Origin of the sequence: Mammaliicoccus lentus (assembly GCF_947036595.1) — a bacterium.
Classification (GTDB): Bacteria; Bacillota; Bacilli; order Staphylococcales; family Staphylococcaceae; genus Mammaliicoccus; species Mammaliicoccus lentus.
Genome location: NZ_OX344834.1, coordinates 403,701 through 461,371, shown reverse-complemented (window position 1 = coordinate 461,371; position 57,671 = coordinate 403,701). Strand labels below are relative to the sequence as shown.

General features: G+C 32.7%; 51 protein-coding genes and 2 riboswitches (2 of these 53 cut by a window edge). Of the genes, 20 read left to right on the top strand and 31 right to left on the bottom strand.

Going from position 1 to position 57,671, the window contains the following annotated elements; all coding sequences use genetic code 11:
* The 4 genes in view from ACNMOQ_RS02060 to isdC are tightly spaced (at most 12 nt apart) and all read right to left on the bottom strand, a layout consistent with a single transcriptional unit that may run on beyond the window.
* On the bottom strand, positions 1–154 hold the start of the coding sequence (locus tag ACNMOQ_RS02060; RefSeq protein ID WP_416350206.1) for a FecCD family ABC transporter permease. The gene continues 821 nt to the left of window position 1, outside the view; the window shows 154 of its 975 coding nt (coding positions 1–154); its start codon is at positions 152–154; the stop codon falls past the left edge of the window.
* Between the two features lie 12 nt (positions 155–166).
* The gene (gene isdE / locus ACNMOQ_RS02055) at positions 167–1,045 is read right to left on the bottom strand and encodes a heme ABC transporter substrate-binding protein IsdE (RefSeq protein ID WP_135021678.1); all 879 of its coding nucleotides are present in this window, start codon (positions 1,043–1,045) and stop codon (positions 167–169) included.
* Positions 1,042–3,591 (bottom strand): NEAT domain-containing protein, encoded by a 2,550-nt coding sequence (locus tag ACNMOQ_RS02050; RefSeq protein ID WP_416350205.1) that lies wholly within the window; start codon positions 3,589–3,591, stop codon positions 1,042–1,044. The genes isdE and ACNMOQ_RS02050 overlap by 4 nt, the downstream gene beginning before the upstream one ends.
* On the bottom strand, positions 3,591–4,298 hold the full coding sequence (gene isdC / locus ACNMOQ_RS02045) for a heme uptake protein IsdC (protein ID WP_416350204.1): 708 nt from the start codon (positions 4,296–4,298) through the stop codon (positions 3,591–3,593). The genes ACNMOQ_RS02050 and isdC overlap by 1 nt, the downstream gene beginning before the upstream one ends.
* A 305-nt stretch (positions 4,299–4,603) precedes the next feature.
* Between isdC and ACNMOQ_RS02040 the strand changes: the two genes are divergently transcribed.
* From ACNMOQ_RS02040 to ACNMOQ_RS02015, 6 genes are all read left to right on the top strand, one after another.
* The gene (locus tag ACNMOQ_RS02040) at positions 4,604–6,118 is read left to right on the top strand and encodes an AbgT family transporter (protein WP_416350203.1); all 1,515 of its coding nucleotides are present in this window, start codon (positions 4,604–4,606) and stop codon (positions 6,116–6,118) included.
* Positions 6,119–6,181: 63 nt separating this feature from the next.
* A riboswitch (TPP riboswitch) is annotated at positions 6,182–6,291 on the top strand.
* A gap of 61 nt (positions 6,292–6,352) precedes the next feature.
* Positions 6,353–6,937 (top strand): thiamine phosphate synthase, encoded by a 585-nt coding sequence (locus ACNMOQ_RS02035; RefSeq protein WP_416350202.1) that lies wholly within the window; start codon positions 6,353–6,355, stop codon positions 6,935–6,937.
* Complete coding sequence (gene thiO / locus ACNMOQ_RS02030; RefSeq protein WP_416350201.1) at positions 6,930–8,036, top strand: glycine oxidase ThiO; 1,107 nt, start codon at positions 6,930–6,932, stop codon at positions 8,034–8,036. Before ACNMOQ_RS02035 ends, thiO begins: the two co-directional genes overlap by 8 nt.
* Entirely contained in the window at positions 8,033–8,233 is a 201-nt protein-coding gene (gene thiS, locus ACNMOQ_RS02025; protein WP_016999530.1) for a sulfur carrier protein ThiS, read from the top strand. Before thiO ends, thiS begins: the two co-directional genes overlap by 4 nt.
* A 1-nt stretch (position 8,234) precedes the next feature.
* Positions 8,235–9,002: a thiazole synthase gene (locus ACNMOQ_RS02020; RefSeq protein WP_135021670.1), complete on the top strand. Its 768-nt coding sequence runs from the start codon at positions 8,235–8,237 to the stop codon at positions 9,000–9,002.
* Entirely contained in the window at positions 9,002–10,000 is a 999-nt protein-coding gene (locus ACNMOQ_RS02015; protein WP_416350200.1) for a ThiF family adenylyltransferase, read from the top strand. Before ACNMOQ_RS02020 ends, ACNMOQ_RS02015 begins: the two co-directional genes overlap by 1 nt.
* A gap of 55 nt (positions 10,001–10,055) precedes the next feature.
* Here the strand turns inward: ACNMOQ_RS02015 and ACNMOQ_RS02010 are convergent, their stop codons facing one another.
* Entirely contained in the window at positions 10,056–10,412 is a 357-nt protein-coding gene (locus tag ACNMOQ_RS02010) for a DUF488 domain-containing protein (protein ID WP_064211615.1), read from the bottom strand.
* A 150-nt stretch (positions 10,413–10,562) separates the two neighbouring features.
* Here ACNMOQ_RS02010 and ACNMOQ_RS02005 point away from each other — a divergent pair, with 150 nt between their 5' ends.
* Positions 10,563–12,518: a fructose-1,6-bisphosphatase gene (locus ACNMOQ_RS02005; protein WP_416350199.1), complete on the top strand. Its 1,956-nt coding sequence runs from the start codon at positions 10,563–10,565 to the stop codon at positions 12,516–12,518.
* A gap of 109 nt (positions 12,519–12,627) precedes the next feature.
* Here ACNMOQ_RS02005 and ACNMOQ_RS02000 read toward each other — a convergent pair whose 3' ends face one another.
* From ACNMOQ_RS02000 to ACNMOQ_RS01980, 5 genes are all read right to left on the bottom strand, one after another.
* Entirely contained in the window at positions 12,628–14,628 is a 2,001-nt protein-coding gene (locus ACNMOQ_RS02000; protein WP_416350198.1) for a CocE/NonD family hydrolase, read from the bottom strand.
* 143 nt (positions 14,629–14,771) lie between these two features.
* Positions 14,772–16,535 (bottom strand): ABC transporter ATP-binding protein, encoded by a 1,764-nt coding sequence (locus ACNMOQ_RS01995; RefSeq protein ID WP_416350197.1) that lies wholly within the window; start codon positions 16,533–16,535, stop codon positions 14,772–14,774.
* Positions 16,519–18,309 carry an ABC transporter ATP-binding protein gene (locus tag ACNMOQ_RS01990; protein ID WP_282861991.1) on the bottom strand — a complete coding sequence of 597 codons (1,791 nt, stop codon included), beginning with the start codon at positions 18,307–18,309 and terminating at the stop codon, positions 16,519–16,521. Before ACNMOQ_RS01990 ends, ACNMOQ_RS01995 begins: the two co-directional genes overlap by 17 nt.
* A gap of 182 nt (positions 18,310–18,491) precedes the next feature.
* Positions 18,492–19,298: a glutamate racemase gene (locus ACNMOQ_RS01985; protein ID WP_416350196.1), complete on the bottom strand. Its 807-nt coding sequence runs from the start codon at positions 19,296–19,298 to the stop codon at positions 18,492–18,494.
* Positions 19,299–19,312: 14 nt separating this feature from the next.
* The gene (locus ACNMOQ_RS01980; protein ID WP_016999539.1) at positions 19,313–19,708 is read right to left on the bottom strand and encodes an acyl-CoA thioesterase; all 396 of its coding nucleotides are present in this window, start codon (positions 19,706–19,708) and stop codon (positions 19,313–19,315) included.
* A 183-nt stretch (positions 19,709–19,891) separates the two neighbouring features.
* Here ACNMOQ_RS01980 and pcp point away from each other — a divergent pair, with 183 nt between their 5' ends.
* Positions 19,892–20,533, top strand: a complete 642-nt coding sequence (gene pcp / locus ACNMOQ_RS01975; RefSeq protein WP_416350195.1) for a pyroglutamyl-peptidase I — start codon at positions 19,892–19,894, stop codon at positions 20,531–20,533.
* Between the two features lie 535 nt (positions 20,534–21,068).
* Here the strand turns inward: pcp and ACNMOQ_RS01970 are convergent.
* Together ACNMOQ_RS01970 and ACNMOQ_RS01965 are read right to left on the bottom strand one after the other, a co-directional pair.
* Positions 21,069–22,508, bottom strand: a complete 1,440-nt coding sequence (locus ACNMOQ_RS01970; protein WP_103269041.1) for a 6-phospho-beta-glucosidase — start codon at positions 22,506–22,508, stop codon at positions 21,069–21,071.
* Between the two features lie 14 nt (positions 22,509–22,522).
* Positions 22,523–24,406, bottom strand: coding sequence for a beta-glucoside-specific PTS transporter subunit IIABC (locus tag ACNMOQ_RS01965; protein ID WP_416350194.1), 1,884 nt, complete (start codon positions 24,404–24,406; stop codon positions 22,523–22,525).
* 153 nt (positions 24,407–24,559) lie between these two features.
* Here ACNMOQ_RS01965 and ACNMOQ_RS01960 point away from each other — a divergent pair, with 153 nt between their 5' ends.
* Positions 24,560–25,261 carry a GntR family transcriptional regulator gene (locus ACNMOQ_RS01960; protein WP_064204645.1) on the top strand — a complete coding sequence of 234 codons (702 nt, stop codon included), beginning with the start codon at positions 24,560–24,562 and terminating at the stop codon, positions 25,259–25,261.
* A 66-nt stretch (positions 25,262–25,327) separates the two neighbouring features.
* Here ACNMOQ_RS01960 and ACNMOQ_RS01955 read toward each other — a convergent pair whose 3' ends face one another.
* Positions 25,328–25,915 (bottom strand): histidine phosphatase family protein, encoded by a 588-nt coding sequence (locus ACNMOQ_RS01955; protein WP_064211609.1) that lies wholly within the window; start codon positions 25,913–25,915, stop codon positions 25,328–25,330.
* 272 nt (positions 25,916–26,187) lie between these two features.
* Between ACNMOQ_RS01955 and ACNMOQ_RS01950 the strand changes: the two genes are divergently transcribed.
* The 3 genes from ACNMOQ_RS01950 to ACNMOQ_RS01940 all read left to right on the top strand — a co-directional run bounded on the left by ACNMOQ_RS01950 (position 26,188) and on the right by ACNMOQ_RS01940 (position 28,664).
* On the top strand, positions 26,188–26,823 hold the full coding sequence (locus tag ACNMOQ_RS01950) for an FMN-dependent NADH-azoreductase (protein WP_416350193.1): 636 nt from the start codon (positions 26,188–26,190) through the stop codon (positions 26,821–26,823).
* A 145-nt stretch (positions 26,824–26,968) separates the two neighbouring features.
* Entirely contained in the window at positions 26,969–28,252 is a 1,284-nt protein-coding gene (kynU, locus tag ACNMOQ_RS01945; RefSeq protein ID WP_416350192.1) for a kynureninase, read from the top strand.
* 31 nt (positions 28,253–28,283) lie between these two features.
* Positions 28,284–28,664 (top strand): GtrA family protein, encoded by a 381-nt coding sequence (locus tag ACNMOQ_RS01940; RefSeq protein ID WP_016999547.1) that lies wholly within the window; start codon positions 28,284–28,286, stop codon positions 28,662–28,664.
* A gap of 371 nt (positions 28,665–29,035) precedes the next feature.
* Here the strand turns inward: ACNMOQ_RS01940 and lrgB are convergent, their stop codons facing one another.
* The 4 genes from lrgB to ACNMOQ_RS01920 form a co-directional block, all read right to left on the bottom strand.
* Positions 29,036–29,737, bottom strand: a complete 702-nt coding sequence (gene lrgB / locus ACNMOQ_RS01935) for an antiholin-like protein LrgB (protein ID WP_017001191.1) — start codon at positions 29,735–29,737, stop codon at positions 29,036–29,038.
* Positions 29,734–30,150, bottom strand: coding sequence for an antiholin-like murein hydrolase modulator LrgA (gene lrgA / locus ACNMOQ_RS01930; protein ID WP_017001192.1), 417 nt, complete (start codon positions 30,148–30,150; stop codon positions 29,734–29,736). Before lrgA ends, lrgB begins: the two co-directional genes overlap by 4 nt.
* Positions 30,151–30,269: 119 nt before the next feature.
* On the bottom strand, positions 30,270–30,992 hold the full coding sequence (locus ACNMOQ_RS01925) for a response regulator transcription factor LytR (protein WP_017001193.1): 723 nt from the start codon (positions 30,990–30,992) through the stop codon (positions 30,270–30,272).
* Positions 30,992–32,746 (bottom strand): sensor histidine kinase, encoded by a 1,755-nt coding sequence (locus tag ACNMOQ_RS01920; protein WP_103269182.1) that lies wholly within the window; start codon positions 32,744–32,746, stop codon positions 30,992–30,994. The genes ACNMOQ_RS01925 and ACNMOQ_RS01920 overlap by 1 nt, the downstream gene beginning before the upstream one ends.
* Before the next feature lie 139 nt (positions 32,747–32,885).
* On the opposite strand from ACNMOQ_RS01920, the gene ACNMOQ_RS01915 reads away from it, so the two are divergent.
* Positions 32,886–33,674, top strand: coding sequence for a putative hydro-lyase (locus ACNMOQ_RS01915; protein ID WP_416350191.1), 789 nt, complete (start codon positions 32,886–32,888; stop codon positions 33,672–33,674).
* Positions 33,675–33,768: 94 nt separating this feature from the next.
* Here the strand turns inward: ACNMOQ_RS01915 and ACNMOQ_RS01910 are convergent, their stop codons facing one another.
* A complete protein-coding gene (locus ACNMOQ_RS01910) occupies positions 33,769–34,611 on the bottom strand; it encodes a tryptophan 2,3-dioxygenase (RefSeq protein WP_064204640.1) in 843 nt (280 codons plus the stop codon).
* Positions 34,612–34,613: 2 nt separating this feature from the next.
* Positions 34,614–35,234, bottom strand: coding sequence for a cyclase family protein (locus ACNMOQ_RS01905; RefSeq protein ID WP_064204639.1), 621 nt, complete (start codon positions 35,232–35,234; stop codon positions 34,614–34,616).
* Between the two features lie 123 nt (positions 35,235–35,357).
* On the opposite strand from ACNMOQ_RS01905, the gene ACNMOQ_RS01900 reads away from it, so the two are divergent.
* Positions 35,358–37,613 carry an ATP-binding cassette domain-containing protein gene (locus ACNMOQ_RS01900; RefSeq protein ID WP_147640805.1) on the top strand — a complete coding sequence of 752 codons (2,256 nt, stop codon included), beginning with the start codon at positions 35,358–35,360 and terminating at the stop codon, positions 37,611–37,613.
* Positions 37,614–37,849: 236 nt separating this feature from the next.
* Here ACNMOQ_RS01900 and ACNMOQ_RS01895 read toward each other — a convergent pair whose 3' ends face one another.
* The gene (locus ACNMOQ_RS01895; protein WP_416350190.1) at positions 37,850–38,344 is read right to left on the bottom strand and encodes a DUF2798 domain-containing protein; all 495 of its coding nucleotides are present in this window, start codon (positions 38,342–38,344) and stop codon (positions 37,850–37,852) included.
* Positions 38,345–38,482: 138 nt separating this feature from the next.
* Positions 38,483–39,883: a 6-phospho-beta-glucosidase gene (locus ACNMOQ_RS01890; protein WP_064211783.1), complete on the bottom strand. Its 1,401-nt coding sequence runs from the start codon at positions 39,881–39,883 to the stop codon at positions 38,483–38,485.
* 170 nt (positions 39,884–40,053) lie between these two features.
* On the opposite strand from ACNMOQ_RS01890, the gene ACNMOQ_RS01885 reads away from it, so the two are divergent.
* Positions 40,054–40,911: a MurR/RpiR family transcriptional regulator gene (locus ACNMOQ_RS01885; protein ID WP_416350189.1), complete on the top strand. Its 858-nt coding sequence runs from the start codon at positions 40,054–40,056 to the stop codon at positions 40,909–40,911.
* Between the two features lie 80 nt (positions 40,912–40,991).
* Here the strand turns inward: ACNMOQ_RS01885 and ACNMOQ_RS01880 are convergent, their stop codons facing one another.
* Both ACNMOQ_RS01880 and ACNMOQ_RS01875 read right to left on the bottom strand, forming a co-directional pair.
* Entirely contained in the window at positions 40,992–42,125 is a 1,134-nt protein-coding gene (locus tag ACNMOQ_RS01880; protein WP_416350188.1) for an FAD-dependent oxidoreductase, read from the bottom strand.
* A gap of 24 nt (positions 42,126–42,149) precedes the next feature.
* Positions 42,150–42,725, bottom strand: a complete 576-nt coding sequence (locus ACNMOQ_RS01875; protein ID WP_017000215.1) for a PadR family transcriptional regulator — start codon at positions 42,723–42,725, stop codon at positions 42,150–42,152.
* A 238-nt stretch (positions 42,726–42,963) separates the two neighbouring features.
* Here ACNMOQ_RS01875 and ACNMOQ_RS01870 point away from each other — a divergent pair, with 238 nt between their 5' ends.
* The gene (locus tag ACNMOQ_RS01870) at positions 42,964–44,169 is read left to right on the top strand and encodes a S41 family peptidase (RefSeq protein ID WP_416350187.1); all 1,206 of its coding nucleotides are present in this window, start codon (positions 42,964–42,966) and stop codon (positions 44,167–44,169) included.
* A 99-nt stretch (positions 44,170–44,268) separates the two neighbouring features.
* On the opposite strand, the gene abc-f is transcribed toward ACNMOQ_RS01870, so the two are convergent.
* A complete protein-coding gene (gene abc-f / locus ACNMOQ_RS01865) occupies positions 44,269–45,894 on the bottom strand; it encodes a ribosomal protection-like ABC-F family protein (RefSeq protein WP_135021637.1) in 1,626 nt (541 codons plus the stop codon).
* 880 nt (positions 45,895–46,774) lie between these two features.
* Here abc-f and ACNMOQ_RS01860 point away from each other — a divergent pair.
* The gene (locus tag ACNMOQ_RS01860) at positions 46,775–47,500 is read left to right on the top strand and encodes a transglycosylase family protein (protein ID WP_416350186.1); all 726 of its coding nucleotides are present in this window, start codon (positions 46,775–46,777) and stop codon (positions 47,498–47,500) included.
* 70 nt (positions 47,501–47,570) lie between these two features.
* Here ACNMOQ_RS01860 and ACNMOQ_RS01855 read toward each other — a convergent pair whose 3' ends face one another.
* Entirely contained in the window at positions 47,571–48,134 is a 564-nt protein-coding gene (locus ACNMOQ_RS01855) for an RBBP9/YdeN family alpha/beta hydrolase (RefSeq protein WP_416350185.1), read from the bottom strand.
* A gap of 247 nt (positions 48,135–48,381) precedes the next feature.
* On the opposite strand from ACNMOQ_RS01855, the gene ACNMOQ_RS01850 reads away from it, so the two are divergent.
* Positions 48,382–49,302: a nucleoside hydrolase gene (locus ACNMOQ_RS01850; protein WP_017000209.1), complete on the top strand. Its 921-nt coding sequence runs from the start codon at positions 48,382–48,384 to the stop codon at positions 49,300–49,302.
* Positions 49,303–49,440: 138 nt separating this feature from the next.
* Here the strand turns inward: ACNMOQ_RS01850 and ACNMOQ_RS01845 are convergent, their stop codons facing one another.
* Positions 49,441–50,823, bottom strand: a complete 1,383-nt coding sequence (locus ACNMOQ_RS01845) for an amino acid permease (RefSeq protein WP_017000208.1) — start codon at positions 50,821–50,823, stop codon at positions 49,441–49,443.
* Positions 50,824–51,058: 235 nt separating this feature from the next.
* Positions 51,059–52,252 carry a CynX/NimT family MFS transporter gene (locus ACNMOQ_RS01840; protein ID WP_064211788.1) on the bottom strand — a complete coding sequence of 398 codons (1,194 nt, stop codon included), beginning with the start codon at positions 52,250–52,252 and terminating at the stop codon, positions 51,059–51,061.
* Between the two features lie 113 nt (positions 52,253–52,365).
* Here ACNMOQ_RS01840 and ACNMOQ_RS01835 point away from each other — a divergent pair, with 113 nt between their 5' ends.
* Positions 52,366–52,923 carry a helix-turn-helix domain-containing protein gene (locus tag ACNMOQ_RS01835; protein ID WP_135021628.1) on the top strand — a complete coding sequence of 186 codons (558 nt, stop codon included), beginning with the start codon at positions 52,366–52,368 and terminating at the stop codon, positions 52,921–52,923.
* Positions 52,924–52,977: 54 nt separating this feature from the next.
* Here ACNMOQ_RS01835 and ACNMOQ_RS01830 read toward each other — a convergent pair whose 3' ends face one another.
* Positions 52,978–53,835 (bottom strand): fructosamine kinase family protein, encoded by an 858-nt coding sequence (locus tag ACNMOQ_RS01830; protein WP_147640799.1) that lies wholly within the window; start codon positions 53,833–53,835, stop codon positions 52,978–52,980.
* Positions 53,836–54,041: 206 nt separating this feature from the next.
* Here ACNMOQ_RS01830 and ACNMOQ_RS01825 point away from each other — a divergent pair, with 206 nt between their 5' ends.
* Complete coding sequence (locus ACNMOQ_RS01825) at positions 54,042–54,674, top strand: phosphatase PAP2 family protein (protein ID WP_017000204.1); 633 nt, start codon at positions 54,042–54,044, stop codon at positions 54,672–54,674.
* Positions 54,675–54,973: 299 nt separating this feature from the next.
* Here the strand turns inward: ACNMOQ_RS01825 and ACNMOQ_RS01820 are convergent, their stop codons facing one another.
* From ACNMOQ_RS01820 to ACNMOQ_RS01810, 3 genes are all read right to left on the bottom strand, one after another.
* Complete coding sequence (locus ACNMOQ_RS01820; protein ID WP_416350184.1) at positions 54,974–56,209, bottom strand: acetylornithine deacetylase; 1,236 nt, start codon at positions 56,207–56,209, stop codon at positions 54,974–54,976.
* Positions 56,210–56,229: 20 nt separating this feature from the next.
* Entirely contained in the window at positions 56,230–56,907 is a 678-nt protein-coding gene (gene tenA / locus ACNMOQ_RS01815; protein WP_064204625.1) for a thiaminase II, read from the bottom strand.
* Between the two features lie 70 nt (positions 56,908–56,977).
* A riboswitch (TPP riboswitch) is annotated at positions 56,978–57,086 on the bottom strand.
* 64 nt (positions 57,087–57,150) lie between these two features.
* Positions 57,151–57,671, bottom strand: the 3' portion of a protein-coding gene (locus ACNMOQ_RS01810; protein ID WP_070045182.1) for an epoxyqueuosine reductase QueH. The gene runs 199 nt beyond the window's last position; the window shows 521 of its 720 coding nt (coding positions 200–720); the start codon falls outside the window, past its right edge; the stop codon is at positions 57,151–57,153.

The window sequence follows — 57,671 nt, the reverse complement described above, 5'->3', positions numbered from 1 at the left end:
TAACTGCATCTACTTTTGGTTCGTTACCTGTTGTAATTTTCGTGATGATTTGCTCTACACTCAAAGGCAATTTACCAGTTACTAATGATATATACGTTGTAACGATAAGCATTAATAACAATATCCAAAATACAAGATGCGAATATTTTTTCATGCTTTAACCTCTTTACTTATTATAAAAAATGTCATAAAGCTGAATCATTGCATCATCAGCTTTAATACTGGCTGTAATGCCAAATGGTATTTCTTCTAAATCATAAACTTTATCATGCTTGACTGCATCAAAATGTTTCCAAATATCATTCGTTTCAAATTCCTTTTTAAACATTTCTTTCACTTGGTCAGGAAAACCATGTGGTAAACGTAAAATAATATCAGGATTGACGTTATATAATTCTTCAGTATTAGATGCTAAATAGCCTCTTGATTCATCTTGAATAACATTTTCTCCTCCAGCAATTTTAACTAAATCACCAATGTAAGATTTTTCTGTTGCCACAAGATAACTTCCAGGCACACCCATTAGAATTAATACTTTCGGACGTTTTTTACCTTGAATTTTTGCAGTAATTTCTGCTTCAGCATCTTCAAATTTCTTATTCAATGCTTTAGCTTCTTTCTTACGATTAAAAGTTTCGCCCATTTCTGTGATGGATTTTTTCATACCATTTAGGCTATCGTAATCGTAATAAGTCCCTTCCATATTGAGCTGCTTATAAAATGGCTCCATCTCTGATTTAATTGTTGTAACAGTTAAAACATGAGTTGGGTTTAATGATTTAACAACTTCAACATTTGGTTTTTTTGGTTGCCCTACTTCTGGGACATCTTTATATCGCTTAGGTAGATCTTTATAACTCGTCGGTTTACCTACGATATCAAGGTCAAGAGCATCTAATGTTTCAGTTAATGCGACTGTAGTTGGCACAATGCGAAAATCATCATTTCCTTGTTTACTTTCTGTTGGCTTTTCTAAACTGAAGTTACAAGCTGAAAGTAAACAAATACAAGCTAGTAAAACACTCAATAATGACTTTAATTTCATTTCGTAGCACGCTTTCTAGCAATGAAAAATGATCCTGCTAATAATAGTACTGCTCCACCAAAAATAAGTGCGTAAGTCATGATATCTTCATTGCTACTTGTAGATGGATTGATGAGTTTCATGTTATTAGCACCATCTTTAGAACTGCCATCTGCATTACGATCAAACGCTGGGTTTGATTTATCAGTTGCACTTGTAGCGCTATTACCTGAACTTGCATTTGAAGCTGTTCCTGACATTGCATTTGTTCCAGTATTACTAGAACTTAAACCACCATCATTTGTACTTGAACCACTATCAGTCGTACCATTAGAACCATCTGTTGTATTACCATTATCAGAATGACTTGATCCACCAGTGCTACTGTCAGATGATCCTGCTTCGTTATTTTGTCCACTTGTTGCACCTTTGCCATTTGTCACTTCTTTATCAAACACAATGCGTGTTGTGTAATGATTATCGTAATTAATAGCTGGTACAATAATGTGAACTTTAGACGTTAATTCCTTTAAGTTATTCGGTTCTACAAAACGAATAACTTTTGTATCAGCTGACTTATCTTCTGACACAGTTTCTACATTAATTCTCTTACCATTGTCATATAAATCAAATGACTTCCAATATGACGCACTCTTTAGAGTTATTTCTACATAACGCTTACCGTCTTTTTCAACAATACGAGCTGGTTTTTCCATATATTGGTCCATATAAGATATTTCATTTGATTTTTCTTTATAGACTTTATAATCTCTTGTAATTTGACCTGATTCAGCTTTTGGTTTCTTTGTCGTATCTGACTTTTGATGTGATTGTTCTATACTTGTACCTGTGTTAGACTCTGAAGGTTTAGTTGTAGGGTTATCTGTTTCATTACTATCTTCTGCTTTACTTCCATCAGGTTTAGGAACTGCTGAATCAAATTTAATCTCTGTTGTATACTTATTGTCATAACCTATTGCTGATACAACAATATGAACTTTAGAAGTTAAAGATTTTGTACCTGGCTTAGCCTCAAATTTAATGACTTTTGTATCTGCAGATTTATCTTCAGATACCGCTTGAACATTCAATTTTTTGTTGCCGTCATACAAGTCAAATGACTTCCAATACGATGCATTCTTCAACGTTAATTGTAAGTACGTTTTACCATTCTCATGTAACACTTGAGCTGGTTTTTCCATATATTGGTCCATATAAGATATTTCGCTTGAACCTTCTTTATATACGTTGTACCCTAGCGTTGAAGTTGCCTTTTCTTGATTAGTTGAACCGTGGTTGGACCCAGTTGGTTTTTTAACTTCGTCAGGAATTGGCACTTCTTCTTTTGTTATTGGTTTGTTATCATCTTCAGATAGTTGTTCTGGCTTGTTTATAGAAGGTTTATCAGTACTTGGTTCCTCTGGACTTGGTTCTTCTGTACTTGGCTTTTCTGTACTCGGCTCTTCCGTACTTGGCTCTTCCGTACTTGGCTCTTCCGTACTTGGCTCTTCCGTACTTGGCTCTTCCGTACTTGGCTCTTCCGTACTTGGCTCTTCCGTACTTGGCTCTTCCGTACTTGGCTCTTCCGTACTTGGCTCTTCCGTACTTGGCTCTTCCGTACTTGGCTCTTCCGTACTTGGCTCTTCCGTACTTGGCTCTTCAATTTTAATCTGTGTACCATGCTTCATTATTCCAAATCCAGGTGCATTAATGCTCACTTTTGCATCATAAACATATTGATTATCTACTAAAGGAAACATGACTACTTTCTTATTACCGTCAACTGAAATAGGAGTTACTCGTTGATAACTATCACCAATTTTCACTTGGAAATCTGTCCAAAATTGTTGACTTGTAATTGTTGTCACAAACATTTTTTGACCGTTTACGTTTGCTATTTTACCTGGCTTTTCCATCTGTCTATCCATCGATGAAATATTTGAACCATCTTCTTTAAGAACAGTAAAATTACGTTCTTCAGCTGATGATAAATCTACATTTAAATCTGTATAATCTTCTAGATAGTTTTTATCTTTAGAATCTTCTGGTTCCTCTGGACTTGGTTGCTCCGTATTTGTTGGAGCTTCAGGTATTGCTTCTTTAAAATTCACATAAGTTGTGTATTTATTATCATAATTAACAGCTGGTACAACAATGTGTACTTTAGAAGTTAGCTTTTTAGTTCCAGGTTTAACTTTGAACTTTATAACTTTTGTATCTGAATCTTTATCTTCACTTACTGTTTGAACATCAATAGGGTCTGCACCATCTAATAATTCGAATGATTTCCAATATGAAGCACTTTTTAATGTCACCTCAACATAAGTTTCACCATTTTCAAATGAAACTTTTGCTGGTTTTTCCATGTATTGATCCATATAAGAAACTTCATCTGATGTATCTTTGCTTACAGTGTAATCAATCGTTATATTCTCTTTTTCTGACGTTGTTGTTTCCGCTGCTTTAGCTTTGTTCATAGCTGTATGGCTTTGCGGCTCATATGATGTATAAGAAAACGTTGAGAATATTAATGAAAAAGCTAATAGTGACTTAACACCTTTCTTCATTAATTATGACCTCGTTTCATTTTTCTACTAAACACAAACGTTACGACAAGGATTAATCCTGCAAAAATTGGAAGGGTAAAGATTACTGCAGGTGTTCCAGCGCTTGTTTGTGGGTTCTTCACATCTTTAGTTGTAGATGCTGTAGTAGTTCCCGTTGAATTACTATTTTTATCTGTAGATTTGCTTGTTGTTGTTCCTGATGTTGAGTCATCTTTCTTTGCAGGTGTTGTAGTTGCTTGACCTTGATCACTGCTTGCACCAGATGGTTCTTTGACATCAAATATGATTTTATATTTATTGTCATATAAGAATGGTTTGCCATCTACTTCTTCATTAATGTAAACAGTAATAGTGCCATTAATTTTGCCTGAAGATGATTTAACTTTGAAGTTTGATGTTCTCACATCCCCTGATTTATCCTCGCTTACTACTTCTTCTGATGAACCATCTACCGTTATGCCTTTAATCCAGTGACTGTGATTCATCGTCAACTGTAAATGTTTCTCGCCATTTTTGACTACAAGTTTCCCTGGCTTATTAAAATAATCATTTGCAATCGACACATCTGAAGTACCATCCTTTAGGACAGTATAATCCACGTCATAAGTACCATCTTTCGTATCAGCAAATGCGTTTGTACTTAAAACTGTCGATATCATTAGTAAAGCTATAAGACAAAAACTTAAAACTTTCTTTGTGAATTGCATAATATACCTCCTTTTTTTAATTTTATAAAACTTACCTTCCAACCTTTAATTTAATTGATAATGATTATCAATGTCAAGGTAATTTTTTATTATTTTTGTTTTTATTCATGTTCAATCATATAATTTTTTTGTAAAAGTTAATTTTTTAACCTTTTTTACATAATTATACAAATTTAAATTTTAAAGTTGATAATTCTTTAACATGGCTAAATATTTTTCCTATCATGCACTATATAAATGTTACTAACACTGGTATAATAATGCCTTGTTAGAATTTTCTGATTTTATAGATAAGGAGTGATAGAATGGCCGTTTTTCGGAATATATTCTTGAGAATTATAGATAGAGTAGAAAAAGTTGGCAATAGATTACCCGATCCGAGTATTTTATTCTTCAGCTTGTGTTTAATAATGTTACTACTTTCTTCATTATTATCTGTTTTAAATGTAACAGCTACAGACCCTACCAATGGTAAGACGATACATATTACAAATTTACTTAGCGTTTCAGGCATTCAAAAAATTCTTTCTGAAACAATTACAAACTTTGCAACATTCCCTGCTTTAGGCATGGTTCTTGTTGTAATGATAGGTATGGGAATTGCTGAGAAAACAGGATATTTCGAACATTTACTTAATAGCGTTGTTGATAAAACACCTCAAAAGTTTGTTATACCTTTTTTAATTTTTATATCTATTTTGGGAAATGTTGCTGGTGGTGTGGCACCAATGATTATGCCTGTCTTAACAGCAGTTATATTTATAAAGATGGGTTATCATCCTATTGCAGGTTTAGTGATTAGTTATGCTGCAGTAGAAGTTGGTTATGGTGCTAATTTATTAATCGGTTTAGATGATGCTCTAGCATTTTCATTTACGCAATCTGCATTAAAATTATTCTCTGGGGAAGCTTCTATTAATATTGCAATGAACTGGTATTTCACAGCTATTTCAACATTTCTTTTAACCCCTATCATTTTCTATGTAGCTAAGAAGTTTACGATTCCTAGTTTTCAAAATAGCCAAATTGATAAATTGCATGCTGAGTCTGTAAAAACATTCAACCAACGTGCGAAAAAAGCATTAACATATGCGAATATTTCAGTCATTGTATTTTTATTATTTATTGTCGTTATACTTATACCTCAAAATAGTATTTTAAGAAATAATGATACAGGCAGTATTTTAGTTGAGTCTCCATTAATGGATGGCTTTGGAGTCATTCTTCTTCTAGTCTTTATTATTCCTGGTTTAGTATATGGATATATGAGTCGCAGTATTGTGTCTACAAAAGATATAGGCAGATTAATGACAAATAGCATGTCAGATATGGGTAGTTTTATTATAGTTATCTTCTTTGCAGCTCAATTATTAGCTTATTTTGATTGGAGTAATATTGGCAAAGTGATGGCTATTAATGGGGCAGAATTGTTAAAAAACCAAAACGGCGTTATTTTGATTATTGGGTTGATTATATTAACGTCTGTTATTAATATCTTTATGGGTAGCGCTTCAGCAAAATGGGCTATATTAGCACCAATTTTTATACCGATGTTTGCTACATTAGGCTATCATCCGGCATTTACACAAATGGTTTATCGTATAGGCGATTCTATTACAAACCCTATTACGCCAATGATTCCGTATTTACCATTCTTATTAACCATTGCACAAAGGTATGATAAAAATATTAAACTCGGTACTTTAATCGCACACTTATTACCTTACAGTATTATTATCGGTGTCGTTTGGACCATAATCATGCTTATATGGTTCTTATTAGGCCTTCCAGTAGGACCTGGAGGACCAGTTAAATTATAATTTTTATTTATTCAATTTGAATAATTTCCATTTTAATTGTACAATGACATTAATAATTAAATAAATGACCACTGGAAGTGCCTTTATCAAAGGCTGAGACTGAAGTAGTGACTTTAGGATTCCCAGAACCTGATCCAGTTCGTACTGGCGTAGGAAAGTGGCGTACCTATTGAAGCTAATTTGCGCTATTTTTCTACTAAGAAAAATAGCGCTTTTTTATTTGGAGTGATTCAATTGTTTATCGCAATAACACCTTATCAAATTTTAACAAAAGAAGATTTAAATCATTACATCGAAATATCAGAACATATAGATTTACTGTTGTTAAGAACACCTATGAATCATCAAAAATTATTTGCAACCATCGACTATTTAATAACAATCGGTTTTCCAAAAAATAAAATAATGTTGCACACACATACTTCATTAGTAGCAACTTTTGATTTAAAGTATGTACATTTTAAAGAAAATGATGCAAAAGCTTTTTTATTTAAAAAACAACATCCAGACATTTCAGTAAGTATGTCTACTCACAACATTGAGACCGTGACGAAAGCCCAAAAGAACAATTTGGATTTTGTATTTTTTGGTCATGTCTTTGAAACTTCTTCAAAGCAAGGAGCAAAACCTAAGTCTTTAGAAGAGATTAAAAATGTACTTTCAGTCGATATACCTATTTTCGCTATAGGCGGAATTGATGAGCATACAATACAAAAGCTGCCAAAAGGTTTTCAAGGTGTATGTGCGATTTCTTTCTTTAGAAATGCTGGAAATTCTGCCATTAAATCATTAAGAAAGGAGTGGGAATCTTATGTATGACGTTCTAATTGTAGGGTCTGGCGTCATTGGTATGTCTATTGCACGCGCTCTTTCCGACAAATCAAATAGTTCAATAGCAGTTGTTGATAGAGATGTACCAGGATTACATGCTTCTTATAAAGCTGGTGGCATGCTTGGCGCTCAAAATGAATTTGAAAATTATTCACCTTTATATGAACTCGCTATACATTCTCGACGTTACTTCAAAGATTTAGCTGAAGATTTATATGATGAGACTGATATCGATATCGAATTTGTATCACATGGATTAATTAAGATGGCTTCTAATATTAATGATATTGCTCATTTAAATAAACAGTATACTTTTTTAAGTCAGCATGATGAACATGTAAAAGCGCTCGATAAATCTTCATTGCAAAGCTTATCCAATGGTTATATAGATTTTCATAACCAAGCAATTTATATACCAGATGATGGACAAATCAATGCTTCTAAATATACAAAGGCATTGCTTGAATCTATTACCAATAAAGGAGTTGATCGATTTTATAAAACAGAAGTTACAAACATAACTGAGAAACGTGATTATTATAATATCGAAACTTCCCATGATGTGCTTCAAGCTAAAAAAGTTGTAATAGCTGGAGGTGCTTGGAGTCATGAATTAATCCATGACTCCACTGTCGCATCTCAAATAACTGGAGTTAAAGGAGAAGTTCTTCTATTAGAAAATAAACAAGTAGATTTAAAACAAACTTTATTTATGACCAATGGTTGTTACATCGTACCTAAAGCTAAAAATAGATTTCTTGTTGGTGCTACTAGTTATATGAATGACTTTTCAGTAGGCACTTCTAAAGAAGGTGAAAGCTGGTTATTTAATGAAGCAGCACAGTATGTTCCAGCATTAAAATCAAGCAATGTTATTCACAAGTGGTCTGGCATCAGACCTTACACTGAAAATGAATGGCCAATCATGGACGAAGTTGATGACGGACTATTTCTTGTCACTGGACATTATCGGAATGGCATACTCCTCTCACCTATTATTGGTAAGTTAATGTCCGAATGGATTATCAATGATCATACACCATCTATATTAGAAAGATTTAAAGCAAAAAGGAGTGTTGAATTATGAAATGTATTATCAATGGAGATGAATTTAATTTTGAACAAGATTTACCTGTTACAGAGGTATTATCATCCCTTGAATTAGACCAAGAAAGAATCATCGTAGAATTCAATGGATCACTGATTAAAAAGGAAAATTTCAACGAAACAATTGTTAGAGAATCAGATCAACTAGAATTACTAGAATTTGTTGGAGGCGGATAAAATGTTAAAAATAGGACCATATGAATTAAACTCAAGATTATTATTAGGAACAGGGAAATTTGAAGATGAAAAAACACAATCAGAAGCGATTAAAGCGTCACAAACTGATGTATTAACGTTCGCTGTGAGAAGAATGAATTTATATGATAAATCATTGCCAAACCCATTAGCTAATGTTGATTTAAAACAGTTTGTTACATTCCCTAACACTGCCGGTGCACATACTGCAGAAGAAGCTGTGCGTATAGCTGAAATCGCACAACATGCAGGCCTTTGTAACATGATTAAAGTCGAAGTAATTGGAGATGACAAAACACTGCTACCTGACCCAATAGAAACTTATAAAGCTTGTGAAATTTTATTAGAGAAAGGTTATATCGTATGTCCATACATTTCATGTGATGTAGTACTAGCTAAACGTTTAGAAGAACTTGGCGTACACGCTATTATGCCTTTAGCTTCTCCTATCGGTACTGGTAGAGGCATAAATAATCCACTTAATTTGCGATATATTATTGAGCAATCTGAAGTGCCTGTCATTGTTGACGCTGGAATTGGTTCTCCAAAAGATGCTTGTTATGCGATGGAACTAGGTGCTGATGCAATCCTATTAAATACTGCTATTTCCAGTGCTAAAGACCCTGTAAAAATGGCTGAAGCAATGAGATTAGGCATTGATGCTGGGCGATTAAGTTATGAAGCGGGTAGAATTCCAGTAAAATATACTGCACAAGCATCTAGCCCTACTGAAGGTTTAGGTTTTCTATAATGGATCGCTATGATAGACAAACAAAGTTTCAACCATTTGGTGAAAATGGTCAGCATCAATTACAAACAGCTAAGATAATGATTATGGGTGCAGGTGCATTAGGTAGTCACGTTGCTGAACAACTTGCAAGAGCTGGTGCACATCATTTAACAGTTGTTGATATGGACATAGTAGAAATCTCTAACCTTCATAGACAAGCTTTATATGATGAATCAGATGCTTATGATATGCGACCTAAAGTTGTCGCTTTACGCGATAAAATCAATAAGATTAATCAACATGTAACGTTAAATGCTATGAATAAAGAGCTAACACCATCTAACATTGAAGAAGTGATTAAACAATATCAACCAGACATCATAGTAGACGGCATGGATCATTTTGATATACGCTTTTTAATTAACGAAGTATGTCATAAACTACAAATCCCTTGGGTTTATGGTGCAGCTGTCGGGAGTAAAGGAACAGTATATGCAATTGATTTCGAAGGACCATGTTTAAAATGCATTTTAGAGAATGTTCCAGAAACAGGAGAAAGTTGTGCTATAAACGGTGTCTTACCACCAGTCGTTAATCAAGTAGCAAGCTTTGAAGTATCCGAAGTATTACGATATATTGCTGGGAAAGGATTTTCTAAGAAACTTATAACATTAGATTGTTTCGAAATGAATACACGTAGTACTCAAATTGATATGCTGAAAAATCAACAATGCCCTGTTTGTGTAAATGGTCATTACAACATCCTAGATAAGCAACATATGTCATCAATAGAAGCGTTGTGCGGAGATGCATTTTTATTTAGATTTAAAGAAAAGACATTTAACTTAGCGCATTATTTCCCAGGTGATGTTTTGAAAGAAAATGATTACGTCAAATTGATTTCATTCAAAGATTATAAGATGACATTTTTTGCAGATGGGCGTATGAATGTACATGGCGTTTCACATTTAGAAGAAGCCGAAACGCTATATCATAACTTACGAAAATCAATACAATAGATATAACACCCTCTAATGTATAGATTAATACAATACATTAGAGGGTGTTTATTGATTATTGATGATCTAGAAATTCTTTTAGAACTACTGCTTGATTATGTTTTTCATCCTTCGCACCATATAATAATACAACATTACCGTTATTTTCTTTATAAATGTCTTTGAGTTGATCGAGTGCTTCTTTTTGTTCACCTGATTTAAGTTCTTCTTTATATTTTTTCTTAAATGAATCAAATTTTTCCGGGTCATGTCCGAACCATTTTCTCAGTGAATCAGATGGTGCGATTTCTTTTATCCAATGGTCTAGATTTGCCTTTTCTTTAGAGATGCCACGTGGCCATACTCTATCGACAAGCACTCTAACATTGTCTTTATCGTAATCTTCATAAATTCTATTGATATCACAACTCACCTTAATCAACCTCCATTTCATTATATTTATACCCTAAATATCGTGAGTATAAATCTTAATATCAAATTATTTAATGTGTTATACTATATCTCAAATGATGTCTATTATTTAAAGTTTTAACTCATCAATTATACGAACGGAGTGACTAGAATGACAGAGAACATCAATCAACATGTAAAAGAAAAATACTTAGACTTATTAGCAGAAAAATTTGATGCTGAAGAGAAAGTAGCAACTGAAATCATAAATTTAGAATCTATAATGGAATTACCAAAAGGTACAGAACACTTTGTTAGTGATTTACATGGTGAATACCACGCTTTCCAACATGTGCTCCGAAATGGATCTGGTAACGTAAGAGCTAAAATTAATGATATTTTTAAAGACAGACTTTCTGAAGATGAAATCAGCAGTCTGGCTGCCTTAGTTTATTATCCTGAAGAAAAACTTAAATTAATTAAAAATCAATTTTCATCTAAAGAAGCATTAAACGAATGGTACATTGAAACAATCCAACAAATGATTGAATTGATTTCTTACGCTTCAAGTAAGTATACACGTTCAAAAGTTCGTAAAGCTTTACCGAAACAGTTTGTATACATAATTGAAGAACTACTGTATAAAAGTAACGTTTATAATAATAAAACTACTTACTATGAAACAATTATTCAAAAAATCATCTCACTTGGACAATCAGATAAATTAATTATCGGTCTAGCATATACCACACAACGTTTAGTCGTGGATCACTTACATGTAGTCGGTGACATTTATGACCGTGGTCCAGACCCAGATAAAATTATGGAAACATTAATTAATTATCATTCAGTTGATATTCAATGGGGTAACCATGACGTACTTTGGATAGGCGCTTATGCAGGTTCAAAAGTATGTTTAGCAAATATTTTAAGAATTTGTGCGCGTTACGATAACTTGGACATTATAGAAGATGCGTACGGTATTAATTTACGTCCATTAGTCAATTTAGCTGAAAAATATTATAAAGATAATTCTGCCTTTCATCCAAAAGAACATGCAGAGAAAGCAATATCCGCAGAAGAAAAATTACAAATAACGAAGATACATCAAGCTATCGCAATTATACAATTCAAATTAGAAAGCCCTATTATTAAACGTAGACCTTCATTCGATATGGAAGAACGCCTTATATTAGAAAAAGTAGATTACGATAACAATGAAGTTACGATTTACGGCAAAACTTATCCACTTGAAAATACATGCTTTGAAACTGTAGATCGTAATAATCCTGCACAATTAAACAGAGAAGAAGAAGAAGTGATTAATAAACTTCTATTATCAGTGCAAGAGTCTGAAAAATTAAAACGTCATATGAACTTCTTAATGAAAAAAGGAAACTTATACTTAAGATATAATGGTAATTTATTAATACATGGCTGCATACCAGTAGATGAAAATGGAAAAATGGAAGAAATGGAAATCGACGGTGAAATGTATAACGGTCGCGAATTACTCGATCAATTCGAACAACACATTAGAGTTTCATTCGCAAATAAAGAACAAACAGATGATTTATCAACAGACTTGATTTGGTACTTATGGACAGGTAAATATTCTTCATTATTTGGTAAGCGTGCCATGACTACTTTTGAAAGATATTTCATTAAAGATAAAGCTTCGCACAAGGAAGAAAAAAATCCTTACTATTACTTAAGAGAAGACAGTCAAATGTGTCGTAACATGTTACAAGACTTTGGTTTAGACCCAGAACAAGGACGCATCATAAATGGTCATACACCAGTTAAAGAAATAGACGGTGAAAACCCAATCAAAGCAGATGGTAAGATGATTGTTATCGATGGTGGCTTTTCAAAAGCGTACCAATCAACGACAGGTATCGCTGGCTATACATTACTTTATAACTCATTCGGCATGCAACTAGTGGCTCATAAACACTTTGGCACAAAAGAAAACGTACTTCTGAACGGCGCAGATGAACTGTCTGTCAGACGTGTTGTAGACGAAGAACTCGAACGTAAAAAAGTACGCGACACTAACATCGGTGCCAAACTACAAGAAGAAATAAGAATGTTACAAGAACTTATGGCTTACCGATATATTAATTAATGGTTAGCTGTACTCGTACAAACTCTCACTTTCGAAACCACATATGAAAAAATTCTCCTAATCCGTTAATTAAAAATCCAACGGGTTAGGAGAATTATTTTGTGTTTGTTTAAGTATAATTTCGTTTAATTTTATTTTCCCATGTCTTCGTAAAGCATTGTTCACCATCGTTATATGCAATTACCTCATTTCTCAAGTAATAGTATTCGGCGTCACATGACATGGTGCTGTATGTTTCAACTTCTGTATCAATGTCATCATCTTTCAATATTACTTTCCAGTCGCATTGTACTTTTGCTGAAAGTGGATCATCTTCTTTTATTGTATACACGTTCATATTTTCTGTACCGTAAGTGATATTACTATCTTTCAGTGTTCTCAAGCCTTCATCTGAGTAGTCTGATAGTATCCATTCATTCGTTGTTAACCTTTTCGTTATATCTCTAGTTCTTGAACCGTCTCTATGAATAATCTTTTCTAATGGTTTGGCTGTTTCTGAAAATTCATGTTCTAGTTTAACTTCTGTGAACTCACGTACTAATGGTATATCTAGTTTAGAATGTTCTAAATCAACATCTAATTTAACGATTTCTTTGCTCGGCCAAATTTGTGGCCAATATGTTGGTGCGATAGAAACTTCAACCATGTGACCCTCTGGTATTTGATAACCAATAACATCTAAAGGTACTTCTACATCTATATACTCATCTACTGGTAAATCTTCAGGGAATTCATTACTCTTATAATGGTTTAAATTGAATTGTCCCATAGTAACAAGTGTTTTTGATCCATCTGGATGCACATCTGTTAAGCGAATATGTATATTGGCTTCTTTACAATCTGACTTAACGCGTAATTTTGCTACTGGTTGACCCATAATATTTAGGGTGTCGCCATACATGTCCAACATTAATGAATTAGCTAAAGCATTATCAATTGTTTGGTCGTCTGGTAAGTCACCGTCTTGACCGAATGGGCAAAATACTCCTGAATATAATCCATGTTGTTGTTTATTCTTTAATTGAATTTCTCTCGTCGTACCAGCGAATAAATTTTTCGTCGTAATTTCTTCATTTAGTAAGTTTAACCACTTACCTTCACGATAATCATAAGTTGTTTTAGGTTCAACACTATCTTGTAAATATACTAAAAATTCATCACGATGATTTTCAATTTGTTTATCGCCCATCCACTTATCTAACCAAGAAACAACTTCTTGTAAATAGCCAAATTGTGGCCCTGGAATAGCTACGTCTGGGAACTCATGTGCCCAAGGTCCGATAACCGCCTTTTTAGGAACATCTAAATGTTTCATCAAACGGAATACAGCATTCGTATAACCATCAGCCCAACCACTCATTGTTAAGACTGGAATTTGAATTTGTGTATAATCTTCATTAATAGAACCATGTTTCCAATATTCATCTCTTGTTTGATGTTTGACCCACTCATCTACAAAAGGTGGTGTTTGTTCTAATCTTTCTATCCAATTTTCATACCAGTTTTCTCCAAAATATTTAGGGAAAGCTGGTCTTGCATTGTAAGCAAACATAGTTGATGCCCACCAAAGCATATCTGATGCCATCATTGTACCGCCTTTATAATGAACATCATCAGCATATCGATCATCTGTTGAACATAAAGATATGATTGTCTTTAAAGCTTCTGGTTGTCTAGCGGCTACTTGTAAACCATTGAAGCCACCCCAAGACTTACCAATCATTGCAACTGAACCATTAGACCAGTCTTGAGATTCAATCCATTTAATAATATCAATTGCATCATCTTGTTCTTGTTTAGGATATTCATCTTCAATAATACCTTCAGAGTCACCTGTTCCTCTTATATCCACTCTAATTGCCGTATATCCGAATCCAGCAAAATATTTATGTCTTATTTCATCTCGTAAAGCAGTGAACTCATCTTTTCTATAAGGTAAGTACTCTAGCACAGCACCTTTAGTTGTTCCTGACTTTTTTGGTTGCCATATTTTTGCTGACAATCGAACACCATCAGTCATTTCAATCCATGTATGATGTGTAACCTCTATTTCATAAGGAAACTCTGTTCGCTCAGTTATTTTATTATAGTCTACATCAAAAGCTCCCATGTTAAATCCTCCTTAAAAATATCTAATAGTTCTTATTATACATAAATTTATAAGAAAAGGTTGTCAGACAGAAATATCATCTTCAAAACAACACCCCCAATCCGTTTAATTTTAAATTGCCGGGTTGGGGGTATGTTTTACTTTCAACCATTTTGAAGTAAATACATTTTATGATAAATACCATCTTGTTTAATCAGTTCATCATGTGTGCCTCGTTCTACAATTTCACCTTTATTTAACACAAGAATTTGTTCTGCGTCTTGAATTGTTGATAACCTATGCGCGATTGCTAAAGTTGTTCTGCCTTTACGCATTTTTGCTAGTGATTTTTGAATTTGTGCTTCTGTTTCAGAATCAATATTAGCCGTTGCTTCGTCTAATATTAATATTTTAGGCTCACTCGCCATCGTTCTCGCAAATGCTAGTAGTTGTCTTTCACCACTTGAAAAGGCACTTCCTTTTTCAATCACTTCATGCTCATAATTATCAGGTAATAAATTAATAAATTGGTCTGCGTGTACAAAATCTGCCGCTTCTTGTACTTTTTCAAAAGTCATTGTAGGATGATAAAGTTTAATATTTGATGCGACCGTTCCAAAGAATATAAATGCATCTTGTAACACAAGACCGATATTACCTTTCAATTCAGATTTCGGCATTTCTTTTATAGATTGGTTGTCGATTAAAATTTCACCTTGATTGAATTCATAAAATCTCATAAACAAGTTTATAATCGAACTTTTACCAGATCCAGTATGACCGACTAACGCGACTGTTTCTCCTGGATTAGCTGTAAATGTAATGTCTTTTAGAACATCTGTCTTACCATCATAACTAAAAGTAACATGCTTAAATTCAACTTTGCCATCCGTTATATGATAATTAGGGTTTTCATGTTGCTCTGGTTCCAACATATCGTTATCAATAAGCTTAAATACACGACTTGCTGACACTAACGCTTGCTGTAACACGTTTAAGTTTTGGCTGACTTGGTTAATAGGTTCAAAGAAGCGTTCCATATATTGTACAAAAGCAAATACAACACCAGCTGTAACACCTCCAGAGAAACTTAATACTCCGAAATATCCAAGTATCATTACAACGGCAAATATTGAAATCATGCTTATAGCTGGTCTCAATAATAAACCGTCAATTTTAACTGTTCGCATATTAAAATCATAATGCTTATCGTTAATCTCATTAAATTCATTTTGTAATCTTTTCTCTTGGTTAAATACTTGTATAATGCGCATACCTTCTATAGATTCTGCTAATTTAGCATTCAAATCTGACAAGAGCTGTCGTGCCTGTGAAAAATAAATAGCTGAATATTTTCTATATAATGCTAATACAAGTATGATGACTGGCAAGAATATTAAAGCCATTAACGCAAGTTTAAAATCAAGTATAAACATCATGACATAACTAGAAATGACCATAAATATTGCCATTAAGAATGATGAGAATACACCAATAAACATTTCTACTATAGCTTCAGTATCATTAGTAAGTCTTGATACAATACTTCCGCCTGGTTCCTTATCAAAGTAACGCATCCCTAATTTCCCAATTTTATTAAATGCGTCTATTCTTAATTGTTGTATTACTTTAAATGCAAGATATTGAAATAAATATACGTTCCAATAAGTTGTTATAGCGCCAACAATTTGAATGACGAAAAATATAACAATCAGTAATGTAATATCACTTTCGGGGAACACTTGTGGTGTTAAGTAATCATCAATAAATACTTTAACCATATACGGTGTTGCAATGCTCGCTATTGTTGAAATCGTCAACATGATAAATGCTAATAAAATAATACCTTTGAAAGGGAATGTATATTTGATCAAACGTTTTAAAACTTGAAATTGATCTTTAGCTGTCAAATTATGATTTTGAGCCATCTTCTTCATCCCCTTTCGCTATTTCATCTAAGCTACTCGCAAGCTCTTCATGTAATGCTTGTGCTTGATATGTTTCGTAATACCATCCTTTGTTTGCCATCAATTCTGAATGCTTACCTCTTTCGATAATCGTACCTTTATCCATAACGATAATCATGTCAGCATGGCTCACCGCACTCATTCTGTGTGCAGTAATAATATTCGTTTTACCTTGACGGACATTTTGCATATTTTCTAAAATATGTTCTTCCGTTTCAGCATCAACTGCCGACAATGAATCATCTAAAATAAGCACAGGTGGATTCATGATTAAAGCACGTGCTATCGAAATTCTTTGTTTCTGTCCTCCTGATAAAGAAACACCACGTTCTCCAACTACTGTGTCATACCCTTCCGGAAACGCTAAAATATCATTATGAATATAACTCAATCGACTCGCTTCATAGATGTATTTATTATCAATTTCAGGGTTACTGAAAGCAATATTGTTTCTAATTGAAGTAGAGAATAAGAAATGATCTTGAGGTACATATCCAAATTGAGCTCTTAAATGACTGATGTCATAATAACGAATTGGTTTACTACCGTATTTAATTTCGCTAGATTGTGCAGTATCAAACTCTCTTAATAACAAACGGATGATAGCACTTTTTCCTGAGCCAGTACGACCTACAATACCGATAGTAGAACCTTTTGAAATTGTGAATTTTATATCGCGTAGTGCTAAACTATCATCATCCGGAAAGTGAAATGTATCAATATCAAATTGAATATCCCCTTCAGGAATTGTTTCTGTTTCTACATTTGTATCAACATCATTTTTCACATTTGTTATTTCATTAATACGTTCATATGATGCGTGTCCTCTTTGTACAATATTAAAGAACAGGCCAAGAGCTAATAATGGCCATACCATCATGCCTAAGTAAGTTGTGAATGTAACAAGTTGTCCAATTGTAATATCTTCTTGAATCACCATTCTAGCTCCGAAGAAAATCGCTAAAAAGTAACTCACACCTATTACTGACATTATTGTCGGATCAAATAACGCATCAATTTTAGAAACTTTTAAGTTTTTATAAACAACATCGTCACTTAATTTTTTAAAATCTTCTTGGTCATCTTTTTCATAACCGAAAGTTTTTGTTACTTTAATCCCGGCTATACTTTCTTGTGTCTTATCATTCAGCTGACTAAAGGCTGCTTGTGCCTTTTTAAAACCTCTGTTCAGCAATTTACCATAATAACTAGTTAATACAATCATAATTGGCAAAGGTATCATAACGATAAGTGTTAATCGCCAATCAACTGTAATTGCCATTGTTATGAGCACAGACCCACCTGTTATAAGAGAATCAGCTATCGTCAACACACCAGAACCAGCTGTGTTTTGTACTGCTCTAATGTCATTTGTTGCATGCGCCATTAAATCCCCTGTACGTCTCTTTTGGAAAAATGACGGGCTCATCGAAGTATATTTATGATAAAGATTAGATCTTAATATTTTCCCCAACCTCATACTCGCCCCAAATATCATAATTCTCCAATAGTACCGGAAAATATATGTAAGGATCGCCGCAACTACTAATATGACGAGGTAAATTATAAGCGTTTTTCCCGTTAATGTTTGAAGTGTAATCCCATCAATTACTCGTCCAATTATTTGTGGTGGTAATAAATCAATTAAAGCAACTAATAAAAGAATAAATATACCTAAAATATAATTTTTTAGTTCAGCTTTAATAAACCAACCTAATTTAATAAATACTTTCAAAACTACCACCCTCCCCTTTTATATACACCTTAAAATTTTATCACAAAAAATTAATTTAAAAATAAAAATGTCTGAATTTTGTCACTTTTCCATTAAATTCATACTATCGGAGTATATATGCCTTCCGGTTAGCTACTGCCAATATAATAAAAACAGACTAGGAAGTTATTTTTCCCAGCCTGTTATATTTCAATTTCTTCTAAATTTAATTGTACATTGAAGTTTTGTAGCATCTTTTTAAACTCTTGTAGTGTATATTTTTCGTTTGTTGTGACAAGTGCTTTAATCGTTCCTGTACCTTTAGATGTATATATTTTAGCTTTATTTATAATTTCATTTGCTGAATCAATAAATTGAATATGTGGATACAGTTCTTTTAAATAACTATATAACCATGACAGATGTGTTGATGACAACGTGAATACATCTATTGTTTCATCTTGTTCAATTATATTATCCATAAAGCGTTTAACTGTAATTAATGTTCGATATTTATCTGATAAAAATGCACCCGATTCTACAAGTTCAACTAGAGTTGATGCATTATATGTTTGAACTGTCGCATCGCTTGTCGCTTCTTGTTCAATATAATGAAGCATTTCATCACTTTCTATTAGTGATTGAACACCTAAAACACCAATATTCTTTGATGCTGATTTTTCTATCGCTTCTTTTATAGGTGGATAAACACCTAAAATTTCAGTTTCGTATTCATCTTTAACATCATCTAGAACTGTAATAGAAGGTGCATTAGAAGCAACAACGATTAAACTGGGACTCCAATTTTCTAAGTACGTCAATGTACTTCTTATTACCTTTTTTAAATCATCTTTTGATTTATATCCGTATGGAAATTGATTACGGTCTGCTAAATATATAATATCTTGTTCAGGAAATTCTTTTTTTAGTAATGTTACTATTGAGTAACTTCCAATACCAGCATCAAAAACAGCAATCGGTTTGTTTAAATCATTTATACTCGATTTCATCATTTAGACCTCACTTAGATATTTAAAAAGATTTCTGGCGATTTCACAACTTTCTCGGTAACAACATTATAGAAACCACCTTTTTGATAACCAGTACAATGCACTTGTTCAGAAGTAGCAATTTCAAATTCTAATTCCCATTTCATTTTGCTAACTTTTACTAACCAACAACGACCTACTGGTTTATCATGAATCGTTAACGGCGCTTTGTAATCCGCTTCTGTATGCATAAGTATAGGCGAGATATCAGATTTCATCATCTCTGAAATCGTCATATATTGATCAATAAATGCATTACGTAAATCTTCAAACCATTTTATATATACTATATTGCTCACAATACCCATAGCGTCGATATCATAGACGTTTACATCGATTGATTTTTCAGCGACTAATTTTCTTTCTGTCATATTAAGTACTCCTTTATTTAAAACATTATTCTAAAATAACATTTAACTTCTATAGCTTAATTATGAATTAATACTGTTTAATAATTCAACCTTTTGAGCATATTAAAATGAATGTCATTTTGAAATTAACTTGAGTACATCTATAATGAAATAAAATATCGATTTATAAAGAGGCGAATAATCATGAAAATTTTAATCACAGCATTTGATCCTTTCGGTGGCGAAAATATTAATCCAGCATTAGAAGCTGTCAATTTATTACCTACAAAAATTAATGGCAATGAAATTATAAAACTAGAAATACCAACAGTATTTCATAAATCAAAATCAATAATATTAGAGCAATTAAAACAAGATCATTTTGATGCTGTATTAGCAGTTGGACAAGCAGGCGGAAGATTTGAATTAACACCAGAACGAGTTGGTATCAATTTAGACGATGCTAGAATTCCAGATAACGAAGGCAATCAACCTATCGATGAACCTATACAAACAGACGGACAAACAGCTTACTTTTCAACACTACCCGTAAAACGAATGACCATCGCTATTAGAAATAGTGGTATTCCTTCAAGGTTGTCTAATACAGCAGGTACATTTGTATGTAACCATATTTTGTACCAATTAGGCTATATAGCAGATAAATACTACAAAGATTTAAAATTCGGATTTATCCATGTACCATACACACCAGAACAAGTCGTCAACAAACCAGAACAACCATCAATGTCCATCGAAAATATTGCGAAAGGGTTAGAAGCCGCTATCAGTGCTATTAATGAAGGTGAGGACGATATCAAAATAGCATTAGGTGAAACACATTAATTGGATTTATGCCTTGCTTAATCCAACAAAACGGGCGCTTATTGGATTTTCGACTTAATTAATCCAACAAAAGGGACTCTTATTGGATTTTCGACTTAATTAATCCAACAAAATGAGGTCTACTTGGATTTTCGCCTTAGTTAATCCAACAAAACGAGGTCTATTTGGATTTTCGGCTTAATTAATCCAACAAAAGGGACTCTTATTGGATTTTCGGCTTAATTAATCCAATAAAAAGGGTGCTTATTGGATTTTCGGCTTAATTAATCCAACAAAAAGGGTGCTTATTGGATTTTCGTCCTAATTAATCCAACAAAACGGATCTTATTGGATTTTCGACTTAATTAATCCAACAAAAGGGTCTCTTATTGGATTTTCGTCCTAATTAATCCAACAAAAGGGACTCTTATTGGATTTTCGGCTTAATTAATCCAATAACAGAATTAACACTTGCTTTTTAATGTTCCATACCAAAGAAGAGCTAGGAGATACCCTTAGCTCTTCTTTAACTTCATATTTAATTTACACGTTTTAATTATAGTTCTTCACCGTTTGTCTTAATCACATTATTAAACCAGTAGAATGAATTTTTCTTAGTACGTTTTAATGTACCGTTACCTTCGTTATCACGATCAACATGAATTAGACCGTAACGTTTTTTCATTTCTCCAGTTGTGAATGATACGATATCGATAATACCCCAAGGTGTATAACCCATTAAGTCTACGCCATCTTCATCTACTGCTTGTATAGAAGCTTTGATATGCTCTCTTAAGTAGTCGATACGTTCTTGATCATCAATCGTTCCATCTTCTTTAAATTCATCAGTTGTTCCAAAGCCATTTTCAACAATAAATAATGGTAATTGATAGCGGTTATATAACACGTTTAATGTGTATCTTAAACCAACTGGGTCGATAGCCCAACCCCATTGACTTTCTTTAATATATGGGTTTTTCACTGAATTTGGTAGTCCGCCATTAACCACATTATCTTCAACACTTGTTACTTCATCGTGTTTTACAACTGTAGACATATAGTAACTAAATGCGATGTATTCTACAGTACCATTTTTCAAGATTTCGTCGTCGCCTTCTTGCCACTTAATGTCGTAACCATTTTTCTCGAACATTTTCAAAGCATAACCTGGGTAATAACCTCTTACTTGCACATCTGGGAAGAAGAATCTTAAACGATTTGCGATTTCAGCTTCCATAATATCGTTCGGGTTACATGAATATGGATAAATTGGAACGTGTGAAATCATGTTACCAATTATAAAGTCTGGGTTGATTTCTTTACCTTTTGATACTGCTAAAGCACTTGCTATTAATTCATTATGTGCAACTTGGTATAATACTTCTTCTGGATCTTCATCTTCTGCTAATGTTACACCAGAGTTCGTCCATAAGAATATTGGATTACTAGTATCCATTTGGTTATTAATCTCGTTGAATGTCATCCAATATTTCACTTTATCTTTGTAACGGTTAAACACTGTTTCAGCAAAACGGACAAAGTAATCTACAACTTTACGGTTTCTGAAACCTCCGTATTCACGTGCTAAATGTAAAGGCATTTCAAAGTGTGATAATGTTAATACTGGTTCAATATTGTATTTTAACAACTCATCGATGATATTATCATAGAACTGCAAGCCTTCTTCATTTGGTTCTGCTTCATCACCATTTGGAAAAATTCTCGTCCATGCTATTGATGTACGTAAACATTTTAATCCCATTTCACCGAATAAAGCGATATCTTCTTTATATCTATTGTAAAAATCTATACCATCATGGTTTGGATAAAATTTATCATCTTCAATTGTTTCAGTAATTTCTCTTGCTTTACCGTGTTCACCCGCTGTCATGACATCATGCACACTCAAACCTTTACCGCCTTGATCATATCCACCTTCAAATTGGTTTGCAGCTAATGCGCCACCCCATAAAAAGTTTTTATCTAATTTAGCCATAATGAATTTCTCCTTTATTTTTTAATAATATTTAAAATTGTTTGCCCTTCTTCTACATCTGTAGCATCGGCAGGCATAATTTCACTAAATTCTGCACTATTCGTTACAATCACAGGTGTAATTGTGTTATAGCCTTTCTCTACTATTGCTTCTTTATCAAATTTTACTAGTGGTGTTCCTATTTTTATTGAATCTCCTTCTGAGACTTGTACTTCAAAGCCTTCACCTTTCAATTCAACTGTTTCTAAACCGATATGAATTAATATCTCTGCACCGTCTAAAGTATCAATACCAATCGCATGTTTTGTAGGTGCAATCATAGTGACTTTACCTTCTACAGGACTATTAATTGTAGAATGTGATGGTTCTATTGCGACACCATATCCCATCATGCCACCTGAAAATACTGGATCTGGCACATCTTCTAATTTAACAAGCTTTCCTGAAACTGGCGAAGACAGTGAAACCTCTAACTGTTCATTATTAGCTACTTTATTTGAATTATTAACATCAGCATCTTCAACTTGCTCAGTTGTATCTTCTCCATATCCAAATACTTGTATCAAGATAATTGGTAATATAACTGCTATAGCTGAACCAATTAAGATACCCCAAATGGAACCAGCATTATCCGCGTTGTAACCATTCACAATAGTTATCGGTCCTGGTAACCCTGCATAAGCATAATATTTAGGGTTAAAGAAACTAGCTACAAATGCACCTACAGCACCACTAATACAAGCGATAATAAATGGTTTCTTAAATCTTAAGTTCACACCGTAAATAGATGGTTCTGTAATGCCGAATATACCTGTAATACCAGCTGAAGAGGATATTCGTTTAATTTCTTGGCTCTTCGCTTTAATAAGGACGCCAACTACAGCACCTACTTGAGCAATTACAGCTATAGTTTGATACGCTTGGAATGAATCACTACCGTATTGTTCAAAGTTAGCAAGAACAACCGGTGTAATACCCCAATGCACACCGAAAATTACAAAGACTTGCCATACACCACCGATAATAGCTCCAGCTAACCAAGGAGCCACTTCAACAAGTGAGTTATAACCGTTTGCGATTCCATGTGCGACAACTGTTGAAATCGGTCCAATTACTAATAATGTTAAAGGTACCATGATGATAATAGCTAAAAATGGTACAAATAATGGTTTTATAACATCATTTATCACTTTATTTAAGTATTTTTCTAAATAAGATAAAATCCATACTAATAGTAACGGCGGTAATACTGATGACGTATATGATGTTTCAGTCAAAGGCATTCCGAAAAATCTAACTGTTTCTCCGTCACCAATTCTATCAATAATATCTGTTAATTCTGGTGTAACTAATGCTGCTGAACAAGCAACAGCAATATATGTATTTACGTTAAAATGTTTAGACGCCGTAATGGCAATAAATATAGGCAAGAACGTAAATGGTGCCCATGAGATAAAGTTAAATACTTCGTACGTTCCTGTCTTTTCAAATGCTGGAATAATTAAATTAATTAAAATAAGTAAACCTTGAAGAATACCTGCTGCTGCGAGTATATAAATAAACGGTGCAAACACGGCAGACATCGTTGCAATAACTCTGTTTAAAACACTACCCTTATTTTCTGTTTCTTTTTCTTCGTTACTTGATTTCCCTGTTAAAGCTTCAAAATATTTATAAACTTCTCCAACGTTATTCCCGATTACGATTTGAAACTGTCCATTATTTTCAACAACAGTAACAACACCGTCTATTTTTTTAACTTTTTCTTTAGCCGATGGATCAGAACGTTGCAATACTATTCTTAAGCGTGTGGCACAGTGCGTGCTCTTTACAATATTACCTTCGCCACCTATAGCATCTAAGATTTCTTGAGCGATTTTTTCATTTTTATTAGCCATGATTGACACCTCGATTATTTTTTAATCAACTCTGTATACACTTACATTATAATTATACCGGTACAATTTGTAAAGTACCATACAAATTTAGTTGGTGTATTTACTTATACAAATGCTATAATTATAGGTAATATAATAAAAGTGGGGATTAATATGCTTAAATACGAACAGATTGCTTCTCGCATCTCATCGCTTATTGAAGATGGACATTACGAAGCTGGGGATAAATTACCGAGCGTCGAAATATTAAAAACAGAATATGATGTAAGTAAAAGTACAATCATTAATGCACTGAAAAATCTAGAAAAAGAAGGCATGATTTATCAAGCTAGAGGAAGCGGCATTTATGTAAGAAATCCAAAGAGAGACGGGTATTTAAACCTGTTTACAGCTGACGGCTTTTCTGATGATTTAAAAGAACATGATGTTACAAGTAAAATCTTAAAAGTCACTGAAGTAAAGCCAGAATCTTATATACAAAATCAGCTAAAAATACCCGAAAATGAAACGGTATATTACGTAGAACGTATAAGATACGTGGATGGAAAAGTATTCTGTATAGAAACTTCATATTTCAATAAAAATGTAGTGCTATATATGAATGAGGAAATTGCAACTGGGTCTATTTTTCATTACATCGAAAATAATCTTAAAGTAAAAGTAGGATTTACAGATATTTATTTTAAAGTAGACAAACTCTCTAAAGACCAAGCAGAAAAATTAGAATTAAGCGAAGGAGAACCATCATTAGAATACACTCAAATATTCTACACAAGCACAGGTGTACCATTCGACTATTCTGACATCACATTCCACTACGAAAACTCAAGATTCTATATACCATCAATAAAATAAAAGTATATTTGAATGAAAAAAGGCTGGGACATAAATAAATGTCTCAGCCTTTTCTCTGATCTTGAATTATTTTTCTGTTGGATTAATGACATCTAGAAATTTGAATTGTCCGTCTTCATATTCAAACTCTAATATGCAACAATTACTAAATTTTATTCTTTGTACTGATTTTATTGGCAACCAGTCTTGTATGAACATAAACATCGCACCACCGTGACTTACTGCTAGGATTGTTTCTGCGTCATCAGTGTTCATAACGTTTAATAATGTTTTGCTCATTCTTTTTTGTACATCTACACTTGATTCTCCACCGTATGCTACGAAAAAGTCTCCATATGATGTTTCTCCTTCTTTATGTGGTGGGTTTAACATTTCATTTTCCGCTTCGAATAAGCCGAAGTTCCATTCTTTAAGACCTTTCAATCTCGTGTATGGTCTATTTGGACAAATAATTTCTAGTGTATCTGAAGCTCTTTCTTGAGTAGATGAATATAACGATTGAAATTGAATGTTCTCTTTATCAAAATACTCTTTCGCCATCGTTGCTTGTTCTATTCCTAATTCAGTTAATGGCGAATCACTAGCACCTTGAATTTTATGTTTTTCGTTAAAAAGCGTTTGTCCATGTCGCATTATGTATAATTTTTTTCTCATTTACTACCATCCCTTTGTTTTGTGTTATTTATACCATATGTTAATTAAATTATAACTAAAGTCAAAAGTTTTACATAATTTTATTAATATAATATCGGACGAATCATATTAACCTCCTATAAATAAGTAATTAAAATCAACTTTCATGAAATAATATTTAAATAAGTGTAATATCACTGTTTTTCATAAATTAATTCTATTGCTAAAAAAATCTTTTCGAGTATACTATTTATAGTTAGTTTAATTTTTATTACGGGAAGGAAAGATTTTATATGTCACAAGTATTATTTATAACAGCTCATCCACACGATGACACAGTGTCATTCTCAATGGCTACAGCTAAAGCTTTTATTGAAAGTTACAAAGTATCAAATCCAAATGATGAAGTTGTTCACATTGATTTATATAATGAATATATTCCTCAAATTGATGCGGATGTATTTGCTGGTTGGGGGAAACTACAATCGGGTCAAGAATTTGAAGCTTTATCAGAAGGCGAACAAGGGAAAGTTAAACGTCTAGAAGAATTAAGTAACCAGTTCGTGAATGCAGATAAATATGTATTCGTAACACCATTCTGGAACTTCTCATTCCCTCCAGTAATGAAAGCATATTTAGATTCTGTTTCAGTAGCAGGTAAAACATTTAAATATACTGCTGAAGGGCCTGTTGGTTTATTACCAGATAAAAAAGCATTACATATCCAAGCACGTGGAGGATATTATTCAGAAGGTCCTGCAGCAGAGTTAGAAATGGGTGATCGTTATATCAAACAAATGATGGGCTTCTATGGTATTATTGACGTTGATAGCCTAATCGTTGAAGGACATAACGCTGAACCTAACAAAGCTGAAGAAATTAAAGCTGATGGTATCAAACGTGCTAAAGCTTTAGGTGAAACATTCTAATATAAATAAAATCTCTCAATCCGTCAGTCTTCTAACTTTCAGATTGGGAGATTTTATTTATATTGTCATTATCTTTGTACGTTTTATAATGAAAGTATACAATTGATGTAAAGTATCATGAATCATATATAAGGGGATGAATGAAATGGATACATCATTTAATACAACTAAGGAATTTGCTAAAGCATTAGACACTGCAGATGTGTTGCATTACTTACGCGATCGTTTTTACATACAACCTAACGAAATTTATATGGATGGAAACTCATTAGGTTTAGCTTCTAAAGATGCGGAAGAAGCCTTGCTCAATGTTCTAGAAGTATGGAAAAAGGAAGGTATCAAAATTTGGAATACAGATGATAGCAAATACTATCATTATTCTAAACATATCGCTTCTTATATGGCACCTTTAATCGGTGTCGACGCTAATGAAGTTGTTATTGTTGGTAGCACAACTTCTAATATTCACCAAGCGATTAGCACTTTTTATAAACCAACTAAAGATAAATATAAAATATTAGTAGATGACTTAAATTTCCCTACTGATCGTTATGCAGTTGATAGCCAAGTGAAGTTAAAAGGACTTAATCCTGAAGAAGCAGTTAAAGTTGTGAAAAGCAGTGATGGTTCTTATATCGACGAAAATGCTTTAATCGACGCTATGACTGACGATGTTGCTCTCATTTTATTACCTACTGTACTTTATCGTAGTGCTCAAGTTTTAGACATGGAAAAAATCACGATGGCAGCAAAAGAACGTAATATTATTATCGGATGGGATTTATGTCATGCAATTGGTGCACTTGATATGGATTTAACACGAGTAGATGCTGACTTTGCTGTTTGGTGTACATACAAATACTTATCAGCTGGTCCAGGCTCAACAGCAGCTTTATATATTAATAAAAAGCATTTCTCAAAAATACCTGGTCTTGCAGGTTGGTTTGGAAATAAAGATGAAACTCAATTCCAGCTTAAACATGAATTTGAACATCAACAAGATGCTTCAGGTTGGCAAATAGGTACACCAAACTTATTCTCCATGGCACCTATTGAGGGTGTTTTGAAAATATTCAATGAAGTTGGCATGCATGCTATTCGAACTAAATCGCTACATATCACTTCATATCTTATGTATTTAATAGATGAGAAGTTAACTAAATATGGATATGCAGTTGGAAATTTAAGAGAAGATTATTTACGTGGCGGTCATGTATGCCTTGTACATGATGAAGCTTATCGTATTAGTTTAGCTTTAAAAGACAAAGGCGTGATTCCTGATTTTAGAGAACCTAACGTCATTCGCCTAGCGCCTACTGCACTATATACAAGTTATGAAGAAGTATTAACAGTCGTTGATATTCTAGAAGAAATAGCACAGAAGCAATTATATGAACAATATAGTAATAAGCGCGGGTTAGTCGTATAACAATTTCTGTTAATATAAGGAGCAACTGTTTATGTACAAAAAATACGGCGAGATCGTCCGATTTATCATAGTTGGCGGCATTAATACAGTTAACTATTATTGGATTTATTTATTGTTATTAAAAATACTACAATTCAATTATTTATTGAGTCATATTACAGCATTTATATTAAGCTTTATAATTTCATTTTATTTAAATTGTTATTTCGTATATCATGTTGAGCCAACAGTTAAGAAATTTTTACAATTCCCTTTAACTCAAATAGTAAATATGGGATTACAAACTTTATTGTTATACATTTTTGTACAATGGCTACATGTAAGTGAAATATTCGCACCATTCATAGGTCTCGTCATAACTGTTCCTGTAACTTTTATCATTTCAAAATGGATACTAGTAGAAAGAACGTAAAATAATTCTTGCATGAGCAAATAAACTAAGAATCGTACTACTTATTGGATTCACTAACAATTTTGTGAAGTGCTGACGCTCATGGGAATAGTATGCGTGAGAGACTACAGGCTCGAGCCATACCCCAGGCAAGCATGCACGGATAAAATCTTTAACTTTCATAAAAAATAAGGCTGGGACATAAATACATGTCTCAGCCTCTTTTATTATAATGGCATTAGCTGACTGGATTGAAAATGCGCTTATATCAAGCTTTTTCCAACCCTAGTCATCCTTGCCGGGGTGGGACTACGAAATCTATTTATTAAAATGAGATTTCTGTCCCACTCCCATTTATTTTGAGTTAGGATTTATAATCCAAACTTGTTAACTTATAGCAACAGCAGTACAAATATTGGTACAACTGCTACGACCACTACACCAACTAATACGAGAGAAATACTGGCCATTGATTCTTCTACTTCTCCTAGTTCTTTCGCAGCAGCAACACCTAATGTATGTCCACTTGTTCCTAATGCTAAACCACGTGCAATTGGATTTGTTATGTTGAATAGTTTCAGCAATTTATTACCTAATGCCATAATAATAACTGCATTTAAAATAACTGCAAGTGATGTTAATTCTTTAATGCCTGAAATACCTTCAGATACTGGTAAAGCAATCGCAGTTGTTGCAGCTTGTGGTAACATTGAAGCGATAATATCATCACCGAATTGGAAAGCTTTCGCAACAATATAGATGATAACTAATGCTGAGACTGTACCTACTGCTATACCTCCCATAATATGATGCCAATGTTTCTTTAATACTTCACGCTTTTTATATAAAGGAATCGCAAAACAAATTGTTGCAGGTTCAAGGAAGAAGTTAATAATATCTCCCCCGATTTTATAATTTTCATATGGTATACCTGTAACTTTTAAAAATAGAATACCTACTACCATACTGAAGAATAAAGGTGCGAATAGGAAAAATCCATTTGTTTTTTTAAATAATAGTGTTCCTAATAAAAATACGACAACTGATAAGCCTATTCCGAAATATGGTGTATTTACGCCTAAATGTTCCATCATGCGTAATCACCTGCCACTCTTTTACGTTTAATATTTTTAGTTTGTTTAGCAGTTTTTTCACTTGGTTTCATAATAAGTTGTGAAAATATTCCTGTACAAACAAGTAATAAAATCGTGGAAATGATTATTAATAAAATAATTAAAATTGGACTTGAACTTAAAACACCCAGTGAATTAATAACGGAAATACCTGCTGGTACGAATAAAAACCCTATATTATTCGTTAACGCTGTACCAACCGCTTCTACTTGTTCTAATTTCACAATTCCCGTAGTAAGTGCAACAAACATCAATACTAACCCGATTACTGATGCTGGCATTGGTATAGGCATAAAGCTTTCTATAATATGTGATATCAATAATATGATTGATATCGTTAATACTTGTTGAAAGAAGTTATTAACTTGTTTCATAACGACAACCTCCTGTATTTATCTCTTAAGGTTATCTTAATATGAAAACTATTAAATAAAGCGTTTTCATCCCGAGATGCAATATTTAATGTGTGAGTTACAATAAGTTGATGTCCAAATTACACCAACCCTATTTCCGCTTTAAACAACTTCATATATGATCGGCTTACTTGTAATTTTATACCATGTGTTAACGTCACTTGATATGTGGAATTAAACCAATGTTCTACTGACTGAATATGCTTTTTATTGATGATACTAGCACGGTGGATACGGATAAATTTGGCATGGCTCAGTTTCTTTTCATAATAACTGAGTGGTTCGTTTGTTTCATATTTTGTTTCTGTCGTGTTAATTGTTGTAACACCTTGATTGACGGATATCGCTATAATATCTTCTATATTTAAAATGTAAATACGATCATCAATTTCAATAGGTAACACTTCAGTTCCGTCATGGTTGGATTGTTCAACTACTGATTGTTGTTCACTACTAGTTAATTTATTTACAGCTTGTTCAATACGTGCTTTTTCAAAAGGCTTTAATATATAATCAGTAGCTTCTAATTCAAATGCCTGTACAGCAAAAGTATCATGAGCTGTTGCAAATATAATATGTGGAACATGTTTCATTTTATTAATTTTTTTAGCTAAATCCAGTCCGCTTTCTTCCATTAAATTAATATCTAAAAATATCACATCAAAATCATTTGATAATAAATGCTCTAATGTTTCTTCAACATTTTCTGCTTCTTTAATATCACTAAATGACCCAATTTGATTAAGTAAATATTTTAATTCATTACGTGCTAATGGTTCATCATCTACAATTAATGCTTGCATTACATATCCTCCTCTATATGTTTATACGGTATTTCAGTTTGGACTTCGGTGCCTAAATGACTAGTATGAATGCTAAGTTCTGCAGTTGGACCAAATAAACCGATTAGCCTTCTGTTTAAATTTTCAAGTGCACTCCCTGTTCCCGACTGTGATTCTACAATTACTTTACCAATTGTCCCCAACTTTTCTTCAGGGATACCTTGACCATTATCTTTCACTGATAATTTAATTTTATGTTGTTCACCCGTAACTTTCACCCATATTCGATTGTCATCTTTTCTATTTGTAAAAGCATGCTTAATTGCATTCTCTACAAGTATTTGAATTACGAATGGTGGTACAAGTGCTGATTCATATTGCTCAGGGATATCGCATTCAATAATAAAATGATCTGGATACCTTGCTTGTTCCAATGCAATATACGCTCTAACTTGCTCAAGTTCTTTAGAAATTGTAATTGTGTTATTTCTAGCACCTTGCAAATTAGAACGGAAAAACTGACTCATTTGTAATAATAATTGGCGCGCTTTTTCATGGTCAATTCTAACTAATGCAGAAATTGTATTCATAGCATTAAAGAAGAAATGTGGATTCACTTGTGCTTGTAAAGACTTGATTTCAGCGTCTTGGAGTAACTGTCTTTGTGTTTCAACAGCACCAAGTTCTAATTGGCTCGAGAATATTTTCGCTAATCCTTCAGCTAAACGTTTCTCAACGAATGTTAAATCATGATAATCAGTAAAATAAAGTTTAAGTGTTCCTACGATATCTCCTTGTATATATAGAGGTATTACGATTGCCGCTTCCAGTGGACAGTTAGGATGTTGGCACCCTATCTCTTTACTAGAATATACTTCTTTTTGTTGACCGGTATCAATTACGGCTTTAGACAAATCTGTAATGATTGTTTTATCTGGAGTGTGGTGATCACTAGCAACCCCTACATGCGCTAAAATATGTGTTTTATTTGTAATAGCTACAGCTGAAACTTTCATTAAATCTTTAATCACTTTAGCAGATTCGTTTGCTGAAGACTCTGTTAACCCCTCTTTAAAGTAAGGCAAGGTTTGATTGACGAGTTTCAATACATCTTGCGTTTGAATAGCTCTCATTTGCTCTTCTTGTTTTACAGTTGAAACAATAATGGACATAAATATTGCTGTTCCCAGTCCATTAATAATAATCATAGGTAATGCTATCAATTGAACAAGTTCTAGTGCATCTGCTTTTTGTGAGGAAAACACAAGAATACATATCATTTGAATAACTTCTGTAGATGCACCGATTAAAGCACTTTGTTTCACAGATAAATACCCTTTAGATTTCATCGCTCTTTGGCCGAAATAACCAGCCACTAAACCAATAACTATAGATGAAATTAAATAAGTATATGCATCTGCTCCGCCAATGTAAACTCTAAATATACCTGATAATACACCTACAAATAAACCGACGAATGGTCCGCCGATCATACCTGCCACACCTATCGTTAATACACGTGTATTCGCCAGTGAAACTTCTGGTCCTAGATGAAGGTAAATCATGCTTGAAACCACTTCACCATTATTAATAGCTACACCTGTAAAGTTAGATAACAAAGCAAATGAAGAAAATACTATGATAAGTCTCCATTTAACGTACCATTGTTCACGCTCTCCCATCATATTTTTAAAATATGATGTATTCATTAAGATGTAAGCGACAAGTATAATGAGCCCTACTCTTTCTAGTAATAATACAAATAAATTTAACATAATAGCACCCTATATTTTTATTTTTAATTTAGTTTCTCATCCTCAAACATTTTACCATATGTCATTCATCTCAATCATATAAAGAGAAAATGTTATAATATGATATACAAGACATTTAAGATTCAAGGGGGATTTAGTGATGGATTTACAAAATGCTTTACCGAATGAAATAAGAGGTTTAATAAGACGTGATGAATTAGAAATGCCTACTAGCGGGATGGCTAAAGGTTATGTACAAGCAAATGTCGTCATTTTACCATCAAAGTACGCCTATGACTTTTTGAAGTTTTGTTTTAGAAATCCTAAGACATGTCCGTTATTAGATGTTTCAGAAGAAGGTTCAACTTCATTTAAAAAATATGGTAAAGATGCTGATATTAGAACTGATGTAGGGTTATATAGAATGTATAAAGATGGTGTATTAGTTGATACATATCAAGATATTAGGAACTTATATACAGAAGATATGGTGAGTTTCTTAATAGGATGTAGCTTTACGTTCGAACACGCTTTAATAGAAGCAGGCATTCCAATGAGACACATCGAAGAAAAACATAATGTACCCATGTATATTACAAATATTCCGGCGTCAACAAGCGGTGTTTTCAAAGGTAATATAACTGTGAGTATGCGACCAATGACAATGGCAGATGCGATTAAAGCAACAGAAATCACAACGCAATTTAAAGATGTTCACGGCACACCTATTCACATAGGAAACCCTAGTGAAATTGGGATACAAGATATCAACACCCCAGACTTTGGTGACCCTGTAACAATTAAAAATAATGAGGTCCCTGTATTTTGGGGATGTGGCGTTACACCTCAATCTGTCGCACTTCAAGCTAAACCAGAAATTATGATTACACATGCCCCAGGACATATGTTTATAACTGATATTAAAGACAGCGAAATGAGCAATTCATAAATTTTTTTGAAATAAGAAGGGAGCGGAACTACCAGCCTGAGACATTTATTTATGCCCCAGATTGGTAGTACCCCTCCGGCAATTGTTATTGTTTTTACAATTCTGTTCTAAGTTCCCAAAGTTCTGGAAAGAAGCTATGATCTATAACACGTTTTAAATAATTTACACCAGAGCTGCCACCAGTTCCTACTTTAAATCCTATAATTCTCTGCACAGTTTTCATATGACGGAATCGCCATTGACTATATCTGTCCTCAACATCCGTTAATTTCTCTAGTAATTCATATAACTCAAAATATGTTTCTGCATTTAAATATATTTCTTTAAACGCTTCTTTCACTGATTCATTAGAAACATGATTGTCTGTCACTTTCCTATTTAATACTGATTCATCAATCTTAAAACCAGCCCTGTTTATAGCTTTAATCGTTTCATCGTATATACTTGGTTTTTCAAGCTGTGTTTTTAACAAATTATATATATTAGCATCTTTTTCATATATTTTAAGCGCATGTGTCGTTTTATACCCAAGGCTATATTCAAGCATTCTATTTTGGTAAGATTGGAATCCTGAAGAACTACCTAAATCATCTCTAAACGTTAAATAATCACTCGGTGTCATCGTAGATAATACTTCCCATACTTGAATGAGTTGTTTTTGTATATTTCCTACCCGTGCTAACTTTTTAAACGCTTGTTTAAATTGATCATTTTTAACATCATCACATGCAGAATTAATTTCATGAATTATGAGATTCATCCATAATTCTGAAACTTGATGAACGATAATAAACAATTTTTCGTCATGACTATCTGTTAATGTATGTTGTGCTGATAAAACTTTATCTAAACCTAAATATTCACTATAAGTCATATCTTCTGTAAAATCTGTCTTTACACTTTCCCCTTTGATTGAATCATCTTGAAAATTATTCATCCCTATTCCCCTTTCTTTTCAATAACTGCTCTAATCGGCGAACCATCTGCTCCCATTAAATTAAGTGGTAAACCTATAAAATGATAATAGCCACCTGATACTTCTTCTAATAATAAATTTTCAATATTGATAATATCGTATTTATTAAAAGCGTGATGATTATCTAATGTTTTAGAATCTATATCATCTACTGAAGGGACGTCTATACCAAACACTTTAATACCAATACTTGATAAATAAGCAATTGCATCTTCCGTTAGTACAGGTACATTTTCAGGAAAAATATTTGATTTCGCTTCATGTTTTGTTTTAATCATGATAATAGTCCCTTTAATGTCAAACTGTTCAAGTATTTCCCGAGAAATTAAATTCTCTTCAAAAACTTCTATCAACGTTGCCTCGCCTATTAATCGATTTACATCAATTTGATCTATCGTTATACCTTCATCATCAAAATGAAATGGTGCATCCATATGTGTTCCAATATGAGTACTTGTAGAAATACTCCCTATATTTACCGAGCCCGTTTCTGATTTAGTAGCAGACAATTCAAAATTAAAAGGCTCATCCCCCGGCCAGTGTGCAATTTCGTTTGATAGTTTTTGCGTAATATCAATCCACATACATATACTCCTTTACTTTGTAATCGCTAACATTATTTTATGATATAACTTCATTGTACATCAATTTAAGCAGAAGTTTTTGTTTTAAACATAAAAGGGTACAATTATATTGAGGTGAAATTTATGTCTTATATTCGTGTGCATGGTGCAAATCAAAATAATTTAAAAAACATAAATGTCGATATTCCTAAACATAAATTAACAGTGTTTACTGGTCGTTCAGGTTCAGGTAAGTCTTCTCTAGTCTTTAGCACATTAGCTGCTGAGTCTGAAAGGCTATTAAATGAAACATATTCAAGTTATATACAAAATCAATTAACACAATATGAAAAACCTGATGTTGATCAAATAGAACACTTGCCAGTAGCAATGGTCATTAATCAAAAAAGATTAGGCGGTAATTCTCGTTCAACAGTCGGTACTATATCAGATATTTATGCTTCTGTTAGATTGTTATGGTCAAGAATTGGTGAGCCATTTGTTGGCTATTCAAGTGTATTTTCATTCAATAACCCGAGTGGTATGTGTCCCACTTGCCAAGGACTAGGATATGTTGAAGATATAGATTTAAATGAACTACTGGATTATGACAAGTCATTAAATGAAGACGCTATTAAGTTCCCATCATTTCGTCCGGATAGCTGGAGAGGTAAACGTTATTTATACAGTGGTCTATTCGATAACGATAAAAAGCTAAAAGATTATACAAAAGAAGAAATGGATACATTTTTATATACAAAACCTAAAAAATTAAAAAATCCACCTGATAATTGGCCAAAAACTGCCAAATTCGAAGGTTTAATACACCGTTTTAGACGTTCATTTTTATTAAATGATAATTTTGAGAAAAAACGCTTTTTAGAAGATGTGAACAGAGTTGTTACAACACATAAATGCCCTACTTGTGATGGTAAACGTCTTAATAAAAAAGTGTTAAGCTGTAAAATTAACAACTTAAGCATTACAGACTTCACAGCATTACCAATAGATGAAGCTATTACATTCCTTGAAAATATTCAAGATAAAAAAGCTAACTACATTATTAAACCATTGCGTGAACAGTTACAAGCTTTGTCATACGTTGGACTTAATTATTTAACACTAGACCGTCAAACACCTTCTCTTTCAGGAGGAGAGTCACAAAGAATTAAATTAATTCGTCATCTAAACAGTCCTTTAACTGATTTAGTATATATTATCGACGAACCAAGTGTAGGACTTCACCCTGAAGATATTGAAAAAATTAACGACATTATGAAATCAATTAGAGATAAAGGCAATACTGTATTAGTAGTCGAGCATGATCCAGATGTCATTCGTATCGCTGATCATGTAATTGATATCGGTCCAGAAGCTGGAAAGCACGGTGGCGAAATTACATTCACCGGTACATATCAAGAACTGCTTGATACACATACTGCAACAGGTAAAGCTCTGAACCGATCTCATCATATTAAAAATAACATTCGACAACCAGAAAACTTTCTCCATCTAAAAAACATTAATAACAATAACTTAAAAAATGTATCTATAGATATTCCTAAAAACATTTTATCTGTATTAACAGGTGTTGCAGGTTCAGGTAAAAGTTCTTTGCTAAAAGCTGGACTTTATAATCGTAGCGATACAACTTTTATAAATCAAAAACCTGTTCATGCATCAAACCGTTCTAATTTATTAACTTACATGGATTTATTTGATGAAGTCCGTGAGTTTTATAGTAATGAAACTGGATTGAAAAAGAGCATGTTTAGCTATAATTCAGAAGGTGCATGTCCCGAATGTAATGGTAAAGGCGTCATCAAGACAGAACTAGCTTTTATGCCTGACTTTTCACAAATTTGCGAAGTATGTAAAGGTACACGATATAGACCTGAAGTGTTAGCAGCAAAAGTAAATGGATATTCAATAGCCGATGTATTAGCTTTAACAGTTGAAGAAGGTATTGATATGTTCAGTCATAATCACAAGATTTATAGTCGCTTAAACCATTTACAGGCAACAGGACTACATTATATGACTTTAGGACAATCACTCGATACACTATCAGGTGGTGAAATACAAAGAGTTAAGTTAAGTAGATACCTTGATCAATCAGCAACTGATGAAATATTCGTATTCGATGAACCAACAACAGGATTACATGAAGACGATATACCAACACTGTTGTCATGCTTCGAACAATTGATAGAACAAGGTAATACAGTTATCATCATAGAACATAACTTAACTATGATGACCCATGCAGACTGGATTATCGACGTAGGACCAGGAGCCGGCATGAACGGAGGACATATATTATATAGTGGACCACCACAAGGTATATTAGATGTAGACGATTCATTTACAGCAAAACATTTAAAACGATATATAGATTAAAGAAGGTTAAAAAGCTGAGACATTTATTGATGTCTCAGCTTTTGTTGTTTTTAGCATGAAGAAAAAGGTACTCTATTTGGATTTACGGCTTAATTAATCCAACAAAAGGTGGACTACTTGGAATTTCGGCATAATTAATCCAATAAAAGTATAATCTCTAGCTTTTATATATTCTTGCCAAAAAGGAGTCGACAGAAATCTCATTTTCCTAAAAAAATTTCTGACTCGCTTCCTTCTTAATTTTCCATAGTCATTCTATTCACTTGAATATACCTAGTAAATATATAACGAACTAGTGGGCCCATAACAATAATTTGTAATGGTAATGCTATGATTAAATTTTTACCAAATATCGAAAGGTAGTCTATAATCATTGAATTCGAAGTATATCCAATATGAATGTAAGTAGAAACTAAGCCGTAAATAGACATTAAAAATGCCATTCCTAAAACCATACATATGGATATTGCTAAGACTGTATAGATTTTCTTATTTGTATTTGCTGTTAATTTAAATGCTATTTTTTTAGCGTTAGGTCCTACAATGAACATATCTAATATAAAGGCAATAACAAATCCTATAGCAAAATCAGATATGCCTTCTATAAAAGTAATTTCCCCTATTGTTCCATTAATATAAAGATTATATATACTCATTACTAATACCATACCAAAACACATTATCAAGCCGAATTGTATATTTTCTTTTCTAGTTGTTGGCAATTTTATCATCCTTTTCTATTTATATCTTTATAGTATAGAGAGAATAAAATTTGCTCGTAAGTGAACTTTTTGTGAACATTTTTTAAAACTTAACCCCCCTCACTAGTTATATAAGTGAGGGGGTTAAGATTTCAATAGATTTAATTTTTATAAAGGTAACGATTGGTTATTTAATTCTAATACAACTTCATCTTTAATTGTGCATCCTTCTTCTAAAAGTTGTGTAATTTTATTGTCAAACTGTGGTAAGTACTCTTTATGTGCTATTAATAGTTCGTCTAGAACGCGCTTAGCTGTTTCTCCACTTGGTATAAGTGGATTCATAGTAAATGCTTGTAGCGCTAAGCCATAATCTCCTGTTACTGCCGCTTCTTCTACAGTTAACTCCATATTCTTCATTAACTGTAACCAACCTTTTTCTGCTGGTTTGAATGTTCCAAATGCTATAGGACGTGCACCTTCTGCTCCAATATAAGCTGAAACTTCTACCACGTCTTCTGGTGATAAATCTGGTACAGATCCTTGGTTTTTAGTAGAAACAACAATATGGGTATTTTTATTAGCATAGATAGATGCAATCGTTTCACACGCAGCTTCTGAATAATAAGCGCCACCACGTTGTTCTAACTGTTCTGGTTTGTGATCTAAGTTAACATCTTTATATAATTCGAATAATTCTTTTTCACTCTTTTTAACTTGCTGTGCTCGCGTTCCTACATTCTCATCATTGTATTCTTCTAGCATATTCTCAAGCATTTCTTCAGTTCTATAATAGTAGCGATGGTACCCACAAGGAATCATATTCATTTGTTTAAGTTGCTCTTTGAAGAATGGTATATCATGAATATTTGCTGGAATCCCTGAATCATTACTGTACATTTTATCAATAATTTCAGAAGTTACATCAACACCTTTAGTATCTTTTACACGGTGCCAATGAAAATGATTTAAACCGGCAAACGAATAAATTAGTTCATTTATATCTTTTCCTAATAATTCAGGTTCAGCCATCATAGCACCTACTGGAACGTTACATAAGCCAATAACTTTTTCCCAGCCACCGTAACGAATGATTGAGTCAGTTACCATACCGCTTGGGTTCGCAAAATTAATTAACCATGCATTAGGACAAAGTGTTTTCATGTCCTCTACAACATCTAAAATAATTGGAATTGTACGGAATGCTTTAAAAATACCACCAGCACCATTCGTTTCTTGACCGACCATGCCGTAAGATAATGGTATTCTTTCATCTTTAACACGAGCGTTTAATCCACCTACTCTAAATTGTGTCGTTACAAAATCAGCATCTTTCAACGCTTCTTTACGGTCGACTGTTAAATGAACTTTAACATCGTAAGGAGAAGCATCCCACATTCTTTGAGCCATTTTACCTACTATTTCTAATTTTTCTTTACCTGGTTCTATATCTACTAGCCAAATTTCTCTTATTGGAAGCTCTTCGTACCTTTTAATAAAACCTTCCATCAATTCTGGAGTATAACTACTTCCTCCACCTATTGTTACAATTTTTACACCTTTAACCATTGGAAAATCCCCCTTTACCTTAATAATAGTTTCCTTTTAAAAATGTACAAGACCTTAGCATGAATCAACTTTATGATTTACAATATTGTAAGAATTTTTAATTATTTTTGTAAATGTTGTTTACAAAAGCTATAATTAATTTGGTGATAAATATGCTATTAAGCGAGAAAATGAAAGAACAAGAACGTTTTTCTATTTCCGAAAGAACAGTTATTAGTTACATATTTAAAAATTGGGATGAAATACAAGATCAAACAGCAAAGCAAATTGCAGAAGAAGCCTATACTCACCCTTCCATATTAACGAGAATTGCTAAGAAACTAGGATATTCAGGTTGGGTTGATTTAAAAGAAGCTTTTGTTAAAGAAATGTATTACTTAAATAATAATTTTCACAATGTCGATGCTAACTTTCCATTTGATGAAACAGATAACTTCATGACAATTTCAAACAAGTTAGCCACTTTAAATGAAATGACAATAGAAGACACGTTATCGTTAATCGACTATAATGTATTAAAAAAAGCAGTTGAATATTTAAATACAGCATCAGAAATTAAGATATTTTCATTAGAAAATAACCTTCAACTTTGTTATGCTTTCAAATCTCATATGATGAGAATCGGTAAAAAAGTTACGCTATGTACCTTTGACCAAGGTTACGAAGCATCAACCTGTTCGGAAGATACTTGCGTTATTATCATTTCTTACACAGGTGAAACTACAAATATTCTTAAACTGTTACCAATGATAAGAAAAAAGAAAGCAACTATCATATCGCTAACAAGTATAGGCGATAATACATTGGTCAAACAATCCGACTATCTATTCAGAATAACAACACGAGAAAAACTATATTCGAAAATTGGTAACTTCACATTAAATAACTCTATTACTTTCCTGTTAGACATCTTTTACAGTTGTATCTTTTCAGAAGCATACAAAGATAATATTGAGTTCAAAGTAAATATATCTAAATATTATGATAGTAGAAAAAGTTCAAATAAAGTAATGAGAGAAGAAGAATGAATGTGAAAATACAAAGAAGTGGAACAGAAATCTTATTTTTTAATGAGATTTCTGTTCCACTTCTTTCTAGTTTATAAAAATTATTTTTCCACATCTAAAAAGAATTGTGCCATTTTTTCCGCACCATTTTCCGAGAAAAATATTTCTAAATTATCTTGTGACTCTTTCGCATGAACTTTTGTAGTTTCGAACATTTGTTGTTCATAAACTTTTAATACTTCAGTAAGATTATTAAAGTTTTTAAATGATTCTGCTAAAAGGTAAGCATCATACAAAGCCATATTTACACCTTCACCAGCGAATGGACTCATAAGATGTGCAGCATCACCAATGATTGTAATATTTGGTTGTGTTGCCCAAGTTAAACCAATAGGAAGTTTATAAATTCTACGGAATTTAATATCATCATAACTATATGCAATATAGTTTTTAAGCTCTGAATCCCAGTCACTATATTCAGCTAACAATCTTTCTTTTAATGCATCCAATGAAAGATTACGATATTCATCAAGTTTTTCATATTTTGTTTTGAAGCTGATGTATGCCATTATACGTCCGTCTCCATTACGTTGACCTAATATAGCTTGATCGCCACCTAAGCCAATTAGCTTACCATTTTTATTGAACTTAAGAAGATCTGGGTGTTCATTCTCATCAGAATTCATCTCAATCATAGAAATACCAGTATACTCAGGTTTAGCATTTGTTAAATAAGAGCGTATCTGAGAAAATGCACCATCTGCACCAATTACTAAATTTGTCATAACAGTTGTACCATTTTCAAATACTAGCTCAACTTCCCCATTATCTCGCTGTATCAGCTTTTCAAACTTAAAACCATATTTAATATTTTCCAGATGAATTTGTTCCATTATAATATCACATAATTTCCCACGATCGATTTCAGGCCTATTCCCCTCACCTTCTGCATCTTCATCGTATAAAATTTCTCCGTCTTTATTTACAATACGTGTATCTTCACCTTCGTAACGCGCGTGCTTACGAAAATTCTCAAAAATACCAGCCACTTTCAAAGGTAACTGTCCACTGTCATCATGAATATCTAGTGAACCACCTCTGTCACTATGCATATTTTGATAACCACGTTCGTAAATAGTGAAAGAGAAGCCTTGTCTCTGTAATAGTAGCCCTAGCATTAATCCACCTGGACCAGCACCTACAATTGCTATATGTTTTAAATCTTGTTTCTTCATTATTAGTCATTCTTCTTTCAAGTTTTATTTTTCTTCCCTGAATTGTTGAAGTTTTTCTTTAGTTTCCTTAATTAATTGTTGAAACTGTTCATATTTTTTATCATCTTGCATTGAGATTTTACCTGCCAACATAAATGATTTGAAAAGTTCTTGTAATTCACTTCTAGATTCTTTCATTTTTCCCATATCCATGCTTTGGAATTGTTCCATACGTTTTGTAAATTCATCATTGTTTCCGTTCTCTTCTAAAAACTGCTTTCCTTCATCAGTAATCGTATAAACTTTTTTCTTGCCATCTTTAGAAATTGACACAAACTCACGATCTTCTAACATTTGTAAAATCGGATAAACACTGCCAGGACTCGCCGAATAGAAACCTTTAAATTTCGCTTCGAGGTCCTTAATAATTTGGTAGCCATGTTTCGGTTCTTCTAATAACAGATTTAATATAATGAACTGTAAATTGCCTTTTTTGAAAAATCTTTCATTACCTCTTGCAGCAGCGAACATTTTTTCAAAACCATCAAAGCCACGAGAGAAACCTCCGTCATCATGTTGCATCATTGCAAGTCTTCTACTGTGAAATTGTCTGTTGAACATTATTATCACCTTTCCTTTTTCGATATATCGTTATATTAACCGATATATCGAAAGTTGTAAAGCGATATATCGTAATTTGATTAAAATAATTGGATTTTTATAATTGCACTTAACAAAAACGTCAATAACTAGCTGATATAGCTATAAACAGATGTAATAAGAAAATATTTTGGTATAATTGAACCAACTACTTTATAAACTGTTATGAAGTTTATATCTATGAGATGAGGTTTTCTATATGTACAATCAAGAAATGACAACAATTAAAAATCAACTTTTGAATGAATATGCTGGTTATTTAGACAAAACTAAACTTATTCAAAACTTCCCTATTTTTTCTTCCTTTAAAGATAACGAAGATTTTTATTTTTCAATGACTTCTTATTTAAATGAATTTTATGATCCTCATTTGAAAATTATCGATAAAAAAGGACCGTATCCAAATATTCGTGTTCAACTATACGAAGATAAACTATATGTTATTGAATCTAAAAATAGTGATTTAAAAAAGGGTACTATTATTGAGCGTATTGGAGACTTAAGCATCAAAGAAATTTTATTCTCTAATTCTGATCTGTTAAAGTCTGATAATCCTGAGAGGATGGAATGGACTGATGTTTTAAAAAAGTATAAATACATTAAACATAATTCTAAAGAAATTAATATTCTTTCTGAAGAACGTATTAATTTTTTTGAATCTTACTATATTATAGAAGAAAGTAGGAATTACTTATATATAAGACTCACAGATTTTATGGATACATATACAATAACGAATCTTATAAACTCACATAAACAAGTCATATTAGATTCTAAAAATATCATAATAGATTTAAGAGGTAATAGAGGTGGCTCTGATTTTGCTCAATTTGCATTATTGCCATTATTAACAAATAATAACATCTCCACTCAGTATGATTATCCTTATTACCATAGATTTACTAAATCATATTGTGACAATAGATTATTTGAATTAAATAAAATGTTAGAACAACAACCATCATTAAAAGATAATGATGAATTTAATCAATTTTTAAACTTATTTACAGATTACTACGACAAAGGCTTAGTAAATATTAATATTCATAATGACAACGATTATATACATGGATTACGTGATGACTTACCTTCATTAAAAATATTATGCGACTTTGAATGTGCTAGTTCAGGTGAAGGTTTTGTATTAAGGCTTAAAGATTTTAAAAATGCTGAAATAATTGGTAGACCTACAAAAGGTATGAATGACTATAGTAATGTGATGATAGTCGATATTAATAACGACTATCAATTAATGGTTCCACATTCTAAGGATGGTGCAGTAGATGTGAATAAAGGTATGTCCAACAAAGGTGTAGAAGTAGATTATTATATTCCATGGACTCCTGAAGAACTGCACAAAGATATAATATTAGAAACAGCAATTGAAAGATTTAAATCCAGTTAATCTTTCTTTTAATTGGATTACCTTAAACCCAATAATTTTTCATACTAAAAAGACGTTAACAACCAGAACTGATTCAGTTAGGTCGTCAACGTCTTTTCTTTATATTTCATTTTGCTTTATTTTTTCTTTTACGTAATCATAGTTGCCTTCGTATTTTGTTAATATTTGTTCTTTCAATAAGTACGTTATATTAAACAATTTATTCAAAAAGTACCTATCGTGAGAAACTGCTATAATCGTTCCATTATATTTTTCTAACGCATCTTCTATTGTTTCTTTAGAGTCTATATCTAAATGGTTTGTCGGTTCATCTAATATGAGCACATTAAAGTTTTGATTAACGATCTGTGCCCATCTTAATCTCATTTTTTCTCCACCACTTAGATATTTGATAGGTTTAAACACATCTTCACCATAAAATAAAAACTGTGCTAATATATGCCTTGCTTGACCTTCTGTTACATTCACAACTTCCCTAAATACTTCGATAACTGTTTCAGAATTTAAGTTTTCAAAAGTATGTTGTGATAAGTAACCAATTCTTAAATTAGGTGCAAGCTTTATTTTACCTTCATCTTGTTCTTCGTTTCCTAATATTAATTTTAAGATTGTACTTTTACCTGTACCATTATCACCAATAATAGCTACGTGCTCTTTTCTTCTTATTAATAGGTTAATGTTCTCAAATAAAATATCATCATACATTTTTGATATATTAACAAATTCAACAACATCGTTTGAAACACGTTGCCCTTCAGATAAATTCACATTCATTTTTTTATTTTCTAATATAGGCTTTTCAACTCTTTTTATTCTATCCAATGCTTTTTCCATACTTTTCGCTCGTTTATACATCGCTGCATTTGGTGGCTTCGCTTGGCTCGCCCATAATCTCAATTGCTTAATAGATTCTTCCATTTTTTTAATCCGCTTTTGTTGAGTCTGATAAGCTTCAAATTCTCTAATTATACGAGCTTCTTTTTCTTTAACGAAATAACTATAATTTCCGTTGTAGATATGAAGCGTTCCTTGATCAATTTCTATAATTTCATTGACTGTTTCATCTAAAAAGTATCTATCATGAGAGACAATTACAATTGCTCCAGAGTATTGTTTAATAAAATCTGTTAACCAATCTATTGCTGAGATATCCAAATGATTTGTAGGTTCATCTAATAAAAGCAACTTAGGTTGTTTAAGTAGAATTTGTGCCAAGCCTACTTTCGTTCTCTCACCACCAGATAATTTACTCCATGTTGACTCCAATAAGTTACTTATCTTTAGTCCATGGCTAACTCTTCGGATTTGTGCATCTTTCTCGTAGCCACCATGTTCTTCATATAATTCTTGTAATTGACCATATTGTTTTAACAATTTATTTAAATCGTCTGGATTATTTGCCATTTTTAATTCTATATCACTCATTCGCCCAGCAATATTATTCAACTCTTCAAATACTTCTGACAAACATTCGTATATATTTTTATCGTCTTGATATTTCGGTAATTGATTTAAATAACCTATTGATAAATTTTTCTGCCAGCTGATTTGCCCCTCTGTCGGCACTTCTACACCAGCCATCAATTTTAACAGCGTACTCTTACCTTCACCATTTCTTCCAACTAATCCTACGCAATCACCATCATTTAAATCATATTTTATATCGTCAAAAATAATATCTCCCATATAAGATTGCGTAACTTTCGATATATTTATAATATTCATATTTGCTTCCTCCAAATTGTACTATAAGGAAGCTAGTGCTAGATGTTCCTTATAGCGATTTTTTTCTTCAAAAAAGACACACTCCACCAATTTTGGAGAAAAATCCGCAAATTTGTTGCGAACGATTACTATAAATCTGCAACTATTAGCTAAAAGAAACATCTAAAACACCTCCGTTCAAAAATAAGTTACTTCTATTATATATTCTATAACGTGTTTCTTCTATATATAGAGATAAATTAAAAAGTTTATTTTTATAAATACTTGCAATGCTATTGATTTCTATTTCAAACTCAATTATTCCTTCATATTTATTACAATAAGATTACAAAGATTACTGACTGATGACTAATGCTATAAGTCGATAAACTACCAGTAATAAAACTGATAATTCTGTATTTTGTAGTCAACTTCGCTTAAAACATACTCGCAGTAGTTCTCAACTTGTATGTAAATATTTCAGATTATTTATTAAAATAAAAATATAACATCATTTTAAAATTAATATTTCAGAGTAATGCTTAATTTTTTGTTCTTACTTTTTACCTTTAATTAATAAATTCAAATATCTTAATTTTTTATAATAAACTGTCACAACAGTTCTCAGAGGGTTTTTAGTCATAAAAAATACCATATATACAGTTAAATAAGAAAGAGTGAAATAAAGTGTATTATTACAAAGTGTGACATGAAGCAATTTTTATTACAGAATCAATTTGACATTGTAACCTTTTGTTATTTGACTGTAATTTACAAAGGGCTCATATATGTTATTGTTGTCTTGTCCCATTTTCACAGGGAAGAATTTTTTAACTAACAAAGAAATTATCAGCTAACATTAATAATAAAATTATAAAATATTACGGAGGGTTTTTAAATTATGAAAAAAGCAATTTTATCTTCATCATTAGCAGTAGCAATCGGTGCAACAGGAGTAGCTTCAACTAACGTAGCAGACGCTTCAGAACAAAATGTAAACAAGGAAGAACTAGCTCAGTTAGCTCAAGCTAATGCACCACAACTTAACCAAGAAGCTATCCAAGAAGGCGCTTATGACATCAACTTTACTTTAGATGGTTTCGAATATAACTTCGAATCAGATGGTCAAAACTTCACTTGGGGTTACCATGCAACTAATGCAGCAGACACTGAAACTCAAGCTCCAGAAGCTACACAAGAGCCAGTTGCTGAACAACCTGCAGCTGAACAAACTCAAGCTCCAGCTGAACAAACACAAGCTCCAATTGCAACAGAACAAGAATCAAACAATGTTGAGGCTCCTCAAGTAGAAGCACCTAAACAAGAAGCTCAACAAACTCAAGAAACTAAAACTACGCAAACTTCTTCAGCATCTGAAGGTTCAGATGTAGAAGTTAATGATCACTTAAAAGCAATCGCTGAACGTGAATCAGGCGGAGACCTAAAAGCTGTTAACCCATCTTCAGGCGCAGCAGGTAAATACCAATTCTTACAAAGTACTTGGGATTCAGTAGCTCCTGCAGAGTACAAAGGCCAATCACCAACAGAAGCTCCTGAAAGCGTACAAGACGCAGCTGCTGTTAAATTATACAATGAAGTTGGCGCTTCACAATGGGTTACTGCATAATATATAAGCAGTTATAAACTTTATTTAACAAAATAATCCAACGCCCTCGGCAATAGCTGAGGGCGTTTTTTTATTCTTTATTCAATATTTCTTCTACATAATACTTAACTTCAGGAAATGAATCGTAACCATCTTCTTCACAAAAATGACCGTCATGATGCTTTTTAAATACTTTTGCATCTAATCTTTCTGCCAATGATTTACTTAATGGATAAGGCACTGTAGGATCTTTCGTTGCACCTATAATTACTCTATACGGTACTATGTCTTTAATTTTCTCATAATCTACATTTATTGATTCTATAAACCCATCTAATTCAGGAATTTTTGTTATCTTTTCATCAAATCCTGCAATGAGTACAAGACCTTTTATGTTAATATCACTTGTTTCATTAGATATCATATCTAATACAGTGATTACTCCTAAACTATGAGCTACTATAATATTTTCACCACTAGATAAATCTATATTTTCTTTTAAAGTTTGTGACCATTCTTCTAGCTTAGGTTCTGTAGAATTAGGAAAATCAATTAAATGGCCATCTACCTCTGGAAATTGATTTTTTAACCAATCAAACCAATTTTTTTGGCTATTGGCGTTATACCCGTGTGCTATATATAAATGTTTACTCAATTAAATCACCTTCCAATGAATAATTCTTGCATATCAAACCTAGTATCGCCATTAGCATACCACCTACAGGAAATATGAGCCACCAAAAACTCGATAAAAACTCCCAACCATTCATTACTCTCTCATTTGTAGTATTAATAGTAGCTAATGTTAAAACAATCATATTTTGGTGAAATCGCTTTATACATATAAAATTATATGGTTTGTTATAATTATTAGTATAGATATTTTACAAAGGAGTGGGATTATGACAACACCAATTATAATTGATACCGATCCCGGTATTGATGATATTATCGCAATTTCAGCAGCTTTAAATTCACCAGAACTAGATGTTCGGTTAATCACATCTATTGGAGGAAACGTTGGAATTGAACATACGACTAGAAATGCAATTGACATTGTAGATTACTTTAAGAAGGAAGTACCTGTAGCTAAAGGTGTCAATAAACCTTTATTAAACGCTTTATCTACGGCTGAATATGTACATGGACACAATGGTATTGGTAATTATGAATTTAATACTTCACAACGTTCAAATATTTTAGAAGACAACGCTGTAATTGCTATGAGAAATGTGATTATGCAGTCTGATGAACCTATTACATTAGTTCCAATAGGACCATTAACAAATATTTCTCTTTTATTTTCACTTTTCCCAGAAACGATTGAAAATGTAGAAAAAATAGTGTTAATGGGTGGCGCAGCTGTCGGTGGAAATGCTACGCCCGTAGCGGAATTTAATATATTCGCTGATCCTCATGCTGCTCATATTGTATTTAATCAAGATTTACCTATTGTGATGTGTGGATTAGATGTCACAAGAGAAACGATGATTAACCAAGATGATGTTGAACGTCTTGCTCAATTAGGTGATTTTGGAAAAATGATTACGACGATGCTCGATGTATACAACGATTCAAACTCTGGAGGTGCAAACCAACACATTATTCATGATCTTAGCACAATATTCTACTTATTGTATCCAGAAATTTACGAAACTAAAAAAGCAAATATTTCTGTTATAACAGAAGGACAAGCAGAAGGTTGTACATATACTGAATTTAATGAAGATGGTTTAGTAGATGTATGTATACATGCAGATAACGAAAAATTCAGATCATATTTTGTTGATTTTGTAGAAGATATTTATAAAGAATTTGGATAAATAAAAATGGACACTACAAATCTCACATATTAAATAAATGCTCCTAATCCTCGAGTAAAATATACACTGGATTAGGAGCATTATGTTGAGTAAGGAATTCTACCTTATTCTCTTTTTTATTTTAAATATTTATGAATTTTAGTATTCTCCTCTATCGACTCTATGATGGCCTCTTAAGAAATAAATAACTGTCATCAGTGATAAGAAGACAATACCTATAATAACTGATACTCTTGTTTCTGCATTAAATAACATACCTATCAATACTAATACAAAGAAAGCTAATGTTATATAATTTGTGAAAGGAGCGCCAGGCATTTTGAATGGATGTCCATCTAATTCTTCTGGATGATTTTTTCTAAATCTAATATGACTAAGTAAAATCATAAACCATGGCACCATACCTGGTAGTATAGACGCACTATATACATAAACGAATATATTTTCTGAGCCATCAATAATTAATGGTAATACGATGTTTAAAATAACACCTACAAAAATACCAACTGAAATTGCTAATACTGCAAAGAATGGTACACCTGTTCTCATAACTTTTGTAAATATGCGAGGCATTTGTCCTTTTTGAGCAAGTGTATAAACCATACGACTTGAACTGAAAATACCTGAGTTACAACCTGACATCGCTGCAGTAATAACAACAAAGTTAATTAATCCTGCTGCTATTGTAATACCTACTTTAGCGAATGTTGCAACGAAAGGACTACCTACATTTCCTAATTGGTCCCAAGGATAAACAGTTACGATTACAAAAATTGCACCTATGTAAAAGATTAAAATACGCCAAATTACGCCGTTTACTGCACTTTTAATATTTTTCTTAGGATCTTTTGTTTCTCCTGCTGTGATCCCTATTAATTCCACACCTTGATAGGATCCGACAACCATGGATAGTGCAAAGAAGAAGCCAACTATACCTTTAGGGAAAAATCCACCGTGTTCTGTTAAATTACTTAAACCAATTGCATTTCCGCCATTACCAAATCCAAAGAATATAAGCCCGAAACCTGCAACTATCATTAAGATAATTGTGACTACTTTAATCATCGCAAACCAGAATTCAAACTCTCCAAAAGCTTTAACTGACACTAAGTTTGCAGTTGCTAAAGTTAGTACAACGATAACACCTGGTATCCATGTTGGTAAGTCTGGCCACCAATACTGCATATATTGACCTACAGCTATTACTTCACTCATACCTACTACAATCCACTGGAATATATTACTCCATGCAGTTACATATCCTGCTACTGGATGTAAATAATCACTTGCATAGTTTGCAAATGAACCTGTTGTTGGGTATAAATAAACCATTTCTCCCATAGCTCTCATGACTAAATATAAGAATAGCCCTGCTACTAAATATGCAAGTATTGCTGATGGTCCAGTCCATAAAATAGTGCTTGAAGCACCCATAAACAGACCTACACCAATTGTTCCACCAAGCGCTATCATCTGCACTTGACGAGAACTAAGACCCCTTTTTAAATGATTGTCTTCCATCTTTTCGTGTCACTCCCATACCTATTTACCAATTTTAAGTTTATTTTTTAAACTGCATGGGACAATTATACTATAAAGAGTGAGAAATAAAAGTATAACCAGAAAGCGTTTTCCGATTTATGTAAAAAATGTGGTGCAATGTTCATTAAATTGTAATATTTACCATAATTATTTTATTTATGTAAACAAAAAGATTACTCATACTATCTGTTGAGCAATCTTTTAAATTCATATTTTATTTAGTTTGTAAAGTTTGTTCTATTGTTCTATTACGTCCTGCTTGTGAACCAAAGAACATAATTAACAATGCGGTAAATAGTAAAACGCCAAATGATGTATTCCAACTGCCTGTAGCGTCATGTAATATTCCGAAGAACAATGGACCTATAGCGGCGAATAAATAACCAACAGCTTGAGACATACCTGATAGCTTAGCAGCTGTGTATCCATGTTCTGTTCTTAAACCAAAGAACGTGTTTACTAGACCAAAAGCTAAACCGCTCGCTATACCAAGTAAGACGATGCCTATAATCGCCCACTCAGGTTTAATCATTAACGATAAAATTCCTAGTACAAACAATAACCCTGTAATAAATGTGATTAAAAATTGTGATTTCATTTTTTCAGCAAATATTGGTGTTATAAATGTTAATGGTATAATTGCAAGCTGTAAAATTGATAGATATATACCAGCCGCATTTATTGAGATACCATTACTTAATAAAAACTCTGGAAGCCAGTTTATCAATGAATAAAATATTAATGATTGTCCACCCATTAATAACGTTATTTGCCATGATAATGGAGATTTCCAAACATTTATATTAGCATTGTTTTGTTGAGTAGAAATTTTTTCATGTTTTTTTAGTTGAAATGACCAAATAATAATACCGAGTAATGTAACGACTCCTATTAAACTAATCGCAAAATTATAATTAAAACTTTTCACTAATGGAGCAGTTACATATGAAGAAACACTACCAAATATATTCATCGTAACAGTATAATAACCAGTCATTATACCTATACGTAATGGGAAATTCATTTTAATAATACCTGGTGTGAGTACATTTCCAAAAGCAATACCTACACCTATAAGTAGTGTACCTATGTATAACCAAGATACGCCTGTAATTGCTCTTAATACAATACCTAGAAAAATTAATATTAAAGCACCAAATACTGTACGCTCTAAACCAAATCTATGACTGATCTTAGCCGCAAATAGTGAAACTACTGCGAAAGATAATAACGGTAATATTGTAATAACACTTACAGTAGTATTAGATAAATCTAAACTCTCTTTAATAGAAGGTAATGCAATACCTACAGAAGTAATAGGCGCTCTTAAACTTGCTCCTATAAGCAAGATTCCTATAAACAGCATCCAATTCGTTTTTTTATTATGTTGCCTTAAATCTTCTGACATAAAACATTCTCCTATTTTATATTTTCTGTTATAATGTACAAAACGTTCGTTATAAAGAACAAATCATATTGTACAGTACGTTCATTACATTGTAAACAGGAGTTGTTTAATTAATGCAAAATAACATCCATACGATTGTTGCACATAACCTTTCACAGTATCGAAACAATCAGCAGCTAAGTTTAAGTACCGTTTCAAAATTAACAGGTGTTAGTAAGACGATGCTTAACCAAATAGAAAATGGTCAATCCAATCCAACGATTACAACACTATGGAAAATAGCCAATGGTCTACACATACCTATATCAGATTTAATCTCTAATAAAAACGAAAATATTCATTGTATTTCAAAGTCAGACATCATACCTATTTATAATGAACATCAAACTGTTATTATTTATCCTTACTTTCCTTTTAATGTTGATAAACAATTTGAAATGTTCAACATGGAATTAGAAGAAAATGCTGAAATGCATTCAGAAGGCCATCATGTAGGTTCAGAAGAATATATCATCATACATAATGGTACGTTAGAACTTGATATTAATGGGATGACCAATACTATAACAAAAGATGATGCTATACATTTTTATTCTGATGTACCCCATACGTATCGTAATGTTGGTAGTGAACGCATTCACTTAACAGCTAGTATTCAATATAAAAAATAAACTTTATACATAAAACCCCTTCACTACTTTATTAGCGAAGGGGTTTTAATTTACTTAATCATTTAATATATCTTTCATTGTACGGTTCACACTACCAGCATATAGGCTACCAAATTTAACAAGGTGTACCATTAATAAATATAGCTCATAAAACTTTATACGTTCATTAGCGCCTTTACTTAGAGGTAATGCTTCATTATAAGCATCATAAAAGTCTTGTGTGAAACCTCCGAATACTCGTGTTGCGCCTAAATCAAATTCTCTGTCCCCATATAAAGGAGATGGGTCGAATAAAGCTGGTTTTCCGTCTGTTAAGAACATGTAATTGCCTGCCCATAAATCCCCATGTAATAACGAAGGTTTACTAGTGTGTTGTTCTAATTCTTCTAATATCGTTTCACGTACATTTTCGTAAGTGTCTAATTCGTCTTGTGACCAAAGTCCTCTATTCATAATTTCATCGCGAAGTTGATCAAGTCTTTGATGAACAAATAGTTCTGCCCATGTATCTTTCCAACCATTTTCGAATGTTATATCACTGCCTTCATAAGGCGTATCAAATCCAAATTTACCATTAGGTTCATAGTTACTATGCAATTTCGCTACTAATTGTCCTAATTCTTTCTGACTTCCAGACCGACCTTCTTCTAAGAAGTTCAGTAGTAAATACGCATCACCATTAATTTCACCATGCGCTTCTACTATAGGTGCTCTGACACCAGCCGCTTCAAAAGCTTCTAATCCCGCTATTTCGGCTGCATAAAAATCTTCTGAACGATTTTGTTGTACAAGTAAGAAATAGTCACCCTCTTTACTTTCAATTTTATAAGCGTCGTTCACATCACCACCACTTACTGGTGTTATTTTTTGTATATTCTCTATCGGTAATTGAGATTGCCAATCTTTATTCATGAAAATGCCTCACTTTCTCAAATTTATCATCATATATTATTAACTACCCTTTTTGTTTAAGACAAATCTAGGTCATCATGTGCAATGCTAATTAGTATCTAAAGAGACTAGATTATTAGGTCGTCCTAAAGTTGTATTGTGCTAAATGTCTATCTCATTTAAAATAGTATTAATGTACAAAATACACAGAAGGAGCTTTATGCATCTTGAAGAAGGATACAAAGTTAATCATATCTTACTCTATTATTTTCATTATATTACTTGCTAGTGTACTAACACGATACATATATCCTCTTGATTATGCTGTTCACGATTTTATTGAATCAACAGCAACGATATTTAGATTAAACACTTATCTAACTGTTATTTCTTTTTTATTTTCACCTTCTCATGTTGTTATTATGATAGCAATAATGTTGATTGGCATTTACTTTTATAAACGAACAGTATTTTCAACCTATACCATATTTGCTATAACATCACTTGTAGTTGGCACAGCCTTAAAATATATTATCCAAAGGCCAAGACCTTCAGAATTTATAGATGGCTTTAGCTTTCCTAGTTTACATACATTAACTTTATTCGTAGCTATCTTTATTGCTACATGCTTCTACGATAAAGCAATTGTAAAATGGATATTTGGTATATTAATTGTTTCTATGATGTGTTCAAGAATGTATTTAAACGCTCATTTCTTCTCAGATACATTCGCAAGTTTAATCATTGTCCATTCAATTTATATAATCGTAGTTAACATGCAAAATAAAATTAAAGATAAACGTTTATTGGAAGAAAATAAGAGCAATAGTAAAATTCAAAACAACCAACAACAAAGCTAGTGTATAAACCCATAGCTCTAAAAAAGTCTACTAGTCCGTTAATTATAATTTAATGGATTAGTAGACTTTTTATGTATATACGATTTTGAAAGTGCATGTTAGCTTAAGGTGTTGCTCGACCCAGTAGTCTCTCACTCATACTATTCCTCCGGTCGTCAGCACTTTGCAAAATCGTTTAAGGTGAAATATATAGCGCTAACGTGCTTGTTTATAGTCACTAGCTAGTTAGAATATGTAACGGGCTAGTCTTTTATTTCTTGCACGTTAGAGCACCCACTCTCTTCTAGTTTATTTCACTTTTATAATTTTTCAGGGTTTGAATACCATTCTTTTAAAAATTGGTATAATACGTCGCTAAAGTTTTCTAAGTCTTTTATTTTTATCTTTTCGTTTACTGAGTGTGCTTCTTTTAGCTCTCCAGGTCCATACAATATTGTTGGAATGTCAAAATAATTCAACCATCCTCCGTCTGTCACGGTCGTACTGATTCCCTGTTGTAGCTGACTTTCCATAACTTTCTCATGTGCTTTTGCTAACATTTTGAGTCCTGGGTGTTCTGTCGGTAACGTGAAACTAGGAAAAATCTCACCTTTGTCTTCGATCATGGAAGATCCGCCCCATTCAAATTGTAACGGGTTATCTCTCAACCAAATGTCCGCTTCTGCTACTTTATTTAAATATGATTCGATTTCTTCAACAACTTCTTGGTAATTTTCATTCGGTAAATAATGCACCGTTATCCATAATCGACATTGGTCTGCTATAAATGCAGGGTGACGCCCTCCTTCAATAACGGCTGGGTTAATTGTTGTTGTTCCATTTGGCATATTTGGATATTGTTTCATAACAGACCAATGTTGTTCTAATTCTTGCAATGCTTGTATTATTTTGCTCATTTTTTCTATTGCACTTGCTCCAAATAATCCTCCACCAGCATGTATCATCTGTTGTCTAGCACCATCATGTATGGTTTCTTTACTTTGTACAGTTATCCATCCAGTTATTACGCCACCTTGACCTTGTGCTATTTGATTACTAGTATCTAATACTATAGCTAAATCGGCTGCTTCAATTTGTTCGCAAGCTGTCTTAGTACCTGCTTCTCCTACTTCTTCACCTACTACAGATTGAATGATAATATCGCCTTTCGGTTGAATATCTTCTTTACAAAGTTTTTCAATCACATATAATAACGTTCCAAATCCACCTTTCATGTCACTCACACCACGACCATATAAATATTCATCTGCTTTCGTTAACTGAAATGGAGGATGCAACCATTCTGAAGCATCTCCAACTTCTGCTACATCTACATGACCATTTAAAATCAATTTAGGTGCATCTTTGTTCGTTCCTCTCAACACCGCATTAATGACACTATCATTCTCATATAATGGTATGCGTTCTATTTCAAAATTAAGTTCTTTAAGTAAATCTTCAATGTCATCTTGTAATGGATCAGTGTTGCGAGCAGGAGGACTTTCAGTATTAAACTTGATGAGCATATCGATTAAATCAAAATGTCTTTGGTTCATTTCTACTACCTGCCTTTAGTTTATTTTACTGGCACTGACCACGTTTCTAAATTCTCAGCCATCTCCCAGAACATATATTCATAGTAGCTCGTCTTTACGACTATATTTTCTAATCGCGCTAATTCTTCTTCAGTCTTACCTTCAGCTACTTTATCCATTAATTCAATACAATCTTCTTTAAATAAAGTAAATTCGTCAGATGAATACATTTTCACCCATTCTCCGTAAAGTGGATGATCTGTTGCTCCTTCAATATTTGCTAGTTTCAAACCAATATAATTATAGCTCCATGTACAAGTTAAAATAGCTGCAATCACATTTTCAATTCCACCTTGTTGAGCTAAATTCAGCATATAGCTTGTATATGCTACAGTAGTTTCTGCTGGTTCTGTTTCTTGTAGCTCCTCTTCAGAAATGTCGAATTGCTTAGCATATCCGCGGTGTAAATCCATTTCTGTATGCAACGTTCCATTTGCCAAATCTGCGTACGTTGTCATCATATTTAAGTCTGTAGATTTAGATGCTCCTATTAAAAATAATCTCGTATACTCAATTAAATAAATATAATCTTGCCTTAACCAATGTTTAAATTTTTCTTGTTCCAACGTACCTTTACCTAACTTTTCAATAAATGGATGTTCTAAATAAGATGCCCAAATTGGTTCGACACGCTCAAATAATCTTTCTGTAAATTTCATGGTATTTTCCTCCTTAAGAATATAAAAAAAACGCTATTTTCCATTAGAAAATAGCGTGTACTCACATACAGATAAAGTTACGCCACTTTCCTACGCTAGTATCATCTAGATCAGGTTCAAGGAATTTTAAAGTTAATCTTTAATCTCAGCCTAAAAATAAGGCACTTCCAGTGGTTTCTTCGTATATTTAATTAGTTCGTAACACCAACATACATTCTTTTTATATTTTTTGCAAATTTCAATTTATTCACATGACTTTAAAAATGCTTTAGCACTTTTATTCACTTCTTTAAAATCAATACCTTGTTGCATAGCTGCAAATACACAACCACAATAGCATTGTCTAAAAATATCATATTCCTTACACATCGTAATTGATCTTTCATATCCTTTATTCTTCTTAAAATCACTCGGTAAATAATGAACATTATAAATACTTTGTACTTCCATACCTAATTCATTAATCAATTGAGCGTTTTTCTTAGGTGACAGTGTTAAAGCACTCGCAAAATAGTCATAGCCTAAGTTTACAGCCGCTTCAGCAACAAGTTCTAGACGCATTTCAAAACAAGCAGTACACCTTAGACCACCTTCATTCTCATCAGCAAGTTCTTTATCCTTTACCATTTTCATAAATTTATGTGGCTCATATGGCGCCTCTATATATTTGACATTCGTATTCATTTTCTCATTAAAAGCTGTAACAAAATCTTCTTGAACCTTAGCTCTTCTTTGATACTCAGCTTTAGGATGAATATTAGGAT

Bases quoted from the DNA above. Each gene is read 5' to 3' on its own strand.
- pcp (WP_416350195.1), top strand. From the start codon at position 19,892: ATGAAAATTTTAATCACAGCATTTGATCCTTTCGGTGGCGAAAATATT.
- ACNMOQ_RS01860 (WP_416350186.1), top strand. From the start codon at position 46,775: ATGAAAAAAGCAATTTTATCTTCATCATTAGCAGTAGCAATCGGTGCA.
- ACNMOQ_RS01985 (WP_416350196.1), bottom strand. From the start codon at position 19,298: ATGAAATCGAGTATAAATGATTTAAACAAACCGATTGCTGTTTTTGAT.
- ACNMOQ_RS02020 (WP_135021670.1), top strand. From the start codon at position 8,235: ATGTTAAAAATAGGACCATATGAATTAAACTCAAGATTATTATTAGGA.
- lrgA (WP_017001192.1), bottom strand. From the start codon at position 30,150: ATGAAACAAGTTAATAACTTCTTTCAACAAGTATTAACGATATCAATC.
- ACNMOQ_RS01950 (WP_416350193.1), top strand. From the start codon at position 26,188: ATGTCACAAGTATTATTTATAACAGCTCATCCACACGATGACACAGTG.
- ACNMOQ_RS01900 (WP_147640805.1), top strand. From the start codon at position 35,358: ATGTCTTATATTCGTGTGCATGGTGCAAATCAAAATAATTTAAAAAAC.
- ACNMOQ_RS01970 (WP_103269041.1), bottom strand. From the start codon at position 22,508: ATGGCTAAATTAGATAAAAACTTTTTATGGGGTGGCGCATTAGCTGCA.
- isdE (WP_135021678.1), bottom strand. From the start codon at position 1,045: ATGAAATTAAAGTCATTATTGAGTGTTTTACTAGCTTGTATTTGTTTA.
- ACNMOQ_RS01925 (WP_017001193.1), bottom strand. From the start codon at position 30,992: ATGCAAGCATTAATTGTAGATGATGAACCATTAGCACGTAATGAATTA.
- ACNMOQ_RS01895 (WP_416350190.1), bottom strand. From the start codon at position 38,344: ATGATAAAATTGCCAACAACTAGAAAAGAAAATATACAATTCGGCTTG.
- ACNMOQ_RS01920 (WP_103269182.1), bottom strand. From the start codon at position 32,746: ATGTTAAATTTATTTGTATTATTACTAGAAAGAGTAGGGCTCATTATA.
- ACNMOQ_RS01915 (WP_416350191.1), top strand. From the start codon at position 32,886: ATGGATTTACAAAATGCTTTACCGAATGAAATAAGAGGTTTAATAAGA.
- thiS (WP_016999530.1), top strand. From the start codon at position 8,033: ATGAAATGTATTATCAATGGAGATGAATTTAATTTTGAACAAGATTTA.
- ACNMOQ_RS01820 (WP_416350184.1), bottom strand. From the start codon at position 56,209: ATGAACCAAAGACATTTTGATTTAATCGATATGCTCATCAAGTTTAAT.
- ACNMOQ_RS01870 (WP_416350187.1), top strand. From the start codon at position 42,964: ATGTACAATCAAGAAATGACAACAATTAAAAATCAACTTTTGAATGAA.
- ACNMOQ_RS02000 (WP_416350198.1), bottom strand. From the start codon at position 14,628: ATGGGAGCTTTTGATGTAGACTATAATAAAATAACTGAGCGAACAGAG.
- ACNMOQ_RS01840 (WP_064211788.1), bottom strand. From the start codon at position 52,252: ATGTCAGAAGATTTAAGGCAACATAATAAAAAAACGAATTGGATGCTG.
- ACNMOQ_RS01880 (WP_416350188.1), bottom strand. From the start codon at position 42,125: ATGAAGAAACAAGATTTAAAACATATAGCAATTGTAGGTGCTGGTCCA.
- ACNMOQ_RS01835 (WP_135021628.1), top strand. From the start codon at position 52,366: ATGCAAAATAACATCCATACGATTGTTGCACATAACCTTTCACAGTAT.
- ACNMOQ_RS02015 (WP_416350200.1), top strand. From the start codon at position 9,002: ATGGATCGCTATGATAGACAAACAAAGTTTCAACCATTTGGTGAAAAT.
- kynU (WP_416350192.1), top strand. From the start codon at position 26,969: ATGGATACATCATTTAATACAACTAAGGAATTTGCTAAAGCATTAGAC.
- ACNMOQ_RS02005 (WP_416350199.1), top strand. From the start codon at position 10,563: ATGACAGAGAACATCAATCAACATGTAAAAGAAAAATACTTAGACTTA.
- ACNMOQ_RS01955 (WP_064211609.1), bottom strand. From the start codon at position 25,915: ATGAGAAAAAAATTATACATAATGCGACATGGACAAACGCTTTTTAAC.
- ACNMOQ_RS01885 (WP_416350189.1), top strand. From the start codon at position 40,054: ATGAAAGAACAAGAACGTTTTTCTATTTCCGAAAGAACAGTTATTAGT.
- ACNMOQ_RS02040 (WP_416350203.1), top strand. From the start codon at position 4,604: ATGGCCGTTTTTCGGAATATATTCTTGAGAATTATAGATAGAGTAGAA.
- lrgB (WP_017001191.1), bottom strand. From the start codon at position 29,737: ATGATGGAACATTTAGGCGTAAATACACCATATTTCGGAATAGGCTTA.
- ACNMOQ_RS01890 (WP_064211783.1), bottom strand. From the start codon at position 39,883: ATGGTTAAAGGTGTAAAAATTGTAACAATAGGTGGAGGAAGTAGTTAT.
- ACNMOQ_RS02050 (WP_416350205.1), bottom strand. From the start codon at position 3,591: ATGAAGAAAGGTGTTAAGTCACTATTAGCTTTTTCATTAATATTCTCA.
- abc-f (WP_135021637.1), bottom strand. From the start codon at position 45,894: ATGAATATTATAAATATATCGAAAGTTACGCAATCTTATATGGGAGAT.
- ACNMOQ_RS01980 (WP_016999539.1), bottom strand. From the start codon at position 19,708: ATGACAGAAAGAAAATTAGTCGCTGAAAAATCAATCGATGTAAACGTC.
- isdC (WP_416350204.1), bottom strand. From the start codon at position 4,298: ATGCAATTCACAAAGAAAGTTTTAAGTTTTTGTCTTATAGCTTTACTA.
- ACNMOQ_RS01960 (WP_064204645.1), top strand. From the start codon at position 24,560: ATGCTTAAATACGAACAGATTGCTTCTCGCATCTCATCGCTTATTGAA.
- ACNMOQ_RS01905 (WP_064204639.1), bottom strand. From the start codon at position 35,234: ATGTGGATTGATATTACGCAAAAACTATCAAACGAAATTGCACACTGG.
- ACNMOQ_RS01850 (WP_017000209.1), top strand. From the start codon at position 48,382: ATGACAACACCAATTATAATTGATACCGATCCCGGTATTGATGATATT.
- ACNMOQ_RS01965 (WP_416350194.1), bottom strand. From the start codon at position 24,406: ATGGCTAATAAAAATGAAAAAATCGCTCAAGAAATCTTAGATGCTATA.
- tenA (WP_064204625.1), bottom strand. From the start codon at position 56,907: ATGAAATTTACAGAAAGATTATTTGAGCGTGTCGAACCAATTTGGGCA.
- ACNMOQ_RS01845 (WP_017000208.1), bottom strand. From the start codon at position 50,823: ATGGAAGACAATCATTTAAAAAGGGGTCTTAGTTCTCGTCAAGTGCAG.
- ACNMOQ_RS01940 (WP_016999547.1), top strand. From the start codon at position 28,284: ATGTACAAAAAATACGGCGAGATCGTCCGATTTATCATAGTTGGCGGC.
- ACNMOQ_RS01875 (WP_017000215.1), bottom strand. From the start codon at position 42,725: ATGTTCAACAGACAATTTCACAGTAGAAGACTTGCAATGATGCAACAT.
- thiO (WP_416350201.1), top strand. From the start codon at position 6,930: ATGTATGACGTTCTAATTGTAGGGTCTGGCGTCATTGGTATGTCTATT.
- ACNMOQ_RS01910 (WP_064204640.1), bottom strand. From the start codon at position 34,611: ATGAATAATTTTCAAGATGATTCAATCAAAGGGGAAAGTGTAAAGACA.
- ACNMOQ_RS01995 (WP_416350197.1), bottom strand. From the start codon at position 16,535: ATGGCTCAAAATCATAATTTGACAGCTAAAGATCAATTTCAAGTTTTA.
- ACNMOQ_RS01830 (WP_147640799.1), bottom strand. From the start codon at position 53,835: ATGAATAAAGATTGGCAATCTCAATTACCGATAGAGAATATACAAAAA.